46 protein-coding genes and 1 pseudogene (2 of these 47 cut by a window edge) are annotated in these 57,671 nt (G+C 60.9%); 22 read left to right on the top strand and 25 right to left on the bottom strand.

Going from position 1 to position 57,671, the window contains the following annotated elements:
- Positions 1-1,087, top strand: partial view of a glycosyltransferase family 9 protein gene (locus AACQ95_RS16690; protein WP_241279105.1) — the 3' portion only. Its footprint begins 35 nt before the window's first position; only the last 1,087 of its 1,122 coding nucleotides appear in the window; its start codon lies off the left edge, out of view; its stop codon occupies positions 1,085-1,087.
- Positions 1,088-1,164: 77 nt separating this feature from the next.
- Here AACQ95_RS16690 and AACQ95_RS16685 read toward each other — a convergent pair whose 3' ends face one another.
- Positions 1,165-1,914, bottom strand: a complete 750-nt coding sequence (locus AACQ95_RS16685; RefSeq protein ID WP_445290539.1) for a substrate-binding periplasmic protein — start codon at positions 1,912-1,914, stop codon at positions 1,165-1,167.
- Positions 1,915-2,079: 165 nt separating this feature from the next.
- Entirely contained in the window at positions 2,080-4,344 is a 2,265-nt protein-coding gene (metE, locus tag AACQ95_RS16680; protein WP_241279104.1) for a 5-methyltetrahydropteroyltriglutamate--homocysteine S-methyltransferase, read from the bottom strand.
- A gap of 161 nt (positions 4,345-4,505) precedes the next feature.
- Between metE and AACQ95_RS16675 the strand changes: the two genes are divergently transcribed.
- Positions 4,506-5,426: a LysR substrate-binding domain-containing protein gene (locus AACQ95_RS16675; protein WP_241279103.1), complete on the top strand. Its 921-nt coding sequence runs from the start codon at positions 4,506-4,508 to the stop codon at positions 5,424-5,426.
- Between the two features lie 57 nt (positions 5,427-5,483).
- Here the strand turns inward: AACQ95_RS16675 and AACQ95_RS16670 are convergent, their stop codons facing one another.
- From AACQ95_RS16670 to AACQ95_RS16660, 3 genes are all read right to left on the bottom strand, one after another.
- Entirely contained in the window at positions 5,484-6,248 is a 765-nt protein-coding gene (locus AACQ95_RS16670; RefSeq protein WP_241279102.1) for a siderophore ferric iron reductase, read from the bottom strand.
- A 95-nt stretch (positions 6,249-6,343) separates the two neighbouring features.
- A complete protein-coding gene (locus AACQ95_RS16665; RefSeq protein WP_241279101.1) occupies positions 6,344-8,488 on the bottom strand; it encodes a TonB-dependent siderophore receptor in 2,145 nt (714 codons plus the stop codon).
- A gap of 288 nt (positions 8,489-8,776) precedes the next feature.
- Positions 8,777-9,688: an AraC family transcriptional regulator gene (locus AACQ95_RS16660; protein WP_241279100.1), complete on the bottom strand. Its 912-nt coding sequence runs from the start codon at positions 9,686-9,688 to the stop codon at positions 8,777-8,779.
- A 288-nt stretch (positions 9,689-9,976) separates the two neighbouring features.
- On the opposite strand from AACQ95_RS16660, the gene AACQ95_RS16655 reads away from it, so the two are divergent.
- Positions 9,977-10,717 (top strand): SDR family oxidoreductase, encoded by a 741-nt coding sequence (locus tag AACQ95_RS16655; RefSeq protein WP_043557713.1) that lies wholly within the window; start codon positions 9,977-9,979, stop codon positions 10,715-10,717.
- A gap of 98 nt (positions 10,718-10,815) precedes the next feature.
- Here the strand turns inward: AACQ95_RS16655 and AACQ95_RS16650 are convergent, their stop codons facing one another.
- Positions 10,816-11,721: a LysR family transcriptional regulator gene (locus AACQ95_RS16650; RefSeq protein WP_098983905.1), complete on the bottom strand. Its 906-nt coding sequence runs from the start codon at positions 11,719-11,721 to the stop codon at positions 10,816-10,818.
- A 101-nt stretch (positions 11,722-11,822) separates the two neighbouring features.
- On the opposite strand from AACQ95_RS16650, the gene AACQ95_RS16645 reads away from it, so the two are divergent.
- From AACQ95_RS16645 to AACQ95_RS16635, 3 genes are all read left to right on the top strand, one after another.
- A complete protein-coding gene (locus AACQ95_RS16645; protein WP_241279099.1) occupies positions 11,823-12,461 on the top strand; it encodes an NAD(P)-dependent oxidoreductase in 639 nt (212 codons plus the stop codon).
- A 446-nt stretch (positions 12,462-12,907) separates the two neighbouring features.
- Positions 12,908-13,978 (top strand): isopenicillin N synthase family dioxygenase, encoded by a 1,071-nt coding sequence (locus AACQ95_RS16640; RefSeq protein ID WP_241279098.1) that lies wholly within the window; start codon positions 12,908-12,910, stop codon positions 13,976-13,978.
- 96 nt (positions 13,979-14,074) lie between these two features.
- Complete coding sequence (locus AACQ95_RS16635) at positions 14,075-15,238, top strand: trans-sulfuration enzyme family protein (RefSeq protein ID WP_241279097.1); 1,164 nt, start codon at positions 14,075-14,077, stop codon at positions 15,236-15,238.
- A gap of 65 nt (positions 15,239-15,303) precedes the next feature.
- Here the strand turns inward: AACQ95_RS16635 and AACQ95_RS16630 are convergent, their stop codons facing one another.
- On the bottom strand, positions 15,304-18,105 hold the full coding sequence (locus tag AACQ95_RS16630; protein ID WP_241279096.1) for a M16 family metallopeptidase: 2,802 nt from the start codon (positions 18,103-18,105) through the stop codon (positions 15,304-15,306).
- A 614-nt stretch (positions 18,106-18,719) separates the two neighbouring features.
- Positions 18,720-19,835: an aspartate-semialdehyde dehydrogenase gene (gene asd, locus AACQ95_RS16625; RefSeq protein WP_241279095.1), complete on the bottom strand. Its 1,116-nt coding sequence runs from the start codon at positions 19,833-19,835 to the stop codon at positions 18,720-18,722.
- Positions 19,836-20,172: 337 nt separating this feature from the next.
- Here asd and sugE point away from each other — a divergent pair, with 337 nt between their 5' ends.
- From sugE to pflB, 4 genes are all read left to right on the top strand, one after another.
- A complete protein-coding gene (gene sugE / locus AACQ95_RS16620) occupies positions 20,173-20,487 on the top strand; it encodes a quaternary ammonium compound efflux SMR transporter SugE (RefSeq protein ID WP_241279094.1) in 315 nt (104 codons plus the stop codon).
- A 128-nt stretch (positions 20,488-20,615) separates the two neighbouring features.
- On the top strand, positions 20,616-22,376 hold the full coding sequence (ycaO, locus tag AACQ95_RS16615; RefSeq protein ID WP_241279093.1) for a 30S ribosomal protein S12 methylthiotransferase accessory factor YcaO: 1,761 nt from the start codon (positions 20,616-20,618) through the stop codon (positions 22,374-22,376).
- Between the two features lie 380 nt (positions 22,377-22,756).
- Entirely contained in the window at positions 22,757-23,605 is an 849-nt protein-coding gene (gene focA, locus AACQ95_RS16610; protein ID WP_043136208.1) for a formate transporter FocA, read from the top strand.
- 45 nt (positions 23,606-23,650) lie between these two features.
- On the top strand, positions 23,651-25,933 hold the full coding sequence (gene pflB, locus AACQ95_RS16605) for a formate C-acetyltransferase (protein WP_274454151.1): 2,283 nt from the start codon (positions 23,651-23,653) through the stop codon (positions 25,931-25,933).
- A 401-nt stretch (positions 25,934-26,334) separates the two neighbouring features.
- Here pflB and AACQ95_RS16600 read toward each other — a convergent pair whose 3' ends face one another.
- The 10 genes from AACQ95_RS16600 to sdhC all read right to left on the bottom strand — a co-directional run bounded on the left by AACQ95_RS16600 (position 26,335) and on the right by sdhC (position 38,227).
- Positions 26,335-26,772 carry a YcgN family cysteine cluster protein gene (locus AACQ95_RS16600; protein WP_043556903.1) on the bottom strand — a complete coding sequence of 146 codons (438 nt, stop codon included), beginning with the start codon at positions 26,770-26,772 and terminating at the stop codon, positions 26,335-26,337.
- Between the two features lie 506 nt (positions 26,773-27,278).
- Positions 27,279-28,304: a hypothetical protein gene (locus tag AACQ95_RS16595; RefSeq protein WP_241279091.1), complete on the bottom strand. Its 1,026-nt coding sequence runs from the start codon at positions 28,302-28,304 to the stop codon at positions 27,279-27,281.
- A 265-nt stretch (positions 28,305-28,569) separates the two neighbouring features.
- Positions 28,570-29,442: a succinate--CoA ligase subunit alpha gene (gene sucD, locus AACQ95_RS16590; protein WP_042649072.1), complete on the bottom strand. Its 873-nt coding sequence runs from the start codon at positions 29,440-29,442 to the stop codon at positions 28,570-28,572.
- Entirely contained in the window at positions 29,442-30,608 is a 1,167-nt protein-coding gene (gene sucC / locus AACQ95_RS16585; protein ID WP_042872307.1) for an ADP-forming succinate--CoA ligase subunit beta, read from the bottom strand. Before sucC ends, sucD begins: the two co-directional genes overlap by 1 nt.
- A gap of 121 nt (positions 30,609-30,729) precedes the next feature.
- Positions 30,730-31,914 (bottom strand): 2-oxoglutarate dehydrogenase complex dihydrolipoyllysine-residue succinyltransferase, encoded by a 1,185-nt coding sequence (gene odhB / locus AACQ95_RS16580; protein ID WP_043136195.1) that lies wholly within the window; start codon positions 31,912-31,914, stop codon positions 30,730-30,732.
- A gap of 33 nt (positions 31,915-31,947) precedes the next feature.
- Positions 31,948-34,758 (bottom strand): 2-oxoglutarate dehydrogenase E1 component, encoded by a 2,811-nt coding sequence (gene sucA, locus AACQ95_RS16575; protein WP_043556896.1) that lies wholly within the window; start codon positions 34,756-34,758, stop codon positions 31,948-31,950.
- Between the two features lie 122 nt (positions 34,759-34,880).
- A complete protein-coding gene (locus tag AACQ95_RS16570) occupies positions 34,881-35,597 on the bottom strand; it encodes a succinate dehydrogenase iron-sulfur subunit (protein ID WP_043136189.1) in 717 nt (238 codons plus the stop codon).
- Between the two features lie 134 nt (positions 35,598-35,731).
- On the bottom strand, positions 35,732-37,498 hold the full coding sequence (gene sdhA / locus AACQ95_RS16565) for a succinate dehydrogenase flavoprotein subunit (protein ID WP_043136186.1): 1,767 nt from the start codon (positions 37,496-37,498) through the stop codon (positions 35,732-35,734).
- A 1-nt stretch (position 37,499) separates the two neighbouring features.
- Positions 37,500-37,844 carry a succinate dehydrogenase, hydrophobic membrane anchor protein gene (gene sdhD, locus AACQ95_RS16560; protein WP_241279090.1) on the bottom strand — a complete coding sequence of 115 codons (345 nt, stop codon included), beginning with the start codon at positions 37,842-37,844 and terminating at the stop codon, positions 37,500-37,502.
- Positions 37,838-38,227, bottom strand: coding sequence for a succinate dehydrogenase cytochrome b556 subunit (gene sdhC / locus AACQ95_RS16555; protein WP_011705795.1), 390 nt, complete (start codon positions 38,225-38,227; stop codon positions 37,838-37,840). The genes sdhD and sdhC overlap by 7 nt, the downstream gene beginning before the upstream one ends.
- A 424-nt stretch (positions 38,228-38,651) precedes the next feature.
- On the opposite strand from sdhC, the gene AACQ95_RS16550 reads away from it, so the two are divergent.
- The 3 genes and pseudogenes from AACQ95_RS16550 (at position 38,652) to AACQ95_RS16540 (ending at position 40,972) form a co-directional block, all read left to right on the top strand.
- Positions 38,652-39,938 carry a citrate synthase gene (locus AACQ95_RS16550; RefSeq protein WP_042872295.1) on the top strand — a complete coding sequence of 429 codons (1,287 nt, stop codon included), beginning with the start codon at positions 38,652-38,654 and terminating at the stop codon, positions 39,936-39,938.
- 96 nt (positions 39,939-40,034) lie between these two features.
- Positions 40,035-40,357 (top strand): annotated as a pseudogene (locus tag AACQ95_RS16545) (DUF4377 domain-containing protein).
- A 120-nt stretch (positions 40,358-40,477) separates the two neighbouring features.
- Positions 40,478-40,972: a GNAT family N-acetyltransferase gene (locus AACQ95_RS16540; protein ID WP_098983895.1), complete on the top strand. Its 495-nt coding sequence runs from the start codon at positions 40,478-40,480 to the stop codon at positions 40,970-40,972.
- Between the two features lie 62 nt (positions 40,973-41,034).
- Here the strand turns inward: AACQ95_RS16540 and fabB are convergent, their stop codons facing one another.
- Positions 41,035-42,246 (bottom strand): beta-ketoacyl-ACP synthase I, encoded by a 1,212-nt coding sequence (gene fabB / locus AACQ95_RS16535; protein ID WP_043136178.1) that lies wholly within the window; start codon positions 42,244-42,246, stop codon positions 41,035-41,037.
- Between the two features lie 90 nt (positions 42,247-42,336).
- Here fabB and mnmC point away from each other — a divergent pair, with 90 nt between their 5' ends.
- Entirely contained in the window at positions 42,337-44,355 is a 2,019-nt protein-coding gene (mnmC, locus tag AACQ95_RS16530; protein ID WP_241279089.1) for a bifunctional tRNA (5-methylaminomethyl-2-thiouridine)(34)-methyltransferase MnmD/FAD-dependent 5-carboxymethylaminomethyl-2-thiouridine(34) oxidoreductase MnmC, read from the top strand.
- An 89-nt stretch (positions 44,356-44,444) separates the two neighbouring features.
- Here the strand turns inward: mnmC and AACQ95_RS16525 are convergent, their stop codons facing one another.
- On the bottom strand, positions 44,445-45,044 hold the full coding sequence (locus AACQ95_RS16525) for a DUF922 domain-containing Zn-dependent protease (RefSeq protein ID WP_241279088.1): 600 nt from the start codon (positions 45,042-45,044) through the stop codon (positions 44,445-44,447).
- A gap of 336 nt (positions 45,045-45,380) precedes the next feature.
- On the opposite strand from AACQ95_RS16525, the gene dcuC reads away from it, so the two are divergent.
- From dcuC to AACQ95_RS16500, 5 genes are all read left to right on the top strand, one after another.
- Complete coding sequence (gene dcuC / locus AACQ95_RS16520; RefSeq protein WP_065401788.1) at positions 45,381-46,733, top strand: anaerobic C4-dicarboxylate transporter DcuC; 1,353 nt, start codon at positions 45,381-45,383, stop codon at positions 46,731-46,733.
- Between the two features lie 145 nt (positions 46,734-46,878).
- Positions 46,879-48,540, top strand: a complete 1,662-nt coding sequence (locus tag AACQ95_RS16515) for a bifunctional metallophosphatase/5'-nucleotidase (protein WP_241279087.1) — start codon at positions 46,879-46,881, stop codon at positions 48,538-48,540.
- 181 nt (positions 48,541-48,721) lie between these two features.
- Complete coding sequence (locus AACQ95_RS16510) at positions 48,722-50,365, top strand: hypothetical protein (protein WP_241279086.1); 1,644 nt, start codon at positions 48,722-48,724, stop codon at positions 50,363-50,365.
- 150 nt (positions 50,366-50,515) lie between these two features.
- Positions 50,516-51,019 (top strand): M48 family metallopeptidase, encoded by a 504-nt coding sequence (locus AACQ95_RS16505; RefSeq protein ID WP_005310875.1) that lies wholly within the window; start codon positions 50,516-50,518, stop codon positions 51,017-51,019.
- A 25-nt stretch (positions 51,020-51,044) separates the two neighbouring features.
- A complete protein-coding gene (locus AACQ95_RS16500) occupies positions 51,045-51,869 on the top strand; it encodes a DUF2927 domain-containing protein (RefSeq protein WP_445290538.1) in 825 nt (274 codons plus the stop codon).
- 151 nt (positions 51,870-52,020) lie between these two features.
- Here AACQ95_RS16500 and AACQ95_RS16495 read toward each other — a convergent pair whose 3' ends face one another.
- Positions 52,021-52,269, bottom strand: coding sequence for a DinI family protein (locus AACQ95_RS16495; RefSeq protein WP_021140432.1), 249 nt, complete (start codon positions 52,267-52,269; stop codon positions 52,021-52,023).
- A 277-nt stretch (positions 52,270-52,546) separates the two neighbouring features.
- Between AACQ95_RS16495 and AACQ95_RS16490 the strand changes: the two genes are divergently transcribed.
- Both AACQ95_RS16490 and ykgO read left to right on the top strand, forming a co-directional pair.
- Positions 52,547-52,816, top strand: coding sequence for a type B 50S ribosomal protein L31 (locus AACQ95_RS16490; protein ID WP_241279085.1), 270 nt, complete (start codon positions 52,547-52,549; stop codon positions 52,814-52,816).
- Entirely contained in the window at positions 52,813-52,938 is a 126-nt protein-coding gene (ykgO, locus tag AACQ95_RS16485) for a type B 50S ribosomal protein L36 (protein ID WP_005300174.1), read from the top strand. Before AACQ95_RS16490 ends, ykgO begins: the two co-directional genes overlap by 4 nt.
- Before the next feature lie 49 nt (positions 52,939-52,987).
- On the opposite strand, the gene AACQ95_RS16480 is transcribed toward ykgO, so the two are convergent.
- Positions 52,988-53,854 carry a pirin family protein gene (locus AACQ95_RS16480; RefSeq protein WP_241279084.1) on the bottom strand — a complete coding sequence of 289 codons (867 nt, stop codon included), beginning with the start codon at positions 53,852-53,854 and terminating at the stop codon, positions 52,988-52,990.
- Between the two features lie 123 nt (positions 53,855-53,977).
- Between AACQ95_RS16480 and AACQ95_RS16475 the strand changes: the two genes are divergently transcribed.
- Positions 53,978-54,883, top strand: coding sequence for a LysR family transcriptional regulator (locus AACQ95_RS16475; RefSeq protein ID WP_241279083.1), 906 nt, complete (start codon positions 53,978-53,980; stop codon positions 54,881-54,883).
- A gap of 82 nt (positions 54,884-54,965) precedes the next feature.
- Here AACQ95_RS16475 and araC read toward each other — a convergent pair whose 3' ends face one another.
- The 3 genes from araC to araG form a co-directional block, all read right to left on the bottom strand.
- Positions 54,966-55,877: an arabinose operon transcriptional regulator AraC gene (gene araC, locus AACQ95_RS16470; protein WP_347005402.1), complete on the bottom strand. Its 912-nt coding sequence runs from the start codon at positions 55,875-55,877 to the stop codon at positions 54,966-54,968.
- 164 nt (positions 55,878-56,041) lie between these two features.
- On the bottom strand, positions 56,042-57,043 hold the full coding sequence (gene araH / locus AACQ95_RS16465; protein WP_241279082.1) for an L-arabinose ABC transporter permease AraH: 1,002 nt from the start codon (positions 57,041-57,043) through the stop codon (positions 56,042-56,044).
- A gap of 50 nt (positions 57,044-57,093) precedes the next feature.
- Positions 57,094-57,671 carry the end of an L-arabinose ABC transporter ATP-binding protein AraG gene (araG, locus tag AACQ95_RS16460; protein WP_241279081.1) on the bottom strand. The gene runs 919 nt beyond the window's last position, so 578 of the gene's 1,497 nt are visible here — the last part of the coding sequence; its start codon lies beyond the right edge, outside the window; its stop codon occupies positions 57,094-57,096.

Here is a 57,671-nt window from a genome sequence, read left to right as displayed (position 1 = left end):
CGGCCAGCGCCGTTGCTGGACAGCCGGGCTGGAGCGGGCAGCCCTCGCCTGGCTTGCCAGACGAAGCAGGCTGCCGGCCTCAAGCCAGCCAGCCCGACGGATCCTCATCATCCGCAGCACGAACCGCATCGGCAACAATCTGTTCCTGCTGCCCTTTTTGCAAAAGGTACGCAGCGCCCACCCCAATGCCGAGATAGAGCTGGTGTGCAGCGGCGGCCAGCTGCTCCCCTTTCTGGCCGATCTGCAGCTGCACCAGCTTCATCAGGTCAGATTGCAGGGCAAGCGCCTGCTCGCGGCCCTGCCTGTGCTGTGGCGCCTGCGTCGCCGGCAGTATGACAAGGTCTATGTGCCGTTCGCCTCCAGTACGGATCACCTGATCGCCGCCTGGGTGAAGGCCTGCGAGAAGCTGGGCTTTGCAGAGGCAAAAGGCGATGCACTGTTCGATCGGCCGCTCGCCGCCAACGACCACTGCCACTATGCCCACCAGCCGCTGCAACTGCTCGGCATGCACGCCAGCCTGGCCGATCAGATTGAACTGGGCAGCGTGTTGCGCACCGCCTGCCCACACCTGACGGCGTTGGCACAGACCCATCCCGGCCGATCCCTCATCGGCTTTTTCACCGGCGCCCGCAAGGGCAAGGGGCTCTCCCTTCCCCAATGGCAGCAGCTGCTCGGGGATCTGCGCCGCCAGCGCCCGGATGCCCTGCTGATCCAGTTCAATGATCCGGCCGATCCCCTGCCCTTGCTGGGCGACATGCAGGTCTCCCTGGGCAACTTGAGCGAATTGGCCCGCTTCGCCAGCGGCCTCGCCCTCTTCGTCAGCTGCGACACGGGCCCGCTCCATCTGGCCGCCGCCAGCGGCGTGCCTTGTCTGGGTCTCTTTACCCAGACAGATCCCGCGCGCTACGGCTGCCTCGGGGCCCAGCACCTCAACCAGGTGGTCGACGATCGCAACGCCATTCCCCTCGATGCCCACTGGCTGGCCGAGACGCTGGCGCGGGAGCAAGCACCTCGGGAGCTGCAACCCGCCCTCTCCCATGTGCACTACCTGAACCCGTCCCCGGCGCCCTTGCTGATGGCGCGCTGACGCAGATACAAGGAGGGCGGCCCTGGCCGCCCTCCTTGTTTTAACAAGCCGTTATCCGGCGCCATGGCGCAACCGCCTCAACGATAACGCGCCTCGATGCGGGCCAGCTCGCCGCTCTGGCGCAGCCTGACCAGGACGCGGGAGAACTCGGCCGCCCGGCGGTGAAAGGGAGAGGTATGGGCGAGGCAGAGGGTGAGCGGGGTCAACCCCAGCTGAAGCGGCACCTCTATGATGTGTCCCGTCAGCCCCAGTTGGCGGAGCTTGAAGTTGGCCACGATGGGATCCGTGATCATCAAGTCCCCCCGGCCGGCCGAGAGCATCTTGAAGACGTTGTCCACATTCATGGTCAGATGGACCTTGAATCCCACCAGATTCTCCTTGCCCCAGCCATTGCCTATGTAGTCGAGGATGGTGAACGCCTTGAGATCCACCAGGGCGCGAGCCTGATTGAGTCGCGCCAGCTGGGGGTGGCCCGCCTGGGTGAACAGGGTCAGGGTAGATACGGCGACCGGCTCCTCCACCACCTGGGTATAGCCCCGCCGCTCCTGGGTCGGCACTGTGACAAAGCCATCGGCCTGGCCGGAGCGCACCAGTTTCTGGGCCCGCAGCCAGGGATACCCCTGATGAGTGACGCGGATACCGAGTTCGGCCGCGACCCTGTCCATCACATCCACCATGATGCCCCGCATCTTGCCCTGCTCGTCACGCCAGGAGTAGGGAGCAAAATCATTGAAATAGACCATGTTGAGCGAGGGGGCAGGAGCCGCCAGAGGGCAAGTGGCCAATAACAGTGCCCATAGACTCCCGATCCAGACACCTGCTTTCATTTTTCCTGCCCCGCCCACATCATCCTGTTCTGAGCCTAGCGCACACAGGGTTGGCGCGGACCTGCCCGCACAAAAACAGAGGGAAGGCGTGCGCCTTCCCTCTTTCGTTATACCCGAACTCTGTTGTTATTTGCTGATTTTTGGCCGGCCGACCTGGCTGCCTAACTAGGCCAGTTCTGCCCGCAGTGCCCGGGTTGCCTCCACCATCACGGTGAGGGCGGCTGTGGTCTCTTCCCAGCCGCGGGTCTTGAGGCCGCAGTCTGGGTTGACCCAGAGCCGCTCGGCCGGGATCTGTTTGGCCGCCTTGCGCAGCAAGCCCTCAATCCAGCTCTGGCTCGGCACGTTCGGCGAGTGGATGTCATAGACGCCCGGGCCGATTTCGTTGGGGTAGTTGAAGCGCTCGAACGCTTCGAGCAGCTGCATCTGGCTGCGGCTGGTCTCTATGGTGATCACGTCCGCATCCAGCGCTGCCACCGCCTCTATGATGAGGTTGAAGTCGCTGTAACACATGTGGGTGTGGATCTGGGTGCTGTCCACCACAGGGCTGGCGCTCAGGCGGAAGGCGCGCACCGCCCAGTCGAGATACGTCTGATGATCCTGCTTGCGCAGGGGCAAGCCTTCACGGATCGCCGGTTCGTCGATCTGGATGATCTTGATGCCGGCGGCTTCCAAGTCAGCCACCTCGTCGCGAATGGCCAGCCCAATTTGCAGGGCGGACTGCTCGCGGCTCACGTCTTCGCGGGGGAAGGACCAGCAGAGTATGGTCACGGGCCCGGTCAGCATGCCCTTGACCGGCTTGTCGGTCAGGCTCTGGGCAAACTTGGTCCATTCGAGCGTCATCGGGGTCGGGCGGTCGATATCCCGGGTGATCACCGGCGGCTTGACGCAGCGGGAGCCATAGCTCTGCACCCAGCCGAAGCGGGTGATGGCAAAACCGTCCAGCAGCTCACCGAAGTACTCCACCATGTCGTTGCGCTCGGCCTCGCCGTGCACCAGCACGTCCAGCCCGATAGCCTCCTGGCGCTCAATCGCATCCTTGATCTGGGCCTGAATGCCCGCCTCGTAAGCCTGGTCGTCGATGCGACCGGCCCGCCACTCCTGACGCAGCACCCGAATTTCAGAGGTCTGCGGGAAGGAGCCTATGGTGGTGGTGGGCAAGAGCGGCAGCTTGAGATCATTGCGCTGCGCCTGCGCCCGCACCGGATAGGCGCTCTGGCGGTCGAAGTCGCTGTTGGTCAGGCTGGCGAGCCGTGACTGCACCGCTTTTTTGTGGACCCGGCTGTCGGACTCCCGATCCACGATGGGCTGGCTGTAGGCGGTGATCTTGTCGATGTCACCACCATCCAGATAGTCGGCCAGCAACCCCAGCTCGTAGCACTTTTGCAGGGCGAAGGCGAACCAGCTGCGGGTCTGGGGATCCAGCTCGTGCTCCAGGGTGAGATCCACCGGGCTGTGCAGCAGGGAGCAGGAAGAAGCCACCCAGAGCCGCTCGCCGAGCTTGGCTTTCAATGCGTTGAGCGTCGGTGCCAGCTTGGCCAGATTGGCACGCCAGACGTTGCGACCATTGATCACCCCGGCGGAGATGACCCACTGGGCCGGCAGATGAGGAACCAGCGTCTCCAGCTGCTCGGGCGCAGCCACCAGATCCAGGTGCAGGCCATCCACCTTCAGGCTGGTAATGATGTCACGCTGATGGGCCACGGAACCGAAATAGGTGGTGAGCAGCAGCTTGCAGGGGCCGCTCAGGCGCTCATAGGCATTCAGATAGGCCAGACGCCACTCATCCGGCAGGTCCAGCGCCAGCGCCGGCTCGTCGATCTGTACCCACTCCACTCCCTGGGCCGAGAGCCTCCCCAGGATCTCCTGATAGACGATCAGCAGGCGATCGAGCAATTCCAGACGAGAGAATCCGCTCTCTTTCTCCTTGCCGAGCCACAGATAGGAGACGGGCCCCAGCAGCACGGCCTTGACCGGCAGCCCCTGCGCCTTGGCCTCTTCCACCTCATCAAACAGCTGACTCCAACCCAGCTTGAAGCGCTGGTCACGGCTGAACTCGGGCACCAGGTAGTGGTAGTTGGTGTTGAACCACTTGGTCATCTCGGCGGCGGCGGCCGCCGGGCCGGTCGGCGCACGACCACGGGCCACCCGGAACAGGGTATCGAGATCGGTGTCGCCATGGCGGTGACGCTCGGGGATGGCATCCACCAGCAGGCTGGTGCCGAGCACTTGGTCGTACCAGGCAAAGTCCCCCACCGGCAGCAGGTTGACCCCGGCGGTGCGCTGGGCCTGCCAATGACGTTCACGCAGGCTCTTGCCGGTGGCGATGAGTTCCGCCTGAGTTGTCTCGCCACGCCAGTAAGATTCGAGGGCAAATTTCAGCTCGCGCTTGGCGCCGATACGGGGGAAGCCCAGGGTGTGTGCTCGTGTCATAGGTCCAACTCCTTATGCTCGTTCATCTGATGGGAAACTGGATGATTTAGCCATCCAGATGTTTACACATCCAAAATGACAAGATAAGGTGACGTTGGCTATTGAATCCTTTTCAACAGCCTCTCAAGAAATCCGCGATTGATGCAACAAGGAGCCATGTTATGGCAGTGCCAAGCAATTCAGGCCTGGAAATCAAGCACTTGAGAACCCTGACCGCGCTGGCCGAGCAGGGTTCGCTGGCCGGCGCGGCGCTGACTCTCAACCTCACCCAGTCGGCCCTCTCCCATCAGCTCAAGGAGCTGGAGACCCGCCTCAACCTGGAGCTCTACCTGCGCAAGAGCCGCCCCCTGGTGCTGACGGCGGCGGGCCAGCAGTTGCTGAGTCTGGCCCGCCAGGTGCTGCCGGCGCTGGCCCAGACCGAGAAACAGCTGCAGGCCCTGCACAGCGGCGACGCGGGCCGGCTGCACCTGGCGCTGGATTGCCACAGCTGCATCCAGTGGTTGCTGCCGCTCTTGCCCGATTTTCGCCGCCAGTGGCCCGGGGTGGATCTGGAGGTGGAGTCTGTGCCCGGCTTCGATGCCATCAGCGCCCTGCTCGGCGGCCAGCTCGACCTGCTGCTCACCTCGGATGTGCAGGCACGCGGCGATCTGCACTTCGAGCCGCTGTTCGCCTTCGATCTCACCCTGGTGATGGCGCCCGATCACCCCCTCTGTCACCGGACCCGGATCACCCCGGACGATCTCAAGCAGGAGGTGCTGCTGGTCTACCCGGTGGAGCGGGCCCGCATGGACGTGTTCAGCCGCTTTTTGCAACCCGCCGGGGTGGAGCCCGCCCGCTGCAAGCTGGTGGACAACACCTCTGTCATGCTGCAGATGGCCGCCGCCGGGCTCGGGGTCGCCGCCCTGCCGCGCTGGGCCAGCGAGGAGTTTGTGCGTCAGGGGCTGCTTGAGGCCAGGGCACTCGGCAACGGTGTGCGCCGCCATATGTATGGGGCCGTGCGCGCCGCCGACAAGGATCAGTCCTGCCTGCAGAGCCTGTTCGAGCGCATTCGCAGCAAGATGGGCGAGCAGAAAGAGGCGTAAAAAAGCCGCCCCTGGGGGCGGCGCTCACGCCTCTCGACACGCCGGCGCTCGGGCGCCTCAGGATCCCTCGCCGCAACTTGCAGCCCCCTGCCGCCTCGGGCAGTTGGCGCAAAGCTCCCCATCACGGCGCTTGTAGTGCAGGCAGCAACGCTGGCGCACATAGCCAGGAAAAGCACCCTCTTGCGGCCAGGACGCCGGACGCCACCCCGCCAGATGCTCGGCCGGCAGACCGCAGGCGGCGAGCCAGCGCGGAGCGTGCTCGCTCACCTGTTCACGGCTCACATGGGTGAAGAAGTCGGGTACCCGCACCAGGGCCGCCAGCAGATCGTCCGCCAAGAGCGGGCGCACGAAACCGGGTCTGAGCCGCTGCACCCCGCCCAGCAGTGCGAACAGTGCCTGCCAGTGGGCCTGCAGCCGCTCGCCCGCGGCCTTGATCAAGGCATCCAGCTCCCCCTTGATCATGGGTTCAGCCGGCAGGATGAAGCCCGATACCAGCCCATCCTGATAACCCTGCCCCAGCTTGTCCAGCGCTGGCACGGCCCCCAGTCGATAGACGGCCACCATGGCGAGATAGAGGGACTGCCAGCAGAGCATGCCCCAGCTGCGGGTCAGCCAGTAGGCGGGCCCCGCCTCCGGGTGCGCCAGCCGCCAGTGATCATGCAGCGCCGCCGCCACCTCGGCCGGGGTTGAATGAGGGGAAGCTGCCAGCAAAGGGGGCGAGTCCCCCGCCTCCGCCAACCGCCCCTTGAGCGAAGGAATAAGCCCGCTGGCTGCCGCAAACAGGGCGCCATGATCCGCCAGCGCACGTATCTCCGTGTGCACGGCCAGCGCGCCGAGCCCGCGGGGCAAGCCGCGCGGACGGTCATCTGCTGCGGCTAGATGATGAGCATGCCCCGGACGCGGCCCGGGGCGCAGGGTCAGAATACGTATTTGAGTCGCGCCTCCACGTTGCGCTCTGCCCCGAACCAGCAGTTGTTCTGGTCGTAGCAGGAGTAGTAGGTCTTGTTGAACAGGTTGCTGGCGCTCAGCGAGGCCTCCACCCCTTGCAGGCGCTGGCTGAGTTGGGCCAGATCGTAGGAGGCTGACATGTCCATCAAGAGATAATCCGGTACCGTATCCGTGTTGGCGGCATCGAGCTGGGCCTCCCCCACGTAGCGCAGGCCGGCGCCAACCCGCATCCCCTCCAGCTGGCCACCCGGCAGGTAGTTGCTCCACAGGGAGGCCATCTGCTTGGGCACCCAGACCGGGGTCTTGCCCTGCAGGCTGGTGGTATCGCGGGTGATCTCCATGTCCTGGCGGGTATAGCTCAGCGCCAGATCCAGCCGGCTGGTGAGATCGACTCGCCCCTCCAGCTCGACGCCCCTGGAGACCATCTCGCCGGTCTGCAGCTTGGGCCCGTAGACGTTGTCCGGATCCGTCACCAGGGCATTTTGCTTGGTGATGTGGAAGACCGAAGCGGTAAAGGTCTTGCTCATGTCCTCGGCGAGAAACTTGAGTCCTCCCTCCCACTGATGGCCTGTGGCCGGTTTGAACGCCTGGCCATTCTTGTCCGCCCCCGCCACCGGCTCGAAGCTCTCGGCATAGCTCACATAGGGCGAGAGGCCATAATCCAGCTCGTACAAGGCGCCGAGGCGCAACGAGAGGTTGTCCTGATCTATCTGGGCCAGGGTGTTGCTCGCCGCCCCCTGATAGAGGGTCTGGCTGTCGGTGTCCATCCGGTAGCTGTCATAGCGGGCACCGCCTATGGCCACCAGCCGGTCCAGACGCACCTGATCCTGCAGATAGACGCCGGCCTGGGACTGGCGGATGGTCTTGCTGTCCTGATAGTTGAAGGTGAGGGCCGCCGGCACTATCTGGCTGTGGTTCGGGTTGAAGATGTCGATGCCGGGCGCCGAATAGTCGAGGGTGTCCCGGTAGAGAATACGGGCATCCAGATACTGGTAATCGACCCCGAGCAGCAGGTTGTGCTGGGCGCTGCCGGTCATCACCTTGCCCGCCAGCTGGTTGTCGATGACAAAGCCGCGAGAGTCTTCATCGGTCAGATAGGCGTTGCGGGCCAGGGTGCGGTGGTCTGCCGCCAGCGCCGCATTGTAGGTGTTCTGCTGGTTGGCCGAGGCGTCCATGTAGCGGGCGTTTTGCAGCAGCTGCCAGTTGGCGTTGAAGTCGTGGCTCAGCTTGTAGCCAAGCAGGGTCACTTCCCGGCTGTAGTGGTTCCAGTTTTCATCACCAAGGAAGGTATCGCTGCCAAGCTGGCCCAGAGGATTGGATTTGACCGAGCCGCTGGCCGGCACTGTGGTGTAGATACCGGCTTGCGGGTCTTTCTGGTAATAGAGGTTGAGGTTCAGCAGGGTACGGTCACTCAACTGCCAGTCCAGCGACGGCGCCAGCACGTAGCGCTCCTCCTCTGAGGTCACCGCCTGGCCGTCTTTCTGACGGGCCAGCCCCACCAGCCGATAGGCAAACTGATCGTTGATGGCACCTGTGCTGTCGAGGGTCAGCTCCTTGAGGGTGCCTGTGCCCGTCGCCACGCCGACGCTGTGCCTGGCTTCCCGCTGCGGCCGCTTGGCGATCAGGTTGACCATGCCCCCCGGCGGCATGCTGCCGTAGAGCACAGAGGTCGGCCCCTTGAACACCTCCAGCTGCTCTATGGCCACCGGATCTATCTGGGGTTGCAGGTTCCAGTCGTTGTACTGCAGCAGCAGGCCGTCGTAGAAGTTCTGGTAGTTGTCAAAGCCGCGGATGTTGAACAGATCCAGCCGGTTGACCGCCCCGCCGCGCAGCTCGGTATTGACGCCGGGCACGTAGCGCAGCGCCTCGCTCACCGAGCTTACACCGCGCTGCTCCAGGGTCTCGCCATCCACCACAGAGATGGCCTGGGGCGTCTCCATGGGGTCGAGCCGGGTCTTGGTCGCCGTGTTGCGATAGGTCTGACCCAGTACCGTCAGGGTTTCATCGGCCACCGCGCCTTGCGCATTGGACGTGGGTGCGGCCAGCACTGGGCCTGCCAACAGGGCGGAGAGGGTCGCGGCGACCAGGGTCAAAGGGGGGTGAGTGGCGTACATCTGATCCTCGAATGCAATGATTGAATAGTAACAAATCTCATTTGCATTTTATTGGGTCAATTTGCCCTTGAATTAACAATTTGGGGCATGTTGGCAGGAAAAACGGCAAAAAAGGGGCAAGACAAGCCCCATCCGACGACCTGCCATGTCGATGGAAAAAAGCATTGAATTCAAATGGCTATCTTTTCTGAGGGAAGGCTTCAATGAGATGGCGGTCAATGGCGAGGCGCCACAGTGCTTTATGCAGACCGGGGGATGGGCGCCCTGCCGCCAAACCGCTCACAGGGTTCAGTCCTGGCGGGGTGCTATGGGCAACCAGTACTCCATGCGGGCATAAGGCTGTTGGCCATCGAAGTCGGGGGTGTAACGCTCCAGCTCGAAACCATCCAGCCCCCGATAACCCGAGGCGGGCAGCCAGTGCAGGATAAACCAGTTGAGGGTCTGCCCCAGCTGGCTGATGGGGCCCACGTGGCTGAGCACGGCGTACTCCTGGGGCGGGATGGCCAGACGAGCCAGCCCGCTCGGCGGCTCGCTCCCCTCCTCTGCCGCCACGCCCGCCCAGTAGACCAGCGGCTCTCCAGCACCTGACACATCCACCACGCCGATCAGATCGCGGGCCCTGTCCAGACCGCCGGCACTGCGCAAGGCATGCCAGATGGCGGGCACCGTCTGCTGGAAATCAGGCTCGCTGGCGAAGAGCCCGCGGATCAGCCCCTTGACCCCCTGCAATATGAAGGCCGGCTGACTCTCGACCCGTACCTGCACCAGCCTGGGGGCACTGGCGAGCGGCGTATGGGCTCGCACCAGCGGGGTGCGCAACCCCAGCCGCATCCCCCGCTTGCGATAGGCCAGCGGCGAGCAGCCGAACTGCTGCTTGAAGGCGCGGCTGAAACTCACCTCGGAACCAAAGCCGTAGCAGAGCGCCAGATCCAGCACCCGCTGGCGGCTCGTGAGCAGCGCCTCCGCCGCCAGGCTCAGCTTGAGCTCGCGCACATAGTGGGCCACCGTCTGCCCTGTCTCGTGCAGGAAGACCCGCTGCAACTGCCAGCGCGACCAGCAGCTCTGCTCGGCCAGCTGCTCCAGCGACAACGGCTGATCCAGATGCCCGTGGATGTAGTCGAGCACCCGCTCGATGCGGGTGAAATGGGCGCTAGCCTGTGGCGCGGGGCCCGGGGATGCGAGGGGGAAGGTAGGTGTCATTGGGTGGTCGGGATCGCTGCCGGCAGAGGGGCACGCTGCCCAAGTGGCCACATTAAACATGGCCGTCGCCCCGGCGGCAAGTGGCCTGCGGCCACCGGCAGGCAGCGCACACCGTTTGTCACTCGACGCCATGCCGTCACCTGTGCCTTCAACAAGGCCGTCACGCCAGCTTGGCAGGCTGTCACAAAAATGACGCATTTCCCTGTCAGATTGTTTGAAAACAAATATATCAATTAGCCTGAAAAGCCAATAAAGTCCTCGTTCGAATCTTTTGCAGGGAGAGCCAAGATGAAAAAAATTGCCTTGATCACCGGAGCCCGTGGCGGCATAGGATCCGCCATCACCACCGCCTTGCTGGCCCAGGAGTATCGCATCATAGCCACTCACTCCAGCGGCAACAGTGCGGCGGCCCATGACTGGTACGGGGAGCAGGGTTATCGGCCGGAGCAGGTGCGGCTGCTGCCGCTGGACGTGGCCGACACCGCCATGTGCCGCGAGACCCTGGGTCGCCTGTTGCAGGACGAGGGCCGGGTGGACGTGCTGGTCAACAACGCCGGCATCACCCGGGATGGCGCCTTCAAGCGCATGGCGCCGGAGCAGTGGTTCGAGGTGATCCACACCAATCTGTGCAGCCTCTACAACGTGACCCAGCCGCTGTTTGACGCCATGTGCGAGCAGCGCGATGCCCGCATCATCAACATCTCCTCGGTCAACGGCCAGAAGGGGCAGTTCGGTCAGGTCAACTACTCGGCGGCCAAGGCGGGCATGCTGGGCTTCACCAAAGCGCTGGCGGCGGAAGGGGCCCGCTTCGGGGTCACGGTCAACGCCATCGCCCCCGGTTACACAGCCACCCCCATGGTGGAGGCGATCCGCAGCGATATCCTCGACAGCATCAAGGCCGACATTCCCATGCGCCGCCTCGCCAAGCCGGAGGAGATAGCCGCCGCCGTGGCCTTTCTCGCCAGTGAGGCGGGCGCCTATATCACGGGGGAAACCCTGGCCATCAACGGCGGCCTCTACATGAAGTAATGCCGGGAGTTATCTCATCGACAGAGGGCAGCCAATCGGCTGCCCTCTGCTTTTGGCAAGTTGAGACAAAATGGCGCAGCCCCTGCCTGCCACCCGGCTCAGGGGCGCGCCGCCGCGGCCCCCACCGGCTCGGCGAAGTGACTGCGCAGGGCCGTGATCACCCGCCGCACCTTCTCCGGGATCTCCCGCTGGGGAGTGATGGCGTGGATCTCCATGGGCGGTACCCGAAATCCCGGCAGCAGCTCCAACAGCCGACCCTGGGCGAGATCCTCTGCGATCTCCCCCTCGGGTTGCAGCGAGACCCCCTGCCCAGCCAAGGTGAACTGGCGCAGCGGCAGCACGTTGTTGCACACCACCCTGGGCTTGGGTTTGACCTTGTGGCCCTGCCCCTTGTCGTCGAAGAAGGTCAGGCCCCCGCTCAGCATGTCCGCTGCCAGCCAGTCGTGTTCCAGCAGATCTGCCGGGCTGCGTGGAGTGCCCTTGCGCGCCAGATAGGCGGGCGAGGCACACAGCAGCATCCGGGTCTGACCCAGCTTGCGCGCCACCAGGCTGGAGTCGGACAGGGTGCCGACTCGCAGCGCCACGTCGATGCGCTCGGCGATGAGATCCCGCTTCTCGTCGTCCGCGATGATCTGGATGCACAGGCCGGGATGGGCCTGCAACAGCGGCGACAAGGCCCGCGCCAGCGGCTGGCCCGCCATCCCCACGGGCGCCGTGATCCGCACTTCACCGAGCAGGCTGTCGCGCACCTCCGAGAGGCGCAGTTCGGTCTGGTTCAGCGTCTGTTGCAACGACTGACACCCCTGCCACACCACCTCCCCCGCCTCGGTCAGGTTGAGGCGACGGGTGGAACGGTGCAGCAGGGTGAGGCCGAGCAGACTCTCCAGCTGGCTGATATGCTGACTGACGGCGGAGGGGGTCATGCCAAGGGCCTTGGCGGCGCCCGTCATGCTGCCCGCCTCCACCACGGCGGCGAAGATGGCGTAACGTCTGAGCTGTTCCATTATTAAATCCAGCTTACAAGTGAATCAATTTTATAGCCGATTATTAAATCACATTCGGCGGCGTAGGATAGCCCCATTCCAACAGTGAAGGAGAATCACCCATGAAAATTGCCCTGATCGGTGCCAGCGGTTTTGTCGGTACAGCCATCCTCAATGAAGCCGTCAGCCGCGGCCATCACGTCACCGCCATCGTCCGCGATGTCAGCAAAGTCGCTGCCCACCCGCAGGTCACCGCCGTCGCCGTGGATGCCCAGCACCCACAGGCGCTGGCCGAGGTACTCAAGGGGCACGACCGGGTGATCAGCGCCTACAACCCGGGCTGGACAGCACCGGATATCTACGACCAGTACCTCAAAGGGGCCAAGGCCATAGTCGCGGCGGCCGTGACCGCCCACAGCTGGTTGCTGGTGGTCGGTGGTGCCGGCAGTCTGGAAATCGCCCCCGGCGTACAGCTGGTGGATACCCCGGACTTCCCGGCCGAGTGGAAGCAGGGCGCCCTGGCGGCCCGCGACGGTCTCACCGCCCTGCGCCGTGAAACCACCCTCGACTGGCGTTTCGTCTCCCCGCCCGTGTTCCTCGAACCCGGCGACAAGCGCGGCGGCTATCACCTCGGTGGCGATCAGGTGCTCTTTAGCGGTGACAAGCCTGCCGGGATCACGGTTGGCGATCTGGCCGATGGCGTGCTGAACGAGGTGGAAAAACCGGCTCACCTGCGCCAGCGCTTTACCCTGGGCTACTGAGTGGGCAACTGAGCACGCTCACCGATCAGGTCTCAGCCTGATCCCTGCTCAACGCGAGAAACAGGAAGGGAGGCCTCAGCCTCCCTTCCTGTTGTGCGTCTCCGATAGCCAGGCCTACTCCCGCCCGTGAACGCTCGTGCCAGCCAGCCGCTTGTTTTCGCACTAACCGGGTGCCCGCTGCCCCCATGGGACAGCCGGTACACGGCCCCGTGAGCCGCTCAATAAACATCCAGCCAAATGGGTATCGAATTCTATTTCGATTTTTGTATATAACTAAGAATAATTTGTTGTTTCCGTCTTATAACGCCGAACAGTAGCATCACCCTCAATCCAAATGGCGCCATCTTTACCGATCGGCCAGGTGGCTCACCACCGATCGGCGCGCTGTCGTTTTTGTGCTGAGTGGCCGGGAAACGTCCCGGCGCTCAGAAAATGAGGAGGTGCACATGGAACATTCACCACTGCCGATCATCGATCTCGCCGCGCTCGAAGGCGCCCCTGACACTCGCCGCCAGATGCTGGCCAAGCTTGGCCGGGCAGCTCGCGACATCGGCTTTTTCTATCTGACAGGCCATGGCCTGAGCGAGGCGCAGCAGCAAGAGACCCTGGCGCTGGCAGCCCGCTTCTTCGCCCTGCCGGAGCAGGAAAAACGCGTGGTGCAGATGGTGCACTCCCCCCATTTTCGCGGTTACAACCAGGTGGGTGCCGAGCTCACCCGCCAGCAGCCGGACAGGCGCGAGCAGTTCGACATCATGAATGAGGCGCCTGCGCTGGCAGAGGACGAGATCCATGCCCCCTGGCAGCGGCTGATAGGCCCCAACCAGTGGCCCGCCGCCCTGCCCGAGATGAAAACGCAGCTGCTGGCCTGGCAGGAACGCCTGAGTGACATCACCCTCACCCTGCTCGCCGCCTTCGCCGAGGTGCTGGCGCAGCCGCAGGGAGTGTTCGATGCCAGCATCCAGGGCGCCCCCTATCAGCACATGAAGCTCATCCACTATCCGGGGCGCGAAGCGGGTAGCAGCAGCCAGGGAGTGGGCGCCCACAAGGATCCCGGCTACCTGACCCTGGTGATGCAAGACGATCAATCCGGCCTGGAAGTCGAGACGGCGAGCGGCTGGATCCCGGCGCCGCCCCTGCCGGGGGCCCTGGTGGTCAATATCGGCGAACTGCTGGAGCTGGCTTCCAACGGCTATCTCAAAGCCACCCTGCACCGGGTGGTGAGCCCGCCGCCGGGGGTATCGCGCCTCTCCTGCGCCTTCTTTATGGCGGCGCGGCTCGATGCTAACGTGCCTTTGTTGCAGCTCTCCCCCGAGCTGGCGGCGCAGGCACAAGGGCCCGAGAGCGACCCCGCCAACCCGCTCTTCTATCAGGTGGGTGAAAACGTGCTGAAAGGGAGGCTGCGCTCCCACCCGGACGTGGCGGCGCGCCACTATACCACCGCCCCGGCGTCGGCCAATCAGCAGACAACAAGTGGGCAGACGACAAACAGCGAGCGGCGCGAACCGCAGCCAGCCTGACTCTGCCATACCTATTAGACGGGGGACGCCGCGGCGTCCCGCCACCCGGATGACACAAGCAGTTAAGCCACAGCCTGGCAATGACGGAGTAATAGAATGAAATTCAAAACCATGAGCGTGCACAGCGGCCAACGGATCGATCCCCAGACCGGCGCCCTCACCACCCCCCTCTACCAGAGCAGCACCTTCAGCTACTTCAATGCCCAGGCGGGCAAGGAGCGTTTCGCGGGTCAGGCCCCCGGCTTCATCTACAGCCGCTTTGGCAACCCCACCACGGCCGAGCTGGAACAAAAACTGGCAGCCCTTGAGGGTGCCGACGAGGCGCTGGTAGTGGCGAGCGGCATGGCGGCAGTGAGCGCCATCATGTATGCCCTGGCCGACAGCGGCGACGAGGTGGCCTACATAGGCCCGCTCTACGGCGGCACAGATGCGTTTCTCAAGCAGACCTTCAGCCGCGCCGGCATCAAGGTGACCGCCTACGAGAGCGATCAGGATCTGCTGGCCAACATTCGTCCCGCCACCAAGGTGGTACTGTTCGAAACCCTGACCAACCCCACCCTCAAGGTGGTGGATCCGCGCATCGTGGTGCAGGCGGCCCGCAAGGTGGGCGCCATCAGCGTGTGTGACAACACCTTCCTCACCCCCTATCTGCTGCGCCCGCTGGAGCTTGGCATCGACATCGTCATGCACAGCGGCACCAAGTATCTGGGCGGCCACGGCGACATCATAGCCGGTGTGGTGGCAGGCTCCCACGCGCTGATGAAATCAGTGCGCACCGTGGCCCTCAAGCACATAGGCTCCCCCATAGGCCCGCAGGAGGCCTACCTGCTGCAGCGTGGGGTCAAGACCCTGCCACTGCGCATGGATGCCCACCTGCACAACGCCCAGAAGGTGGCCGAGTTCCTGGCCGATCACCCGGCGGTGAAGAAGGTGATCTACCCGGGCCTTGCCAGCCATCCGGGTCACGACGCCCTCGGCGCCTTCGCCAGCGGCTTTGGCGGCATGGTGAGCATAGAGCTGGAAGGCGGCTTTGCGCGCTGCGCCACCCTGCTCGACAACCTGCAGCTGTTCGTGCAGGCGGTGAGCCTGGGGGATCTCGAGAGCCTGGCCTGCCATCCGGCCAGTACCACCCACGCTGCCATGGACGAGGCGAGCCGCCTCGCCGCCGGGGTGAATGACGATCTCATCCGCTTCAGCATAGGGGTGGAAGACGCCGACGATCTGATCGCCGATCTGGCGGCGGCGCTGGCCGTCGCCTGATACCCTAGCCCCTTTCACGGCTCAAAAAACAGCCCGCCCCATGTGAATGGGGCGGGCTGTTTGCATCAAGGAGTGGAGAGCCGCTTGTCAGGGGCGGAAGAGATCCGCTGCACCGGCCAGCCCAGCGCAGCCAGCTCGGGGGCCAGCACCTTGGCATCCCCCACCACCAGGATCACCATGTCGTCGGGGTCGAGCCAGCGGCGGGCCAAGTCTCGCAAGGTGAATGTCGACAGCTGGCTGACCGTCCGTACCCGCTGCTCCACATAATCCTGCGGCCACTGCGCCAGCAAGATGGGCAGCATGTACTCCACCTCCTGCGGCAGCGTCTCGTAGTCCAGCGCCTGGCGGTTGAGCACACCTTCACGCAGGGTTCGCACCTCCAGTCGGGTCGGGCCCTGCCGCTGGTATTTGTCGAGCTCCTGCAGGATCTGCAGCAGGGCGGCCCGGGTCACCTCGGTGCGCACGCTGCTTTGCAGCAGAAAATAGCCCGCCTGACTGTTGCCGTTGAAGGTGGTCTCGATGAAGTAGGTGTATCCCAGCTCCTCACGCAGGCGGATATGCAGCCGATCCGCCAGGGAGGCATTCATCAACCCGGCCAGGAACTGCTCACCAAACCCGTCGCTCGCCATGGCGCGGCGCCCCATGCGAACAAGGCTCTGGCTGGCGCCGGGATTATCCAGCAGATAGATGGCCCGCTTGGCCTGCTGGCCGGCAAAGCCGAGGGGCCGCAGGCTGGGCGATTGCCCCTCTGGCTCAACCAGAAAAGAGAGTGCACTCACCACCTTCTCCTGCGCCAGATCCCCGCTCACCACCACCCGAGCCTCCCCGCTGCGATAAACAGCCCGATAGAAGGCGTGCACATCGTCCAGGGTCAGGGATTGCCACTGTGTCTGCAGATCCGGCACCCTGGCCAGGCCGTCGATCAACGCATGAAACTGCTGATCGGCCTGCCACTGGGGCTCTCGCACTTGCTGCTTCAACCATTGCTGGGTCTGGAGCTTGAGGCGCTGGAAATCCGTCGGTCGCAAGGCCGGCTGCAGCAACAGCTCCCGTACCAGCGCCAGCGTCTCATAGAAGTGGGAGGTCACCCCCTGCACCGTGATCTGGCTGTAGCCTTCCTCATAGCCAAAACTCAGGCTGGCGCCCAGCTGACGCGCCCGCTCCTCAATGGCGGCAGCCTGCCACCGCTCACTGCCCTGGGACAGCATGCTGGCGGTCAGTTCAGCCAGTCCGGCCTTGCCCTCTGGCTCGGCCCGGTACCCGCCGGGCCAGTTGATGCGCATGACAAAGGCTGGCACCTCATCGCTGTAGTGACCGAGCAGGGAGACCCTATCCCCCAGACTGGCCTGCCACAGGGTGGGCAGTGGCACGGGCAGCGCCCCGCCACTGGCGGGTTCCTGGCGCCGGTCCAGGGTCTCCTTGACCGGACGTGAACGCAAGAGAGGCTCAGCCAGGGTGCGCGGCAAGGGGGGCGGCTCGACAAAATTGGCCTGGCCGGCCTGCCACCCTTGATGCGCCTCGGGCACCACGCTCAGCACCACCCTGGGTTTGTGCAGTACATAGTGGTCCAGTACCCGCTTTACCTCGGCGGGCGTCACCCGCGCCATCCGTTCGAGATAACGATGCAGGTAGTTGGGCTCCTGAAACAGGCTGTGGCCCGTGCCCAATAATTCCGCCTTGCCAGCCACGCTGTCCAGCGACCAGACCAGGTTGGCACGCAAGGCATTGGCAGAGTGCTCGAGCCGGGCCCCGGGGATGCCCTCCTGGGCCAGTCTGGCGATGACACCGTCTATCTCGCGCTTGATGGGTTCGAGCTCGGCGCCCTGCTCCAGATTCGGAATGGCCTGGATCACCAGCATGCAGGCGAGCACGCCACACTCATGGCGGGCAGAGACGAACACCAGCTTGCCGCTCTGTTGCAACTGTTGTTGCAGCAGGCCACTGGCGGAGCCCCCCAGTTGATCGGCCAGCAGATCGAGGGCTTCGAAACCCGGATCCCGGGCCGAAACGGTCGGATAAGCCAGCACCAGCATGGGGTCCTGTACCGGGGCCGTCAGGGTACGATATCGACTCTTTTTCAGCGCCACAGGCCGGGGCACTGAGCGAGCCTGGCCGGGGGCTGGCGACAAGGCGCCGAAGTAGCGTTCGACCCAGGCCAGGGTTTGCGCCGGCTGGATATCACCGCCGATCACCAGGGTGGCATTGTTGGGGCCATACCAGCGCAGGAAAAACTGGCGCACATCCTCCAGGGTGAGGTGCTCCAGATCCGCCATCCTGCCAAACGGCGTGTTGAAATAGGGGTGATTGGGTGGATAGAGGGTACGGTTCAACACCTCCAGCACCCGGCCATAGGCAGGCGTGTCGACCAGGTCGGCTCGTTCGTTCCTGACCACGTCACGCTTGGCATCAAACTTTTGCTGATACAGGGTATCGAGCAGGAAGCCCATCCGATCCGCCTCCAGCCAGAGTACTTTCTCCAGCTGATTGGCCGGCACCGTCTGGTAATAGCGGGTTTGATCCCGTGTCGTCAGCCCGTTGATGTCACGCCCCCCCACCTGCTGCAGCAGGCGGATATGCCCCTCCTCCCCCACATGGGCCGAGCCCTGAAACATCATGTGTTCGAACAAATGCGCCATGCCGGACTGGCCCGGCGCCTCTTCGGCCAGCCCGACCCGATAATTCACTTCCACATGCACCAGGGGATCCGAGTGATCCGGGGTCAGGATCACCGTCAGGCCGTTATCCAGCCGATATTGCTGGTAAGGGACGATAAGCGGATTGGTGCCTTTCTTTTGCTCCTTGACCAGTACCGGGCCAGCCAGGGCCAAGGCACTGAATAAATACAATAAACTCCACGCGACTCTCATTTTGTTTCCCAATTCTCAAGTCTGAACATTATTATTGTTATCTGTTGTTGCACTCACGCCATATTCACTCCAATTCGCCAGCGGCCCCATTATTCATCTCTATTTGTGTGGTGATATGAATCATGCTGGCAGGTCAGTACACTGGCGACATATCGTCAGATGACTGACCCTTGTATCAATATTTGCACGCCATGGGTGCCATGCCTGCGCACGGGTAGCACCCGGGGCCAAGGCCACCAGTGTAATCAATCGGGGCCTTCAGGGATATCTCGCGGGCACCGTCATTTGTAACAAGCCATGAGATGACCAGAGATAAGCGTTAATCATGGCCATCACAACCCTTATTTCCGAGCCGGATTCATCGCCATTTTTCAATGTGTCAAAAGGCGCACACGGATGCATTTCTCAGCGGGATGACTATTTACCATTGAGTCAGGAGAAAATACGCGACCGGAGATGAATAATATCAATTCAATTAATAACGAGACTCGGCCTCTCCATGCGCACAGTCCAAGTGAATATGCCATTGCACCGGAACGCCCGCGCTCTGCACGCCAAAACGGGCAAAAAAACAGGGGGCCTAGGCCCCCTGCTTCACACTCACCCAAGTTGGATCAACCGCGATCCAGCAGTATGTTGAGCATGCGGCGCAGCGGCTCGGCGGCGCCCCACAACAGCTGGTCACCCACGGTGAAAGCAGCCAGATACTCCGGGCCCATGTTGAGCTTGCGCAGACGCCCCACCGGTATGCTGAGGGTGCCGGTGACGGCGGCCGGGGTCAGCTCGCGTGCCGTGATGTCGCGATCGTTGGGGATCACTTTCACCCAGTCGTTGTGAGCGGCCAGCAGGGCTTCGATCTCGGGGAGCGGCACATCCTTCTTCAACTTGATGGTGAAAGCCTGACTGTGGCAGCGCAAGGCGCCGATCCGCACGCACAGACCATCCACCGGGATGGCGGCATCTTCTACCCCTAAGATCTTGTTGGTCTCGGCCTGGCCCTTCCACTCTTCGCGGCTCTGGCCGTTGTCGAGCTTGGTGTCGATCCAGGGGATGAGGCCACCGGCCAGCGGCACGCCAAAGTTGTCCACCGGCAGGGTGCCGGAGCGGGTCTTCTCGGTGATCTTGCGCTCTATGTCGAGGATGGCAGAGGCGGGATCCGCCAGCTCAACCGCCACTTCGTCGTGCAGCAGGCCCATCTGGGTGACCAGCTCGCGCATGTGGCGCGCGCCGCCGCCCGATGCGGCCTGATAGGTGGCCACGCTTACCCACTCCACCAGATCGGCCTTGAACAGACCGCCGAGGGCCAGCAGCATCAGGCTGACGGTGCAGTTGCCGCCGACGAAGGTCTTGAGCCCCTTGTCCAGCGCCTGCGCTATGACGTCGCCGTTGACCGGATCCAGGATGATGACCGCGTCCTTCTCCATCCGCAGGGAGGAGGCGGCGTCAATCCAGTAGCCCTGCCAGCCGGCGGCTTTCAGGCGCGGATAGACATCCTTGGTGTAGTCGCCGCCCTGCGCCGTGATGATGATATCTTGCTTGGCCAGCGCCTCGATATCGAAGGCGTCCTGCAGGGTACCGGCATCGACGCCGAAGTTGGGGGCGGCCTCACCGGCCTGGGAGGTGGTGAAGAAGGTGGGTTGAATGCGGGCAAAATCCTTCTCTTCCTGCATCCGGCTCATCAGTACCGAACCCACCATGCCACGCCAACCGACCAAACCTACTTTTTTCATAATGTCCTACCCTGGATAGCTGCTATAGAAAATTGTGTATTGAAACCCGTAACCCCTTGTCCGGCGCGGGCCGTTCACAAACAGATTACAAAATACGTGTTGCGAAAAATGCGTCTATCCACATTACGGATTGTGACGACGGGCGCAAGTCGAATTGCGCAATATTCTGTGCCGTTCGCTGCAATATCCGCCAGCCAGCTCCCGGCTGATGCGATCTCTTGGCACCCGGCGTCAGCTTGGGGCATGATTGAAACCGACTGGCAGCCACTGCCCCCTGGGGACGACCCCGGGGCCTCATGATGTGCAGGGACGACCCTGCTTCCTGCGGAATATCCTTATGTCCTGGTTACTCCTGTTGCTGGCCGGCATGTTCGAGGTCGCCTGGGCCATTGGCCTGAAATACACCGACGGCTTCAGCCGTCCCCTGCCCACCCTGCTGACCCTGAGTGCCATGGGCGTGAGCGTGCTCTTGCTCGCCATGGCGGTCAAACAGTTGCCGCTCGGCACCGCCTACGCGGTCTGGACCGGCATAGGCGCAGTCGGCACCGTGCTGATGGGGATCTGGCTGTTCAACGAGCCCGCCACCCTGGCCCGAGTGCTGTGCCTGCTGCTGATCATCGGCGGGATCCTGGGTCTGAAGTTTATCGGCTGAACCGACGGCAGCTCCCGGATCTGTGGATAGCTAAACGGGGCTCTTGCCCCGTTTTTTGCCTGCCAAACGCGCCGACCCCTGCTATTATCTGCGGCCAAACATGAGCCAATAAAAATCAGGATATTGTGATGACCGACCACACTTTTATTCCCGGCAAGGACGCGGCACTGGAAGACTCCATCGACCGCTTCCAGACCAAGCTGCAAGCCCTGGGGTTTGATATCGAAGAGGCCTCCTGGCTCAATCCCGTGCCCAACGTCTGGTCCGTGCACATCCGGGACAAGGAGTGCGCCCTCTGTTTCACCAACGGCAAGGGGGCCAGCAAGAAGGCGGCGCTGGCTTCGGCCCTTGGCGAATATTTCGAGCGTCTCTCCACCAACTATTTCTTCGCCGACTTCTATCTGGGTGAGCAGGTCGCCAACGGCGACTTCGTGCACTACCCCAACGAGAAGTGGTTCCCCATCGAGGGTGATCAGTTCCCGGCCGGTCTGCTCGACAGCTTCACCCGCAAGTTCTACAACCCGGACGGCGAAGTGACCGCCGACATGCTGGTGGATCTGCAGTCGAACAACGAGGAGCGCGGCATAGTCGCGCTGCCGTTCGAGCGCCAGTCCGATCACCAGACCGTCTACATCCCGATGAACATCATCGGCAACCTCTATGTCTCCAACGGCATGAGCGCCGGCAACACCCGCACCGAGGCCCGCACCCAGGCCCTGTCCGAGGTGTTCGAGCGCCACGTGAAGAACAAGATCATCGCCGAGGCCCTGAGCCTGCCGCTGATCCCGAATGAGGTGATTGCCCGTTATCCCGGCATCAAGGCCTCCATCGATGCGCTGGAAGCCGAAGGCTTCCCCATCTACAGCTTCGATGCCTCCCTGGGCGGCCGCTATCCGGTCATCTGCGTGGTGCTGCTCAACCCGGACAACGGCACCTGCTTTGCCTCCTTCGGTGCCCACCCGCGCTTCGAAGTGGCCTTCGAGCGTACCGTCACCGAGCTGCTGCAGGGCCGTGGTCTCAAGGATCTGGACGTGTTCGTGCCGCCGTCATTCGACAACGAGCAGGTGGCGGATCACCACAACCTGGAGACCCACTTCATCGACTCCTCCGGCCTCATCAGCTGGGATCTGTTCAAGCAGGATGCGGACTTCGCGTTCGCCGACTGGGATTTTCGCGGCACCTCGCAGGAGGAGTTCGACCACCTGATCGGCATCTTCCACGAGCTGGAGCAGCCGGTCTACATCGCCGATTACGAGCATCTGGGTGTCTACGCCTGCCGCATCCTGGTGCCGGGCATGTCCGACATCTATCCGGCCGAAGACCTGCTGCTGGCCAACAACAACATGGGCGCCAACCTGCGGGAAGTGATCCTGGCGCTGCCGTCTCTGGCGTGGGATGCCGAGCAATACATGGCGCTGTTCGACCAGCTGGACGAAGAGGGGCACGACGAGCGCACCCGCGTCCGTGAGCTGCTCGGCATCGCCGCCGCCAAGGGCACAGCCCTGCATACCCTGCGCGTCGGCGAGCTGAAAGCCATGCTGGCGCTGGCCGCCGGTGAGCTGGAAACGGCACTGGATCTCATCGACTGGACCATGGAGTTCAACCAGTCGGTGTTCCCGGCGGATCGCGCAAACTACTACCGTGCCCTGCGCGCCTGCGTCGAGCTGTTCATCGACCAAGAGCGGGATCCGGAGCAGTACCGCGCCGTGTTTACCCGCATGTATGGCGAGCAGACCCTGGCCGATGCCTGGGCCAACGCCAGCGGCGAAGCACGTTTCCACGGGTTAACGGCGGCCGATCTGTCCCTCGCCCAGTTTCCGCAGCACCAGAAACTGCTGGCAGCCTATGAAAAGCTGCAAAAGGCCAAGCGAGCCCATCATTGGGCCTGATGTGGTAGTATTTGGGGGGGCCTTGATGGCCCCTTCTGTTTTATGGTGCCCCAGCTGGACATTTGTTATTCAAAGATGAAATAAAAAACAAAAAATACCCCTTAGGGGGTTGCCAACGCCGAGTCCATGATGCGGGGGGGATGCAAAGATGCCTTGCCAGTACCTTTTTTCAGGCTTGACAAATAAATTCTTTAAAATCATTACATTAAAAAACCAGCATTTCTGTTTCAGCTGAAACCTGGTGTAAAGAGAGGCTTCCAGGGGACTCAAATTTTTGTAGTAAAATTACATTCACAATCTGCAATTCTTGATCGGAGTCAATTTTGACGATCTGGCCCTTTGTTATGATTTCCACAGGCAAAACAGCAGGTACATGAGAATTGAAAGCAGAATCTCCCTTTGATTGTCTCAAGCCAGAAGCCATCGCTGCACTGGCAGAAGATATAACCTATGCCAAGGCCACCAAGCCGGCATACAAGGTCATCCCCCTGGCCATCACAGCAGGCGCTTTCATCGCCATCGCTTTTGTCTTTTTCATCACAGTCACCACGGGTGCCGGCAATGTGGCCTGGGGCCTCAGCAAGCTGGTCGGCGGTCTCTGTTTCTCCCTCGGTCTCATTCTGTGCGTGCTGCTCGGTGCCGAGCTGTTCACTTCCACCACCCTGACGCTGGTGGCCAAGGCGGCCAATCGCATCACCTGGGGTCAACTGCTCAAGAACTGGGGTCTGGTCTACTTCGGCAACCTCATCGGCGGTCTCATCATAGTCGCGCTCATCATCATGTCGGCCGAGTACATGGCGGCAGATGGTCAGTGGGGTCTGAACGCCCTGAAAGTGGCCCAGCACAAGATCCATCACACCTTCTTCGAGGCCCTCGCCCTCGGTATCCTCTGCAACCTCATGGTGTGTCTCGCCGTGTGGATGGCGTTCGGCGCCCGCAGTGCGACCGACAAGGTGATGGTCATGCTGCTCCCCGTCGCCATGTTCGTGGCTTCCGGTTTCGAGCACAGCATCGCAAACATGTTTATGATCCCGGTCGGTATCGCTATCCATGCGGTAGCAGGCCCGGAATTTTGGCAGGCCATCGGCCAGGATCCGGCGACCTTCGCCGACTTGACCGTATCCAACTTCGTCCTACACAACCTCATTCCCGTCACCATTGGTAATATCATTGGTGGTGGCGTCATGGTTGGTCTGACTTACTGGTTTATCTTCCGTCGTCATCATTAAGGATGATTGCGGGATACTACATCAATACCGTGTGAGGTAATGAAAATGGCAGAACTTAACGAACAGTTCCAAAAAGCATGGGAAGGCTTCGCGGCCGGTGAATGGCAGTCCTCTGTCAACACCCGTGACTTCATCCAGAAGAACTACACCCCGTATGAAGGTGACGAGTCCTTCCTGGCTGGCGCGACCGAAGCTACCACCAAGCTGTGGGACAAGGTCATGGAAGGCATCAAAATCGAGAACCGCACTCATGCGCCGGTCGATTTTGATACCGACCTGCCCTCCACCATTACCGCTCACGATGCCGGCTATATCGATCAGGGCCTGGAGCAAATTGTAGGTCTGCAGACCGACAAACCGCTCAAGCGCGCCATCATCGCCAACGGCGGTATCAAGATGGTTGAGACTTCTTGCAAGGTGTACGGCCGCGAGCTGGACCCCATGGTCAAGAAAATCTTCAGCGAGTACCGCAAGACTCACAACCAGGGCGTGTTTGACGTTTACACCAAAGACATCCTGAACTGCCGCAAGTCTGGCGTCATCACTGGTCTGCCGGATGCCTACGGCCGTGGCCGCATCATAGGTGACTACCGTCGTGTCGCCCTGTACGGCATCGACTTCCTGATGGCTGACAAGCTGTCCCAGTTCAAGTCTCTGCAAGCGGACCTGGAAAACGGCGTCAACCTGGAAGCCACCATCCGTCTGCGCGAAGAGATCTCCGAGCAGTACCGTGCCCTGGCCCAGATCAAAGAGATGGCCGCCAAATATGGCTGTGATATCTCTGTACCTGCTGCGAGCGCCAAAGAAGCCGTGCAGTGGACCTACTTCGCCTACCTGGCGGCAGTCAAGTCCCAGAACGGTGCCGCCATGTCCTTCGGTCGTACCTCCAGCTTCCTGGACGTGTACATCGAGCGTGACCTGAAGAAAGGCGTGATCACCGAGCAAGAAGCCCAGGAGCTGATGGACCACATGGTCATGAAGCTGCGCATGGTTCGCTTCCTGCGTACTCCTGAATACGATTCACTGTTCTCCGGCGACCCCATGTGGGCTACCGAGACCCTGGCCGGTATGGGCGTTGATGGCCGTACCCTGGTCACCAAGAACAGCTTCCGTATGCTGAACACCCTGTACACCATGGGCCCGTCCCCTGAGCCGAACCTGACCATACTGTGGTCCGAGAAGCTGCCGGTCGGTTTCAAGAAGTACTGCGCCAAGGTATCTATCGAGACCTCTTCCGTTCAGTACGAGAACGACGACCTGATGCGTCCGGACTTCAACAACGATGACTACGCCATCGCTTGCTGTGTGTCCCCGATGATCGTCGGCAAACAGATGCAGTTCTTCGGTGCCCGTGCCAACCTGGCCAAGACCATGCTGTATGCAATCAACGGCGGTATGGACGAGAAACTCAAGATCCAGGTCGGTCCCAAGACCGAGATGGTGACCTCCGAGTACCTCGACTACAACGACGTGATGGATCGTCTGGATCACTTCATGGACTGGCTGGCCAAGCAGTACGTGGCTGCCCTGAACATCATCCACTACATGCACGACAAGTACAGCTACGAAGCCTCCCTGATGGCGCTGCACGACCGTGACGTGTATCGCACCATGGCTTGCGGCATCGCCGGTCTGTCCGTTGCGGCTGACTCCCTGTCTGCCATCAAGTACGCCAAGGTCAAGCCGGTTCGTGACGAAGATGGCGTTGCCATCGACTTCGAAATCGACGGTGAGTACCCGCAGTTCGGTAACAACGACGCTCGCGTCGATGACATCGCCTGTGACCTGGTAGAACGCTTCATGAAGAAAATTCAGAAGCTGAACACCTACCGTGGCGCCGTGGCTACCCAGTCCGTACTGACCATCACCTCCAACGTGGTGTATGGCAAGAAGACTGGTAACACCCCGGATGGCCGTCGTTCCGGTGCACCGTTCGGCCCGGGTGCCAACCCGATGCACGGTCGTGACCAGAAGGGTGCCGTTGCTTCCCTGACTTCCGTCGCCAAGCTGCCGTTCGCTTACGCCAAAGATGGTATCTCCTATACCTTCTCCATCGTGCCGAACGCCCTAGGCAAAGACATGGAAGCGCAGAAATCCAACTTGGCGGGTCTGATGGACGGTTACTTCCATCACGAAACCAACCTGGAAGGCGGTCAGCACCTGAACGTCAACGTGATGAACCGTGAAATGCTGCTGGACGCCATGGAAAACCCGGAGAAATATCCGCAGTTGACCATCCGCGTATCCGGTTATGCCGTTCGCTTCAACTCTTTGACCAAAGAGCAACAGCAAGACGTCATCACCCGTACCTTCACCGCTTCTCTGTAATCGCTTATTGCTAAGCAAGAGTCGCAGTGACTAAAAACCGGCGCCCAGGCGCCGGTTTTTTTATGTCTGATTGCCAGCCAGTATCAACTCGAAAGAGTGATGACGGCCCTCCTTCCCCTTCACCCAAAAGGGACTGAGGTGGATTCGCCCCTCACCCCCTTGTTCCCCGCCTCTTCCCTCTTTTCAATGAAACGGAAAGTCGCAACGGGATCCCTCGACAGGCCCCATAGTCCCCGTACTACGCGCTTGGTGCACTCTCCCGCAGGCAAGGGGACACAGAAGCCCGTCTATCGCTCGCAGCAGGCCGCCAGATAGCAACAGGGGCAGAAGAGTATGACTCCCCTGCCCCTGCGGCATATCAATGGCACTGTGGACCGGATAACGGCTTGGCCGGTCTGGGTTCAACTCGCCCAAGTGATGATGTGATCGATCCACTCACCGGCATGGGCTTCGTGTATCACCTTGCCGCGCACCGACTGACCCGCCTGATGCATGGCGGAGCGACTGCCGGTGATCAGCGGATGCCATTCGGGCAGGGTCTGCCCCTCGGCCAGCAACCGGTAGGCACAGGTCGAGGGCAGCCAGTCATACTCGGCAATCTTGTCATGGGTGATCTGCAGGCAGTCCGGCTCTTTTTTAAAGCGGTTGCCGTAATCGGAGCACTGGCAGGTCTTGGTGTTGAGCAGATCGCAGGCGACGTTGGTGAACACCAGTTCGTCGGTGTCCTCGTCAATGAGCTTGTTCAGGCAGCACTTGCCGCAGCCGTCGCACAGGGATTCCCACTCCGCATCCGTCATCTGCTGCAGGGGCTTTTCCTGCCAAAAAGGAGTTGGCTGCATTTTCTCGACTTGCTGCATGGAAGGGGCTCGCTAAATAGACCAGTAAAGCGCGTGGTTATACGCCTTATGGCCCGATTTTTCAAGGTTAATGGCAAAACCCTGTCCGTTCACTCTGAGTGCTATCAGCAAAAAACAAGGGGATAAATAGGAGCCAGACCATAAAATCTGAAATCGCCATGCTCTCAGATTGATTGGATTGAATGACTCTGTTGAGTATTCACAGTAGACTCTCCGCGCCAGGGACCAACCTTGTCAGTTACCACATTAAAAAAGATGTGTAATCAAGGCTGGCACCTCACCCGAGAAAATGAAAAAGCATAAATGCTACCTTCTCGAACGCCAGATTACGCCACGTTAATCGAACCTGTAGATCTGTAGACCTGTACTCTTCTATCCGAAACAGTTACTGAAAATGACTTAAGAATTACCCCCATAAACTTATTTCATAAAGAGTCTATACGTACAGAAAACTCATATAAACTGTCTATGCTTATCTGAAATAAAAACTATTCCCTCTCAATCATTTTATTAAGCTCATCTAATTTTGTCATGGTTGCATAGAATGTTTGATATCCATGATCTTCTATCTTACCCGGCGCTCCCCACGTCGGTACATCTTTAATTTTTTTATCTACAGTGTGAAACTGACCTTCATTACTCAGGCTGCTTACATAATTGAACGCTGCCGCCAGTTGTATTTTCTGAGTTCCAGACAAAGTGCTTATGATGTCACTGAATTGAGTTGGTGTTAGCCCTAAGCGAGCTTGCACCGTAGCACTAATGCTTCGGGTACTTATATACGCTATTCCTTGAGCCTGCATGACAAATGTTGCTAACTTGGTATCTTTGGGCAGATTTTTATAAATACTACTGATATCATTTCCCACTAAAAGCTGGGATATGCGTAAACCGGACACTATGGTAATTCCACTGTTCTGATAGCCACCCTGCCCATCAATTTTTCCATAGGGTTCAGCTTCTACATCGAATCCACCACCGGCTGTACTACTCCACTGAAATATAAACGTATTACCATCTGACAACTTTGACAATACTTCCGCCTGTAAAGATTGAAATTCTGACTGAGCAGTAGAAGCACTCTCAATTTCCGCAGTACAATCTTCTTTTTCTGTATTTTGGCAAGTAGCCTTAACAAGCAACTTGGTAACTAAATCTTGTGAATTTTTTTCTAACTTAGTGAGGCTATTTTTAAGATTTTTTATTTTTTCACCAGGATTTCCAGTCACGGGATAGTCATATTCGATGACTTTCGACTTATCGGTACTTAGACATATCATTGAATATGGCACTCGATAACTACTCGCAACGCAAGGCATTCCTACAGTATCAATAGGAAGCTGGCCATTAATTGCAAGAAAGCGACTTTGAAATGGAATGTCATTAAAATAAGATGAAATACCGCCATCATTTTGAGTCGAGCTAGTCAGTTTATCTACCGCACTTAGATTACTAGAGCAGCCAGTAATAAGTGCAGAAGAAAAACAAAAGAAAAACATACATTTCGAAGTCATCACATTACCTCCCCAACAGTACTGACACAAAAATCAATTGCAAGCCATAAAAATATAGCCAGCCATTCAGCATGTGCAAACTTTATTATTATAACTGTATCGATTACATCATGTGCTTCGATTCATCGCTTGAAGATCCGAGTATCTCCATCTCGCCCCTTTGGGCTAAGAGTTGTACTGAATGAAGTTACGCATAACATTAACTCCATAAAAAAGCCGCCCATCGGGCGGCATTTTTATATCAGAGATAACAGGCTGAAAGGAATTACCAACCGGTCACTTCACGCAGGGCCTTGCCGATATCGGCGAGGGAGCGCACGGTTTTCACGCCGGCATCTTCCAGGGCGGCAAATTTCTCTGCTGCCGTGCCCTTGCCACCGGCGATGATGGCACCCGCATGACCCATGCGCTTGCCAGCCGGAGCGGTGACACCCGCGATGTAGGAGACCACCGGCTTGGTGACGTGGGCCTTGATGTAGGCCGCCGCTTCTTCCTCGGCGCTGCCGCCGATCTCGCCGATCATGACGATGGCTTCGGTCTTGGGATCGTTCTGGAACATCTCCAGAATATCGATGAAGTTGGAGCCCGGGATGGGGTCGCCACCGATACCGACGCAGGTGGACTGGCCGAAGCCCTCGTCCGTGGTCTGCTTGACCGCTTCGTAGGTCAGGGTGCCGGAGCGGGAGACTATGCCCACCTTGCCCGGCTTGTGGATATGGCCCGGCATGATGCCGATCTTGCACTCACCCGGGGTGATGACGCCCGGGCAGTTCGGACCAATCATGCGCACGCCGGTTTCCTGCAGCTTCACCTTGACCTGCAGCATGTCCAGGGTCGGGATGCCTTCGGTAATGGTAACGATGAGCTTGATGCCGGCATCGATGGCTTCCAGGATGGCGTCCTTGCAGAAGGGCGCAGGCACATAGATGACGGAGGCGGTGGCGCCGGTGGCTTCGACCGCGTCACGCACTGTATTGAACACCGGCAGGCCCAGGTGGGTGGTGCCACCCTTGCCCGGTGATACGCCGCCGACCATCTGGGTACCGTAGGCAATCGCCTGTTCGGAGTGGAAGGTACCCTGACCGCCGGTAAAGCCCTGGCAGATCACCTTGGTGTCTTTGTTGATCAGAACGCTCATTATTTGGCCTCCGCTGCTTTAACCACTTGCTGAGCTGCGTCAGTCAGACTCGTTGCGGCGATGATATTGAGGCCGCTGTCGGCCAGTTTACGGGCACCCAGTTCGGCATTGTTGCCTTCCAGACGCACTACCACGGGCACCTTGACCCCCACTTCCTTGACCGCGCCTATGATGCCTTCCGCGATCATGTCGCAGCGCACTATGCCGCCGAAGATGTTGACCAGCACGGCCTGCACCTTGGTGTCGGAGAGGATGATCTTGAAGGCTTCGGTCACGCGCTCCTTGGTGGCGCCGCCGCCGACGTCCAGGAAGTTGGCCGGTGAGCCGCCGTGCAGGTTGACGATATCCATGGTGCCCATGGCCAGACCGGCGCCGTTGACCATGCAGCCGATGTTGCCATCAAGCGCCACATAGTTCAGCTCCCACTGGGCGGCATGCGCTTCGCGGGGGTCATCCTGGGACGGATCGTGCATCTCGCGCAGCTTGGGCTGACGATAGAGGGCGTTGGCGTCGATGTTGATCTTGCCGTCGAGGCAATGCAGGTTGCCCTGGGCGGTGATCACCAGCGGGTTGATTTCCAGCAGGGCGAAGTCGCAATCCAGGAACATCTGGCCCAGACCCATGAAGATCTTGGTGAACTGCTTGATCTGATCGCCGACCAGACCCAGCTTGAAGGCCAGCTCGCGCGCCTGATAGGCCTGCGGGCCCACCAGCGGATCGATGGCGGCCTTGTGAATGAGTTCCGGGGTTTCGTGGGCGACTTTCTCAATCTCCACGCCACCTTCGGTAGAGGCCATGAAGACCACGCGACGGCTGCCACGATCGACCACGGCGCCCAGATAGAGCTCCTTGGCGATGTCGGTGCAGGATTCCACCAGGATCTTGGTAACCGGCTGACCGTTGGCGTCAGTCTGATAGGTCACCAGGTTCTTGCCGAGCCAGTTCTGGGCGAAGGCGCGGATCTCGTCCTTGCTCTTGGCCAGCTTGACGCCGCCCGCTTTACCGCGGCCACCAGCGTGGACCTGGCACTTGACGACCCAGGTATTGCCGCCAATCTTGTCGGCCGCTTCAGCCGCTTCCTGCGGGGTAGCACAGGCATAACCTTCGGAGACCGGCAGGCCATACTCGGCAAACAGCTTTTTTGCCTGATATTCATGCAGATTCATAGATGCTCTATCCGTGTTGTAGGTATTTCCGTCCGGGGCTCGTGTTTCTCAATCCCCTGTGAATGGGGGCCTGGGCGGCCCCTCGTTATCTTTCTAATTCGCTCAGAATGTCGCTGGTTGCCTAGACATCCAGCAACAGACGGGTCGGATCTTCCAGCAGCTCCTTGATGGAGACCAGGAAGCCCACCGACTCGCGACCGTCGACGATGCGGTGGTCATAAGAGAGGGCCAGGTACATCATCGGCAGGATCTCGACCTTGCCATCGACCGCCATGGGTCTGTCCTGGATCTTGTGCATCCCCAGGATGGCGCTCTGCGGCGGGTTGATGATGGGGGTGGACATCAGGGAGCCGAACACGCCACCGTTGGTGATGGTGAAGTTGCCGCCGGTCAGTTCGTCCACGGTCAGCTTGCCGTCACGGCCCTTGCCCGCCAGATCCTTGATGGCCTTCTCGATGTCCGCCAGGCTCATGTTGTCACAATCGCGCAGCACAGGTGTCACCAACCCGCGCGGGGTGGAGACGGCGATGCTGACGTCGAAGTAGTTGTGGTAAACGATGTCGTCACCGTCCAGCGCCGCGTTCACTTCCGGGTAGCGCTTGAGGGATTCAACGACCGCCTTCACGTAGAAGGACATGAAGCCGAGCTTGATGCCGTGCTTCTTCTCGAAGATCTCGCCGTACTGCTTGCGCAGCTTCATGATGGGCGCCATGTTGATCTCGTTGAAGGTGGTCAGCATGGCGGTGGTGTTTTTGGCTTCCAGCAGACGCTCGGCGATGCGCTTGCGCAGACGGGTCATGGGCACACGCTTCTCGGTGCGACCGACCAGCGGCGCTACCGCGGCCACAGGGGCAGCCGCGACCGGCGCGGCGGCAGGCTTGTTGCCACCCTTGATGAAGGCTTCCACATCTTCCTTGCTGATGCGACCGCCCTTGCCGGTGCCGGTCAGCTTGGTCACGTCGATGGCATGCTCGGCCACCAGGCGGCGCACCGAGGGGCTCAGGCCATCGGCGCCGTCATCGGCCACGGCTTCCACCGGCTTCTCTCTGGTCTCTTCACCGGCCACAGGAGCCGGCTTGAGCATGGCGATCAGCTGGCGGGACAACACGGTCGCCCCTTCCGCTTGCAGGATGTCGCCGAGGACGCCGGCTTCCGGCGCGGGGACTTCCAGCACGACCTTGTCGGTCTCGATGTCGACCAGTACTTCGTCACGGGCAACCAGATCACCCGGTTTCTTGTGCCAGGTGGCGATGGTGGCGTCCGCCACTGATTCCGGCAGGTCCGGTACCTTGATCTCGATAGTCATGTAATCAGTTCCTTGTTACTTCTTGTTCAGGGCTTAGGCCAGAGTAAGGGCGTCTTCCACCAGGGCTTTTTGCTGCTTGGCGTGGACCGACATGTAACCGACGGCCGGCGAGGCCGAGGCCGGGCGACCGGCATAACGCAGACGGGCATGGCTTGGCAGCACGCTGTCGTAGTGATGACGGGTGCTGTACCAGGCGCCCTGGTTCTGCGGCTCTTCCTGACACCAGACGAAGTCGGTGACGTGGGCATAGTCGGCCAGAATGGCGCGCACTTCCTCCTCCGGGAAGGGGTAGAGCTGCTCGATCCGCACCAGGGCCACATCGTGCTGCTCGGCCTTGCGACGGGCATCGAGCAGGTCGTAGTAGACCTTGCCGGAGCAGAACACCACCCGCTTGACGCCTTTGGGATCCAGGGCGTCAATTTCGCCAATGGCGTTCTGGAAGGTGCCGGTCGCCAGCTCGTCGAGCTTGCTCACCGCCAGCGGGTGGCGCAGCAGGGATTTGGGCGTCATGACGATGAGCGGACGGCGCATCGGGCGCACCACCTGACGGCGCAGCATGTGGAACACTTGCGCCGGGGTGGACGGCACGCACACCTGCATGTTGTGCTGGGCACACATCTGCAGATAGCGCTCGAGACGGGCGGAGGAGTGCTCCGGGCCCTGCCCCTCATAACCGTGGGGCAGCAGCATGGTCAGACCGCACATCCGGCCCCACTTCTGCTCACCGGAGGAGAGGAACTGATCCACCACGACCTGGGCGCAGTTGGCGAAGTCGCCGAACTGGGCTTCCCAGATGGTGAGACCAGCCGGCTCCGCACTGGCGTAGCCATATTCGAACGCCAGTACCGCGTTTTCGGTCAGCACTGAATCGTAAATTTCAAAGGGACCTTGCTCGTCGTGCAAGTTGCACAGCGGAGTGTAGGTACTGGCATCGCTCTGGTTGTGCAGCACGGCGTGGCGGTGGAAGAAGGTGCCACGGCCGGAGTCTTCCCCGGTGAAGCGGATGCGGGAGCCCTTGTCCACCAGGGTGGCGTAGGCCAGGGTCTCGGCAAAGCCCCAGTCCAGCAGCTTGTCGCCGGCGGCCATCAGCCGACGGTCTTCGTAGATCTTCTCGACCTGGCGCTGCAGCACATGGGTGGCCGGGTACTGGCTGATGCGCTCGCCCAGGGATTTCAGGTGATCCATGGGCACAGTGCTGTCATAGCTCATGGCCCAGTCGTGACCGAGATAAGGGGTCCAGTCGACGGAGTGCAGCTCCATCGGACGCCACTCCTTGCTCACCCGCTCGCCCCGATCCAGGGTATCGCGATAGTCATTGACCAGGGTAGTGGCCAGCTCCTGACTGATGCTGCCTTCCGCCACCAGCTGGTCGGCGTAGATCTTGCGCGGGGTCGGGTGCTGTTTGATCTTCTGGTACATCAAGGGCTGGGTCGCACTGGGCTCGTCCGCCTCGTTGTGACCGTGACGACGGTAGCAGACCAGCTCGATCACCACGTCGCGCTTGAAGGTGTTGCGATAATCCAGCGCAATCTGGGTCACCAGCACCACGGCTTCCGGGTCATCCCCGTTGACGTGCAGCACGGGGGCCTGCACCGCCTTGGCGATGTCGGTACAGTATTCGGTGGAGCGCAGGTCACGTTGATAGGAGGTGGTGAAACCTACCTGGTTGTTGATGACGATGCGCACAGTGCCGCCGACGCCGTAGGCACGGGTCAGGGACATGTTGAAGGTTTCTGCTACGACACCCTGTCCCGCGATGGCGGAGTCACCGTGGATGGTGATGGGCAGAACGCTGGAGCCATCCTTGTCACCGCGTCTGTCCATGCGGGCACGCACCGAGCCGATGACCACGGGGTTGACGATCTCGAGGTGAGACGGGTTGAACGCCAGCGCCAGGTGGACATTGCCGCCCGGGGTGGCGAAGTCGGAAGAGAAGCCCATGTGGTACTTCACATCCCCTGTGCCCCAGGATTCACCGTGCTTGCCGGCGAACTCGTCGAACAATTCTTGCGCCCGTTTGCCGAGCACGTTGATCAGCACGTTCAGGCGACCACGGTGGGCCATGCCGATGACGGCCTCTTTGCAGCCCTGCTCACCGGCGCGGCGAATAAGCTCCTTGAGCATGGGCACCATGGCATCGCCCCCTTCCAGGGAGAAACGCTTGGCCCCCGGGAACTTGGCGCCCAGGTATTTTTCCAGCCCTTCGGCCGCGGTCAGGCTCTCGAGGAAGCGGGTCTTCTCCTCTGTGCTGTAGTTGCCCGTGGCTTCAATGGATTCAAGACGGTCTTGCAGCCAGCGCTTCTCCTCGGTGGAGGTGATGTGCATGTAGTCTGCACCTATGCTGCCGCAATAGGTTTTCTTCAGCGAGGCATAGAGATCGGAGAGCACCATGGTCTCGCGACCTATGGCGTAGGAGCCCACGTTGAAGGTGGCCTCCATGTCGGCGCCCTGCAGGTTGTGGAAGGCAGGATCCAGTTCGGCAACGGTTTCACGGGTCCAGAGTCCAAGGGGATCCAGATTGGCATTCTGGTGACCACGGAAGCGGAAAGCGTTGATCAGTTGCAGCACGCGCACCTGTTTCGCATCCACTTGCGGATCGGACACGGGGGCACTGTAACGGGAGGGATCCTTGGCCAGACGACGGAAATAATCGCGGACTTGGGAGTGAGGTTGTTCAACCGCATGGCCATTGACCTGGGGCAGCGAGCTAAACAGGCTGCGCCACTCGTCGGCTACGGATTCGGGGTCTTCCAGGAAGGATTCGTACAAATCCTCAATATAGCTTGCATTCGCACCAGCCAGGTGAGATGACTCCAACCAGGCCTTCATCACGCCGTTATGCATTTCTATCCCTTGTACATCTTGTTCACTGCAGCGCAGCTTGTAGGGTTTAAATAGCCATCCAGCCATGGGGTTGGATGGCTATCCAGAGGTCGGGCCTGGCGCGTGACGCCCTGGCCCTGATACTAAACAGCCCGATTGAGCAGCATCGACTTGATCTGACCGATGGCCTTGGTCGGGTTCAAGCCCTTGGGACAGACGTTCACGCAGTTCATGATGCCGTGGCAACGGAACACGCTGAAGGCGTCATCCAGGTTACCCAGTCGTTCGCTGGCGGCGGTGTCGCGGCTGTCGGCCAACCAGCGATAGGCGGCGAGCAGCCCGGCCGGGCCGATGAACTTGTCCGGGTTCCACCAGAAGGAGGGGCAAGAGGTGGAGCAGCAGGCACAGAGAATACACTCGTACAGGCCATCCAGCTTGGCGCGCTCTTCGGGGGATTGCAGGTGCTCACGCACGGGCGGCAATTTCTCATCGTTGATGAGGAAGGGTTTGACCTTCTCCCACTGGGTGTAGAACTGGGTCATGTCGATCACCAGATCGCGGATCACCGGCAGGCCGGGCAAGGGGCGGATAACGACGTTATTGCCCTTCTTCAGCAGATCGGAGAGCGGGGTGATGCAGGCAAGACCGTTCTTGCCATTCATGTTGAGACCGTCTGATCCACAGACCCCTTCGCGGCAGGAGCGGCGGAAGGCGAGCGTGGGATCCAGCTCTTTCAGCTGGATCAGTGCATCGAGCACCATCATGTCGGAACCTTCAGGAATATCAAGACGATATTCCTTCATATAGGGGACGTTATCAACATCCGGATTGTATCTGTAGACAGAGAATGTGACGTTCATGTTGTTTGGCTCCGCAATCGTTAAGTCCGCACCTTGGGGAAGAGAGATGGGAATGCCTCCCACCTCTTCACAGACCGGCACATGCTGCGATAAGCCGACTGTCTGCTCTTCATGGTGCTTGTCTCCGCCATCGGTCAGTAAGTCCGGACCTTGGGTGGGAATGCCTCACGGGTTTTCGGAGACATGTTGACAGCGCGACGGGTCATGGACTCTGTGTCCGGATGATAGAGGCTATGGCACAGCCAGCCCTCATCGTCGCGATCCGGGAAATCGAAGCGGCTGTGGGCACCCCGACTCTCGGTACGGAAGTTGGCCGCCACCGCGGTGGCAAACGCCGTCTCCATCAGGTTGTCCAGCTCCAGGCACTCGATGCGCTGGGTGTTGAATTCCTTGGAGGTGTCGTCCAGACGGGCATTCTTCAGCCGCTCGCGGATGCGTTTCAGCTCGGCCAGCCCTTCGGCCATGGCGTCACCTTCACGGAACACGGAGAAGTTGTTCTGCATGCAGGTCTGCAGATCCTTGCGGATCTGGACCGGGTCTTCCCCGTCACGGTTGTTTTCCCAGCGATTGAAACGGGCCAGCGCGGCGGCCAGATCAGACTCGGAAGCCTCGCGACCATGTTCCATCTCGCCCAGGGTGTTGACCAGGTGCATGCCCGCAGCGCGGCCAAACACGATCAGATCCAGCAATGAGTTGCCGCCCAGACGGTTGGCTCCGTGCACGGAGACACAGGCTATCTCGCCCACCGCGAACAGACCGACCACGGGGACGTCGTTGCCGTCCTTGTCCTGGGTCAAGCACTGGCCATTCACGTTGGTCGGCACGCCGCCCATCATGTAGTGGCAGGTAGGTATGATGGGGATGGGTTCCTTGACCGGATCCACGTGGGCGAAGGTGCGAGAGAGCTCGCAGATGCCAGGCAGACGGGATTCCAGTACCTCTTTGCCGAGGTGATCCAGCTTGAGCTTGATGTGCGGGCCCCAGGGACCGTCGCAGCCACGGCCTTCGCGGATCTCGATCATGATGGAACGGGCCACCACGTCGCGACCGGCCAGATCCTTGGCGTTCGGCGCGTAACGCTCCATGAAGCGTTCGCCGTCTTTGTTGAGCAGATAACCGCCTTCACCACGACAGCCTTCAGTCACCAGCACCCCTGCCCCGGCGATGCCGGTCGGGTGGAACTGCCAGAACTCCATGTCCTGCACGCCAACCCCGGCGCGCAGCGCCATGCCGACGCCGTCACCCGTGTTGATGTGGGCGTTGGTGGTGGACTGATAGATGCGACCAGCGCCGCCGGTGGCCAGCACAGTTGCCTTGGCCTTGAAGTAGACGACTTCACCGCTCTCCATGTCGATGGCGGTGCAGCCAACGATGTGGCCGTCCTGGTTTTTCACCAGATCCAGCGCATACCACTCGGAGAAGACGGTGGTCTTGTTCTTGACGTTCTGCTGATAGAGGGTGTGCAGCAAAGCGTGACCGGTACGGTCCGCTGCGGCTGCGGTACGAGCAGCCTGCTCGCCACCAAAATTCTTGGACTGGCCGCCAAACGGACGCTGGTAAACGGAGCCGTTGTCGAAGCGGGAGAAGGGCAAGCCCATGTTCTCCAGCTCATAGACGGCCTCGGGGCCCGTCTTGCACATGTATTCGATCGCTTCCTGGTCACCGATATAATCGGAGCCCTTGACGGTGTCATACATGTGCCATTGCCAGTTGTCGTCGTGGGCATTGCCCAGCGCAACCGTGATCCCGCCCTGGGCAGAAACCGTGTGAGAACGGGTCGGGAAGACCTTGGACAACAGAGCGCAGCTCTTGCCGGACTGGGCAATCTGCAGCGCGGCGCGCATGCCGGCGCCACCGGCACCGATCACGACCGCATCAAATTCACGAGTTGGAATAGTCACCTTACACCCCCCACAGCACAACGAAGCCGGTCATCAGGTAGACAAACAGCACCACTACCAAGGCAAATTGCAGCGCACCGCGCAGCCCCACCGGCTTGATATAGTCGGTCAGCACCTGCCACAGACCGATCCAGGCGTGGATCAGGACGCACAGCAGGGTCAACAGGGTGAATACCTTGGTGAAGGTTTTGGCGAAGAAGCCGGTCCACACCTCGTAGCTGATGTCATTGAACGTGACAAAGCCAACCAGATAGAGGACGTAGGCCGTCATGATGAGGGCGGTGGCGCGGATCAGGATGTAATCATGAACACCGCTGCGCCCGAATGTTGCAGAATTGGTTACCATACCAGTACTCCCGCCAATACCGCCAAAACCGCGGTGATCACGAAGGCCACACGGGCACTCTGATTACCGGATTCCAGCTCTTCCCAATAGCCCATGTCCATGACCAGATGACGAAGACCGCCCACAATGTGGTAAGCCAGCGCAGTCAGGATCCCCCACAACACGAATTTGACCAGGAAGTTGTCCATGATGGACACCACGGTTTCAAATCCTTCGGGAGAGGCGAGTGAAGTACCAAGCATCCACAGCAAGATAGAGAGCGCCACAAAGGTGATCACCCCTGAGACACGATGCAAGATGGAAGCGATGGCGGTGACAGGAAAGCTGATCGTCTGTAGGTCGAGGTTTACAGGTCTCTGTTTATTTTTCACGGCTTTGCCCACTCAGCTCCATTGAGCACGTTAGTTATTGTTTTTACACGCTTATGAGGGCACGGAGTGGCGTTTGTTAGGTTTTTGTTACCAAAACAACTCAAAAAAGCCAAAAACAACATTTTCAATATCGCATCCGACTTTGCGCAAGCGTTTCAAACACCGACAGCCATCACCCACGAGGCGCAGTATATCGGCGGGCTTAACCAATGACAATCAATTAGCTACAAAGAAAACCCAAAACCGTAAACCAGATCTCACAACTCATTTAACAACTCATTAATGATCATCCAGAAAAATTGACAGCGCCCCTGAACTCTGTTTCAAATAAGGCGCTCCAGCCGCCCTGGTACGGGTCAGAACCTTTGCCAGCGTCATCAAACTCGTAATAAAGTAGAGCTGGAATCAAATTATAAAAGAGCAAAGGAGACGTGCTATGGCTGATAAGATAGCCACCCTACATCTGCCCGGTAAAGACCCGGTAGAACTACCGATCCTGTCAGGGACTGTCGGACCCGACGTGATCGACGTCAGAAAATTGGGCGCGCAAGGGTACTTCACCTTTGACCCCGGTTTTATGGCCACCGGTGCTTGTAAATCATCCATTACCTATATCGATGGCGATCAGGGTGTCTTGCTGCACCGTGGTTACCCCATCGCCCAGTTGGCCACCCAGGCCAGCTACCTCGAAGTCTGCTATATCCTGCTGTACGGCGAGGCGCCCACCAAGGCGCAGTACACAGAGTTTGAACGTCTGGTCACCCGCCATACCATGGTGCACGAGCAGATCGCCTTCTTCTTCCGCGGCTTCCGTCGTGACTCCCACCCCATGGCAATCATGTGTGGCGTGGTCAGTGCGCTGTCCGCCTTCTATCACGATGCACTCGACATCAACAACGAAGAGCACCGCGAGATCTGTGCCTTCCGTCTGCTCTCCAAGATGCCGACCCTGGCCGCCATGTGCTACAAGTACTCCATCGGCCAGCCGTTCATGCAGCCGCGCAACGCCCTCTCCTATGCCGGCAACTTCCTGCACATGATGTTTGGCGTGCCGACCGAAGAGTACAAGGTCAACCCCATAGTCGAACGCGCCATGGACCGCATCTTCACCCTGCATGCGGATCACGAGCAGAACGCCTCCACCTCCACAGTGCGTCTGGCCGGCTCCTCCGGTGCCAACCCGTTTGCCTGCATTGCCGCCGGGATCGCCTCCCTGTGGGGACCGGCTCATGGCGGTGCCAACGAAGCCTGCCTCAAGATGCTCGAAGAGATAGGCTCTGTGGAGCGTATCCCCGAGTTCATCGGCCGCGCCAAGGACAAGAACGATCCCTTCCGTCTGATGGGCTTCGGTCACCGGGTCTACAAGAACCACGATCCCCGTGCCACCGTGATGCGCGAAACCTGCCACGAGGTACTGACCGAGCTGCAGATCAAGGATCCGCTGCTGGATGTGGCCATGGAGCTCGAGCGCATCGCGCTGTCGGACCCCTACTTCATCGAGAAGAAGCTCTACCCGAACGTGGACTTCTACTCCGGCATCATCATGAAGGCCATCGGCATTCCCATGTCCATGTTCACCGTGATCTTCGCCATTTCCCGCACCATCGGCTGGATCGCCCACTGGAACGAGATGCACTCGGACCCGGATCAGAAGATCGGCCGTCCCCGTCAGCTCTACACCGGCCTGGCACAACGGGAATTCACCCCGCTCGATCAGCGTTGATGCGCTGAGTCGACACGGTTTGTTACCAAGGCGGTCATTGACCGCCTTTTTATTTGCCGCTCTAATGCCCCCTTTTCGATTTAGAAGGAGTCCATCATGAGACTATTGTTCATCAGCGCCGCCCTGCTGCTCAGCGCCTGTCAGAGCGCACCGACCCCGTCACAGGGGGAAACCCCCTCTACATCAACAGCCAGCTGGTCGACTGCGTCGGTGTCGGCCCCATGCAGTGCATGCAGGTCCGCAGCGACGAGCAGCAGGCCTGGACTCTCTTTTATCAGCAGATAGAAGGCTTTCAGTTTGAACCCGGCTACCAGTACCAGCTGACCGTCAGCAAGGAGCAACTCACCGACGTGCCGGCGGATGCCCCTTCCCTGCGTTATCGCCTGATCAAGCTGGTCAGCAAGCAGGTCGCTCGTTAAGACACCCGCAATAACGGGCATCGTTTGGAAATGATTGTTCAGTTCATGGCCGCATTCTGGTACGCTGGCTGACGCACACATTATTTAATCAGCGTACCCAGGCAGCGATGCCCCATGACTATGATCCAGATCCGCACTACCCGGGCCAATGATTGGCCCACCATCATGGCCATTCAGGATGAGTGTTATCACCAGCTGGATCCTGAACCCCTCGAGGTCATGAGCAACAAGGCCGAACTGGCCCCCGACTGCTGTTGGGTGGCCGAATACCAGGGCAAGGTACTGGGTTACCTGCTCTGCCATCCCTGGCGCGCCCATCAGCCCCCCTCCCTCTCGGTACCCATGCAGACGCTGGCAGGGAACGACGAGTTCTATCTGCACGATCTGGCCGTGTCAGCGCAGGCGCGCGGCAAGGGCATAGGCCAGCGACTGCTGGAGACAGCACTCGCCTTCGCCAGCGATGAGGGTTACGAGCATGCCGGACTGGTGGCGGTGCAGGATGCCCCGGCCTTCTGGCGCAAGCAGGGCTTTGTACCCGCGAGGACCCCCAAATCGTTGGACGAGTACGGTGAAGGCGCCGTCTATATGCGGCTGCCCTTGACCGACCCCGCCTGAGGGTCGCCCAATTGCCAATAAAAAAGGCGCCTTGCGGCGCCTTTTTTCACATCATCGACTCATCAAGCCTTGAACTTGCTGAATACCAGGGAGGCGTTGGTACCGCCAAAGCCGAAGCTGTTGGACATGATGGTATTGAGATCGGCCGCTTCGTACTCGCGTACTATGGGCAGACCTTCAGCCTTCTCGTCCAGGGTCTCGATGTTGATGCTGGGGGCGATAAAGCCATGCTCCATCATCAGCAGGGAATAGACAGCTTCATGCACGCCGGCAGCGCCCAGGGCATGGCCAGTCATCGCCTTGGTGGCGGAGATCTTGGGACCCTTGGTGCCAAACAGAGTCTGGATAGCTTCCAGCTCCTTGGTATCACCGACCGGAGTAGAGGTACCATGGGTGTTGATGTAATCCACCTTGCCAACGCCCTGCATCGCCATCTTCATGCAACGCACGGCGCCTTCACCACTCGGGGCGACCATGTCGTAGCCATCGGAGGTGGCACCGTAACCGGTCAGCTCGGCATAGATGTGAGCACCACGGGCCAGGGCATGTTCCAGCTCCTCGACCACCAGGATGCCGCCGCCACCTGAGATGACGAAACCATCGCGGTCGGCGTCATAGGTACGGGACGCTTTTTCCGGGGTGTCGTTGTACTTGGTGGACAGGGCGCCCATGGCGTCGAACTGTATGGTGGAGGACCAGTCCAGCTCTTCACCGCCGCCGGCGAAGACCACGTCCTGCTTGCCCAGCTGGATCAGTTCCATGGCGTGACCGATGCAGTGAGCAGAGGTGGCGCAAGCGGAACTGATGGAGTAGTTCACACCCTTGATCTTGAACGGCGTAGCCAAGCAAGCGGAGGTGGTGGAAGACATGGTGCGCGGCACCATGTAAGGGCCCACCCGCTTGACGCCTTTCTCGCGGGCAATGTCGCAAGACTCTGAGGTGTTCTTGCCGGAGGCACCACCGGAACCGACCACCAGGCCGGTACGCTCGTTGGAGACCTGATCTTCCGGCAGACCGGCATCTTCGATGGCCTGTTGCATGGAGAGATAGGCATAGGCCGCAGCGTCACCCATGAAACGCATGACTTTACGGTCGATCAGTTCAGACGGCTCGAGTTTGATGTTACCCCAGACACGGCTGCGCAGGTTGTGCTGCTCGAACTGCTCGGAATAGGTGATGCCGGATTTACCTGCTTTCAGGGAGGCCAGCACTTCTTCCTTGTTGTTGCCGATACTGGAGATGACGCCGATACCGGTGATCACTGCTCTTCTCATTAATTCATCTCGTCTGGAAAAACTGGCACCGAGTCTACCCGCTTTCGGCTGCCAAACTGGTCTGCTTTCACGTAGAATGCCCGCGTTCTTATGACGCGAGCAGAGGAAAACGTGAGTCAAACATCCTTACATCATGCCCGATTGGACTGGAATGAAGCGGGAACTCCAGTCTCCAGTGACTTCGGGGATGTGTACTTTTCCAATGATAACGGTCTAAGTGAAACCCGCTACGTCTTTTTGCAGCAAAATCGGTTGCCAGCGCGATTTTCGCACCACGATAGTGACAGTTTCGTGATAGGTGAAACAGGTTTCGGCACAGGCCTTAACTTTCTGGCGACAATGGCCGCCTTCCTGGAACAGGCGCCCCAATCCGGCAACGGCTCGCGCCTGCACTTCATCAGTTTCGAGAAATACCCCCTCACCCAGCGCGATTTGAGCAAGGCGCTGGCGGCCTGGCCCGAGCTTGCTCCCTTGAGCCAGGATCTCATCGCCCAGTGGCCGCAGCCAGTCCAGGGCTGCCATCGCCTGCAGTTTGCCAAGGGCCGCATCCGGCTCGATCTCTGGTTTGGCGACATCAAGGAGATGTTGCCGCAAGTCCCCCATCAGGAGGGCGGGCTGGTGGATGCCTGGTATCTGGATGGCTTCTCCCCCGCCAAGAACCCCGAGATGTGGACGCAAGCGTTGTTCGATGGCCTGGCCCGTCTCGCTCGCCCCGACGCCTCTATTGCCACCTTTACCTGCGCCGGCTTCGTGCGCCGGGGCCTGATTGCCGCCGGCTTTGCCATGAAAAAGGTCAAGGGCCACGGCAGCAAGCGGGAGATGCTGACAGGGGATCGCACCGACAAGCAACCGATGCAGACCATAGCCCCCTGGTATGCCCGCCCCGCAGGCCCGGACGGCGAGGTGCTGATCATAGGTGGCGGCATCGCCTCGGCCATGACGGCGCTCTCGCTGGTGGAGCGGGGCCGCAAGGTGACGATCCTGTGCGAAGGCCACGAGCCCGCCACCGGTGCCTCCGGCAACCGGCAGGGCGCCCTCTATCCCTTGCTCAATGGCGAGCACGATGCGCTGTCGCGCTTCTATTCGCTGGCCTTTGGCTATGCACGCCAGCGGCTGCTGGCCCTGGCCGAGCGCCACCCCATCGCCTTCGATCTGTGCGGCGTGGTGCAGCTGGGCTATGACGATAAATCCAGCGCCAAGCTGGCCAAGATGGGTCAGGGCCCCTTCCCCCCCGAGCTGATACACTCCCTTTCGGCCACAGAGGCCGAACGGATCGCGGGCCTGCCCAGCGGCCATGGCGGCGTCAGCTATCCGCTGGGGGGCTGGCTCTGTCCGGCCGATCTCACCCGCGCGGCCATCAGGGAGGCGCAGGCCAGCGGCCTGCTGCAGGTGGAATATGACGCCCCCATCACGACCATCGATGAGCGAGCGGATGGCTGGCGGGTGGAGAGCGACACCGGCCGCCACTGGCAGGCTCCCATTCTGGTGGTGGCCGCCGGTCACCAGTTGCCCGCCCTGCTGCCCTTTGCCGAGCTGCCGCTCTATCCGGTGCGCGGCCAGGTGAGCCATGTGCCGACCACGGCCAGTTTGAGCCGGCTCAAGACGGTGCTCTGTTACGATGGCTACCTCACCCCCGCGCACAACCACCAGCACTGCATCGGCGCCAGCTACGGCCGCAACCAGAACAGCCTCGAGTTTCGCGCAGAAGAACAGCAGCAGAACCAGGCCAGGCTGCAAGCCTGCCTGCCGGATCAGATCTGGCCAGCCGAAGTGGATATCAGTGGCAATGAGGCGCGGGTGGGTGTGCGCTGCGCCAGTCGGGATCACCTGCCGGTGGTGGGGCCAATCGCCAGATTGGCAAACCTGGCGGATCACTACGCCCAGCTTCAGCGTGATCAGCAAAACGCAGCACCACTGCCGCTGCACCCTGGCCTCTATGTGCTGGGGGCGCTCGGCTCACGGGGCCTCTGCTCGGCACCGCTATGTGGTGAGCTGCTCGCCAGCGAGATCTGTGGCGATCCACTACCGCTATCTGCCGATCTGCTGGAGGCGCTCCATCCGGCGCGCTACTGGGTGCGCAAGCTGCTCAAGGGCAAACCCCTCAACTGACCGCCAGCCCCGGTTGGCGACTCCAGTCCAATAAAAACGGGCTCCCTGATGGGAGCCCGTTTTTATCTCAGTCAACAGCGACCAATGCGCTAGATGCCCTTGGGCCAGATCAGCCCCAATTTGCGGCCGTGATCCGTCTGCTGCTGCAACCGGGTGAAACGCTCGCGCGAGCTGGCCAGCACCCCCTGCCCCTGTTGCCAGGCCTGATATTGCAGGGCGGCGCAATCGCGCTCCACCGGCAGTTGTGCCAGCTGGATGCCAAGCTGGCTGACGCTTTCCAGCAAGATGTCCTTGTGACGACTCTCGTAGTCGAACATGACGGCCACCAGCTTGTCCCACTTCTGGCGCTCGGCGGCGGAGGCCCTGGCCTTGTCCATCCAGTTCGGCACCATCACCTTGATCCGGGTGGTGACCCTGACCTGCTCCAGCGCGCAGCGATCGACCTCGGGGCGGGTCTGCAACTGCCAGGAAAGTTGGTAGCTGGCCATGCCGATATGGCCTCTGGCCTGGGTTTGTCCCTGCTTTGCTATCTGGCGGGCCACGCTGACCACATCCGGTCCAAAAACCCGGTAAAACTGAAAATCAACCTTGATGTCAGGCGCGACCTTGATGCCGGCATAACGGGAACTTTCGGCCCCTGCCGCGGCGGCATACAACAAGGCTGCCACCATGAAAACTTTGCTGACCATTCCCATTTCTGCTGCCTTGACCTCGTTGATGACCGGGGTGTTATTTTAATTAATAATCAACGTATCAATACTCGAAGCAGGAGATTAACCGCGATCCCCGCGACTGTCACCTACTCCCGTCACAAAGCCTAAGTGTCAGGTTGACAAGTCGCAACCCCGCGCCTTCATTGATTTGCAAGCAAGATCACAAGTGATGATGGACATCATGGTGGCTTACCCCTTATTGGATAATAATCACCGAGTTTTATGTCGATACAGTTCGGGATTGGCCAGATTAACCTCCAAGTTGACGCCAAAAATGTATCCACCTTCATTTCGTACTCAGGAACTCACTCTATGATGGAACTCCTTATTGGCACCCTGGTCACCCTGGCCGTGGGTCGCTACATCTTCAAGGGCTACTCGGCCACCGGGGTGCTGCTCAGCGGCGGTCTGCTGCTGCTGACCATTACCGCCCTGATGGGCAAGGCGGTACTGCCTGCCAGCGTCACCTCCACCGGTCACGTGGCCACCGACGTCTTTGAATATGTGCGCTTCCTGCTGGTGGATCGTGGCGGTGGCCTTGGCATGCTGATCATGGTGTTGTGCGGCTTCGCCGGCTACATGAGCCACATAGGCGCCAACACCATCTTGGTGAAGCTGGCCAGCAAGCCGCTCGGCATCATCAAGTCCCCCTACATATTGCTGGTCGCCGCCTATCTGGTGGCCTGCGCCATGTCGCTGGCGGTGAGCTCCGCCACCGGCCTCGGCGTGCTGCTGATGGCCACCCTGTTCCCGCTGATGGTCAACATGGGGATCTCCCGTGGCGCAGCGGCGGCTGTGTGCGCCTCTCCGGCCGCCATCATACTGGCGCCCACCTCGGGGGATGTGGTGATGGCCGCCCAGGCCGCCAACATGGAGCTGCTCGACTTTGCCTTCAAGCTGACCCTGCCCATCTCGCTGGTGGCCATCGCCGCCATGGCGGTGACCCACTTCTTCTGGCAGCGCTATCTGGACCAGAAATCGGGCGAGCACAACGAGCCTGTCGCCCCGAGCGATCTCATCACCGATGCCCCCGGCTTCTACGCCATACTGCCGTTCACCCCCATCATAGGCGTGCTGCTGTTTGACGGAAAACTGGGTCCCAAGCTCGACATAGTGACCATCATCGTCATCTGTCTGGTGCTGGCCGCCCTGCTGGAACTGGTGCGCAAACGCAATGGCAAGGAGTTGCTGGACGGTCTGCAGGTGTGCTGGCGCAGCATGGCTGACGCCTTCGCCGGTGTGGTCATGCTGCTGGTGGGTGCCGGTGTGTTTGCCCAGGGTCTGATGGGGCTCGGCTTCATCGCAAACCTCCTGGATCTGGCCCAGAGCTTTGGCACAGGCGGCATCGTCATCATGCTGGTTCTGGTGGTCATCACCACATTGGCGGCCTTTACCACGGGTTCCGGCAACGCCCCCTTCTACGCCTTCGTGGAGCTGATCCCCCATCTGGCCACCAGTCTTGGCGTCAATCCCGCCTACCTGGTCATTCCCATGCTGCAGGCCTCCAACCTGGGCCGTACCATATCCCCGGTCTCCGGCGTGGTGGTCGCCTGTGCGGGCATGGGCAACCTCTCCCCGTTCGAGGTGGTCAAGCGCACCTCGGTGCCGGTCGCCGTCGGCCTGGTGGTGGTGATCCTCGCCACCCAGATCATGGTCCCCGCCTGACATTCGGCCTGTACCAGCGCGGGGCCTGACCCAGGGCCCCGCCTGATCTGGCGATTGTCTCACCAGCCCGGCGTCCTGCCGGGCTGGTATCTTCCCCCGAGCTTGGAGTAGACTCTGTGCTCTTTTTTCTCTAAGGAGGACCGAGATGAGTATTACGGTTCAACTTGCCCATTTCAGTGACTGCCACTCCCATTTCGATGGCGCCCCCATGCGCTTCTCCCCCGTTGGCGAGTCCGAGTGGCGCACTCAGTGTGGCGGCTATGCCCGCATCCTTTCCCGGCTCACCGCCCTGCGCCAGCAGGCAGACGCGGCGGGTCAGACCTGTCTGTTCCTGCACGGCGGTGACACCTTCCAGGGTTCGCTCTATTTCAACCGATTCAAGGGGCGCGCCAACGCAGATCTGCTGAGCCTGCTGCGACCGGATGCCATGGTGATCGGCAATCACGAGTTCGATCTGGGCAACGGTCCTCTGGTGGAGTTTTTGCGCCAGCTCGACTTCCCTGTGCTGGCCGCCAACCTGGACAGCCGTCAGGAACCGGCCGATGCCCCGTTGCGGCTGAGGGGTCTGCCCATGCTGCATGATGCCAGCCGCCCCTGGCACAAGCGCATCATAGACGGCGTACCCTTCGCCCTGCTCGGCATCACGCTGCCGCAGATGGCCGCCATCGCCAACCCGGATGCCTATACCCATTTTCACGGCATAGAGGAGACCCTGGTTGCTGCGCTGGCGGAGATCAAGGCCGAAGGCATTCACCACATCATCTTGCTGAGCCACCTGGGGCTGGAGCAGGACAAGCGTCTGGCGGCCCTCTTTCCCGAACTCAGCCTCATCATAGGCGGCCACACCCACAGTCAGCTGGGGGATCTGGCGCCACTCGGCCTCGAGAGCGACGGCAGCTATCCGCTGATGGTGAACGAGGTGGCGATATTGCACGCAGCCCACAGCGCGCTCTGTCTCGGGGTGTGCGAGCTGGAATTTGACACCCGTGGCCGGGTGCAACGCAGTCAGGGCCGGCTGGAGTGGCTGCCCTGGCAACCCTGGCCGTTTGCCTCTGTGCCGCCGGCCGGACTGCACTTCTGCGAACCGGCTCCCGCACTGGAGCTGCATCTGACCAAGCGCTACCGGCCCGAGCTCGAGACCATGACCCAGCGCATCGTGACCCGGCTCGCCGGGCCGCTGCACCATCAGCGCCTGCCCGATGCCAATTTGCCCGCCGGCAGCCAGGTTGCCCCCCTGGTGGCCCACGCCATGCTGACCGGCGCCCGCGAGCAGGTCGGTCAGGTGGATTTCGCCCTGCACAACGCCGGGGGCGTGCGCTGCTCCCTCGAACCCGGCCCCTTGAGCGAGGCGGACATCGCCGGTCGCCTGCTGCCCTTTGCCATTCCGCTCACCCTCTATCGGGTGCACGGCCATGAACTGGCCGAGGCGCTGGAGGGGGCCATCGACAACGCCACCAACAACGGCGTGACGGGCAACGGCAGCGGCAGCTTTCCTTATACTGCCGGGGTCCGTTTCAGCTACCAGGCAGACAAGCCCAAGGGGGCCAGGATCACCCGGCTGGCGTGGGAGGCGAGCCCAGGTCAGTGGCAGCCGGTCGAGGCAGATGCCATCTATCGTGGCGTCTCAAGCGCCTATACCGCCTCCGGCAAGGAGGGCTACACGGCGCTGGCCCGCACCCTGACCCAGCACAATCAGGAGCTCGGCATCACGCTGGCGGATGCCTTCATCCGCTGGGCCCGCTATCTGCCCGAGCTGAGTGTCATGCCGCCGCTGCTGGCGTATCAGGGCCCTGGCGTCGTGTCTTGACCCCTAGGGGACTCAGGCCACAGCTTCTGCCACGTTCGTCATGAAAAAGTGCCGCTTTCTTGCCAGAAGGCGGCACTTTTGCAAATTATTTCAAGCACATCTCCCTCGCCCATTGCATAGCGCAGTCAGGCTCGGCAAGATAGGCCCGCTTTCGAGACTTCCCAGCAGGAACAGGTCACCCATGAATCATGCCATCCGTTTTACCCCTCCTCGTGTCAATCCGGGCCTGCGGCCCTTGGTGATCCTGCTCACCGGCCTGCTGGCCTTGCTGTTCTGCCTGCGCAACCCGCTGTTTCATGGCATGGCTCCCGGCTTCGATGCGTCCTTGTTCGCTGTGATGGGCAAGATGTGGAGTGAGGGGGGCGTGCTCTATCGGGACATGATCGACATCAAGGGCCCCATGATCTTCGCCCTCGATGCACTCGGCTACAATCTGGCTGGCTTCTTCGGGATCTGGCTGCTGGAGTGGGCGCTCTGCTGGCTCGGTCTGCTGGCCAGCTGGCAGGCATTCGGCCAGCTCGGCCTCTCCCTGCGCGCCCGCCTAGGCACCATGCTGGCGGTGCTGGCGCTCTACAGCACCCGTTATTACTACGGCAACATGACCGAGGACTGGACCTTCCATCTGGCCCTCCTCGCCCAGTGGGCCTTCATCACCATGCTGCTGGACAAGCGCTTCAGCTGGGGACCGGCTCTGGTGGCGGCGCTGACCTTCGCCATCGTGGCCTGGATGCGCACCAACAACGGCGCCTTCTGGGGCGCCTGGTATCTGGTGCTGTTCTGCCACTGGTGCCTGCGCGAACAGTGGCGCTGCGCCTTCGCCCTGCTGTTCTCCAGCCTGCTGGGACTGGCCCTGATAGGCGGCCCCCTGTTCGCCTACTTCCAGCACCACAGCCTGCTGGCCGAATTCAAGTATTACGCCTTCGACATCTTCTTCGAGGGCAGCTACGGCAACGGCTTCTCGCCGGATGTGGGCAGCGTCGGCCTGCTGCGTACCGGCCTCATCATGCTGCTGCCCGCTTTCATCGTACTCATGATGGGCCGGCGGCAGGAGTGGTATCTGCCCGCCCTGTGCGCCACCCTGTTCGGCGTGGTGTTTACCCTGGTCGCCAACTCCGTCTCCGGCCATGTGTTCGATCACTACGACGTGCTCTATCTGCCGCTGGCCCTGCTGCCGCTGGCCTGCCTGCTGGATCGCAGCGAACAGCAGGCCGATGGCCTCGGCCTGCTCTGCATCTCGCTGGTGGTACTGACCGCCAGCTGGCTGCTGGCCCAGCAGCTCGGTTACGGCTGGAGCACCAAGGAGTGGTCGCTGGAGCGGGTGCGGGAAGTGCTCGGCAACAGCCTGTTGTGGGCCCTGCCGGTGCTGATCCTGGTGCCCCTGTGGCGTGCCTGGGATGTGCGCAGTGCCACCCCCTGGCTCGCCTCGCTGGCCATGCTGGCCCTGCTGCTCAACAACGCCTGGGAAGGCAGCCTGAAGGGCAGGCCGTTCAACCCGCCGGCCCAGGTACGGGTCGATCGGATCAAGGCCGAAACCGGCCCGACCGACAAGATCTGGGTCGATGGCATACAGCCGCAATATTATCTGTGGACCGATCGCCAGCCGGCTTCCGCCTATCTCTTCTTTGCCAACGTCAATCCGCCCTACGACGTGCGTGAACGTGTGCTGGCCGACATCAAGCGCCAGAGTCCCAAGTTCATCATCGCCAAGCCGGAACGGATCGCCGATGAGCTGAAAAAACCGAGCACCCCTTCCAGCCTCGCCTTCTATCAATATCTGGTGAGCCAGTATGAAGAGGTGGACCCGGGCCTCTATCGCAGGCGCTGATCCCGCACCATCGCCAGCAAGGGCCGTCATTGATCACAGTGACGGCCCTTTTGCTTGGACGAACACACGCCGGGAAGGGAGCAAGCCCTACCCAAGCCGAGACAGGATGACTACAATGGCGCTCTTTTTTGATGTGACGAGTGACAAACCATGGTGGAACTGACCTATCTCGGGGGCTACCCGGACCCGCTCAAGGCCCAGGTACAACAGCTGATCGCGGCCGGCAAGCTAGGCGACATGCTGGAGAAACGCTACCCGGACAGCCACCTGATCCAGAGTGACAAGGCGCTGCTGGGTTACACCATGGAGTTGAAGAACCGCTATCTGAAAAGCTCGGCGCCGCTCTCCAAGGTGATCTTCGATGGCAAGATCAACGTGATCAAGGATGCCCTCGGCCTGCACACCTATGTCAGCCGGGTGCAGGGCAACAAGCTCAAGGCCAAGAACGAGATCCGCATCGCCGCCCTGTTCAAGGAGGCTCACCCCGCCTTCCTGAAGATGATAGTGGTGCACGAGCTGGCCCACCTGAAGGAGAAGGATCACAACAAGGCCTTCTACCAGCTCTGCCAGCACATGGAGCCGGACTATCATCAACTGGAGTTTGATCTCAGGCTCTGGCTCACCTGGCGCGATCTTGAGCGTGCCGCACGCTGACCGACTGCCGTTTCAAGGAGGAAACATGATCCCGTTGCGCCATCCGCTGCTGCCCCGTGCCCGCACACTCAAGGGCTGCTTGATGGGCGTGTGGAGCCTGGTGATGCTGCTCCCGTCGCTTCCTCTGCACGCCGCCGAACGCTGGCAGAGCGATGCCTATCTGACCCAGAGCTTCTTCGAAGTCGCCATGAAACGGGAATATGGCCACGAGCAGGGGGTACGCTTCTCCCGCTGGCAGCAGCCCATCCGTCTCAGGCTCATCAACGAATTTGGCGACAAGCCGCTGCAGGCCGAGGTGGTCAAGATCCAGAGCCAGCATCTGGCCAGCATCATAGGCCGCCCCATCACGCTGGTGAACGACAAAGCCAACATCACCCTGATCATGACCCAGCGCTCGCAGATGGCGAGCTGGGCCAGCCGCACCATGGGTCAGGATGCCTCCATCAAGACGGCGCTCAAGGAGGGGCTATGCATGGCCAATTTCGCCACCAATGCCCGCCATGAGATAGCCCGCGCCACCATCATCATTCCGGTGGATTACAGCCGGGCCAAGGGGCGTTTTCTCGATTGCGTGGTGGAGGAACTCACCCAGGTGATGGGGCTGCCCAACGACTCGGACAAGGTATTTCCCTCCATCTTCAACGACAACAGCATCGACAGCTTCCCGACCGGACTAGACTATGTGCTGCTCAAGCTCGCCTACCATCCGGCCCTGCAGGCCGGCATGACGGCCGCCGAGGTGCGCGCCGCCCTGCCCGACGCCATCAAGGCGCTACGCACCCATGGCGAGATAGCCCAGGCCGACCAACGGGTGCAGGTCAACAGCCTCAAGCGCTGGGCCGGGTTGTAAGGCACGGGCTCCCCCTTCCTGTACGCAGTGAACAGGCCAATCCCCCGAGTGCTCAGAAACGAAAAACGCAGCCTAGGGCTGCGTTTTCTCTGATCCGGATTGAGTCATGCTGGCGTCTGTCATACACGACTCACGCGACTGCCAGCGAGCCTCAGGAGGCGGCGTTTTCCGGCATCCAGCTGTCGGCGTTCTCCCACACCTCCTGCACCATTGCCTCTGCCAGCTCCTTGTCTTCCTTGCTGGCACGGCTGACCGTCATCGCCATGGCGCCGCCCGGCGCGACCCGTACATGCAGGTCGGGGAATTTCTCGCCCAACTGCTTGAGCAACTCCTGACGCAGCGCCTCCATGGTGGTGGTAGGGATCTGATGTTTCTTGTCGATGATGATTTCCAGACGCATAGGATAAGTCTCCATGATTTATACCTGTATTTTTATACAGTAAAAATCAAAAGTAAAGGGGGCATTATCTGCTTCCCCAGACAGGCCTTCAATCAAAGTCGCAGCGACGCGGCAGATAACCGGACTTCCCCACTCCCAGGCAGTGCACGCCAGCCGGTTTTTCCTCTATGCCGGCCCGGACCCCAGGTGTCATTCCAAAAATTTGTTGATATTCATTCTCAACAGGAGCATGATTTAATTGTTATAAGATAACATACCAATTCATTGAGCGAGTATCATGCGTCCCGACATACACCCCGAATACCGCCAGGTCCTGTTCCACGACCTGACAGGCAACACCTATTTTCTGGTGGGTTCCACCCTCAAGACAGATCGCACCAAACAGTGGGAAGACGGCAAGACCTACCCCTATGTGACCCTGGATGTCTCCAGCGCGTCACACCCCTTCTACACCGGCAAGCAGAAGCAGGTCAGCAAGGAAGGTCAGGTTGCCCGTTTCGGCCAGCGCTTTGGTCAGTTCTTCAACAAAGGAAAAGACAAGTCATGAAAGTGCTCTCCTCCCTCAAATCAGCCAAGTCGCGCCATCCGGATTGCCAGATTGTTCGCCGCCGCGGCAAGCTGTTCGTGATCTGCAAAAGCAACCCCAGGTTCAAGGCTCGCCAGCGCTGACCGCTGCACAATAAAAACAAGGCCCTCATGCGAGGGCCTTGTCAATTTATCACTCCGGCATCACGCCGAATCTGCCGCTGTTGAAGTCATCGATGGCCTGCACTATCTCCTCCTGGCTGTTCATCACGAAGGGGCCGTGACCCACTATGGGCTCCTCGATGGGCTCACCGCTCAGCAGCAGCACCACAGCCTCGCTGTTTGCCTCGATCATGACCTGGCACCCCGCCCTGTCCAGCACCACCATCTGCGCCTCCCGGGCAATGGCGCTGCCGTTGACCTGTACGGTTCCCTTGAGCACGACGAGCGCGCCGGTCCAGCCTTCGGGCAACTCGAGTGTGCTGATGCCGCCCTGCACCAGCCGCAGATCCCAGACATGCAGCGGGCTGAAGGTACGGGCCGGGCCGCGGTGCCCCTCAAACTCCCCGGCGATGACCCGCACTGTGCCTTCGCCCTTGGCCAGCGCCACCGTTGGAATATCCCGATCGAAGATGGCCTGATAGCCGGGCGGCGTCATCTTGTGCCGGCTGGGCAGGTTCACCCACAGCTGCACCATCTCGAGCTCGCCGCCCGACTCGCTGAAGGCCGGTGCGTGAAACTCCTCGTGCAGGATGCCGGCACCGGCGGTCATCCACTGCACGTCACCCGGGCCTATCACGCCGCCCTGACCGGTCGAATCCCGGTGCGCCACTTCGCCCTTGTAGACGATGGTCACCGTCTCGAAACCGCGATGGGGATGCTGACCCACGCCGCGCGGCTGGCTGGTCGGCGTAAAATTGGCCGGGCCGGCATAGTCGAGCAGCAGGAAGGGGCTCAGTTGCTTGCCGTGGCTGCTGTATGAGAAGAGGGAGCGAACGGGGAAGCCGTCGCCAACCCAGTGAGGGCGGGGTGCGCTGTAGACGCCGAGGATCTTTTTCATCTGTAGCTCCTGAATTATCCGGTGGATTTCATCGTTGGAGACAGCTTAGTTTCGAGACTAATCCATGGGTAGACTGCTAAATTGAGCATCAGCGTCCTATTTTTGGAACGATGAGAGCACCCTATGCAGGATCTGAACGATCTCTACTACTTCGTCCAGGCGGTGGATTACGGCGGCTTTGCCCCCGCCGGACGGGCCATCGGCATGCCGAAATCCCGGCTCAGCCGCCGCATCGCACTGCTCGAAGAGCGGCTCGGCGTGCGCCTGATCCAGCGCTCGACCCGCCAGTTCGCTGTGACCGAGCTGGGCCGCACCTATTACGAGCACTGCAAGGCGATGCTGGTGGAAGCCGAGGCAGCGCAAGCCGCCATCGAGGTGACCCGCGCCGAGCCCTGCGGCCTGATCCGCCTGAGCTGCCCCATCGCCCTGCTGCACACCCATGTCGGCCCCATGCTGGCGGATTTCATGGCGCACCATCCGCAGGTCAGCGTGCAGTTGGAGGGAACAAACCGGCGGGTGGATCTCATCGCAGAAGGGGTGGATGTGGCGATCCGGGTCAGGCCGCCGCCGCTGCAAGACAGCGAGCTGGTGATAAGAGTGCTGGCGGATCGCAGGCAGTGCCTGGTGGCGAGCCCGGCACTCATGGCACAACATGGGTTTCCCGCCGCCCCTTCCGAGCTGAACGGCTGGCCCAGCATGGGATTGGGCACCTTGCAGCAGAGCCATCACTGGTCGCTGTTCGGGCCGGATGATGCCCATGCCAGCGTCGTCCACCAGCCCCGTTTCGTGACCACAGACATGGTGGCACTGCGCAGCGCCGCTCTGGCCGGGGTCGGCGTGGCCCAGTTGCCGCTGTTGATGGTGCGGGAACAGCTGGCCGCCGGTGATCTGGTGCAAGTGGTGCCCGAATGGGAGCCAAGGCCCGAGATCATCCACGCCGTCTTCCCCTCCCGCCGCGGCCTGCTCCCCTCGGTGCGGGCGCTGATCGACTATCTGGTCGAGCGCTTTGCCGCCATTGATGAGGAGTAATGACGCAGCCAGCCCCAAGCGGCCACACAGGCATGCGGTGACAACTCATGAGGCAAAACGAGCCGTATCGTCAAACTAGAGGTCATAGCGGGGTGGCGCATTTGCGGTATTCGGTGGGGCTGACCCCCACCCGCTTTCGAAACACCCGCGAGAAGTAGAGCTGATCGTCATAGCCCACCTGCTGGCCTATGGTGGCCACTGACATGGGGGTGGTCTGCAGCAGCAGCTTGGCCCGCATGATGCGCTGATCCTCGCGCCAGCGCACTATGCTCACCCCCACCTGCTCGCGAAACAGGTGAGCCAGCCGCGAGGGGGACAAAAACACCTGCTCTGCCAGCGCCTCCACCGAGATCTCGGCACAGAGCGACTCGCTCAGGATCTGGCACGCCTGGTGAACTCTGTGATCTATGGTGGGGTAGGCATTGAGGGAGGAGGCCTCGTAGCAACGGATGAGCAGCCGCTCCAGCAGGTTCATGGCCAGCTGCTCCGACATGGGTCTGAGCTGCTGGTGGGTCTCTTCGATGTCGAGGAACAGGGCATCGAACTCGGCGAGCAACTGGCTGTCCGCCAGTTGCAGGCGCCCCACCCGCTCAGTGACCTGCGGCCACTTGAGCCAGTCGGCCCAATAGGCTCTCGGCCGGAAATAGACCCAGCGGTGATACCACTCCCGCGCATCCGGCGCCCGGCCGTAATGGTGCACGGCCGCCGGCGGGAACAGCAGCAAGTCGCCGGGCTCCACCGTGAAGGCCTGATCCCCCTGAAATATCTGCCCCTTGCCCCTGATGGTCAGGTTGACGATGAAGCCCTTCATGCCCAGGGGGCGGTCGATGATGAAGTCGAGTGCACTCCCCTGCTCTATGGGGGTCATACCCGAGACCAGGAAGACGTCGAAGGCGTACCCCGGCAACAGGGGGTTGAGTTGTTTCGGTTTCTCTTTTTGCATCGAGGACATGGCGGAAAACAGCGCTTGGGTAAAAAAATCGGCTTGGGCCATTGTAAAGACTCACCTTGGGAACGCGCCATCCGACGCTCGGCGTCGTGTGAAATTGTTGAACTGGCTCACAATGGCATGGGCCGTGCGCCATGGTGTCACCGGCCATCATGGGACAATCGGCAATCAGGCCCGCAGAATGCGGGCCCGGGCCGGTTGAAGGGAGATTAGACGCGCGCCTTGCGTACCTGCTTGTAGCGGTCGAACAGCACGGCGGCGAGCAGGATGAGACCGCGCACCACGTACTGGGCAAACGGGGATATGTTGAGCAGGTTCATGGCGTTCTCCATCAGTCCCAGGATCAGCACCCCGGCGATGATGTAGGAGATCTTGCCAATCCCCCCCTTCATGGAGACCCCGCCCAGCACGCAGGCGGAGATCACCACCAGCTCGAAACCGATGGAGGTCATCGGCTGGCCCGAGGTCATGCGCGAGGCGAGTATGATGCCGGCGATGGAGGCAATCAGCCCCGTCATGGTGAAGATGATGATCTTGGTGCGCACCACGTTGACCCCGGCGAGGCGCGCGGCCTCCTCGTTGCCCCCCATGGCCAGGGTGTTGCGACCGAAGGTGGTCTTGTTGAGCAGCAGGCCAAACAGCACGAAGCAGAGCGCCGTCAGCCAGACCGGCGTAGGGATCCCGAGCAGGGCTGAGTTGCCGAGCTCGAAGAAGCCCTCTTCCACTATGCCGACCGCCTTGCCGTCCGAGATGATGTAGCCTACCCCGCGCGCCATCTGCATGGTGGCGAGTGTGGTGATGAGGGCGTTGATCTTGAATTTGGCCACCACTATGCCGTTGATGAGGCCAAACAGCACCCCCACCGACATGCCGGCCAGTATGCCGACCGTGATGCTCTCGGTGGCGTTGATGCCCACCGCACAGGCGACGCCCGAGCAGGCCACCACTGAGCCGACCGACATGTCGAACTCGCCGGAGGCGAGGCAGAACAGCATGCCGCAGGCCACCATGCCCGACATGGAGACGGCGAGCCCGAGCCCGCGCATGTTGATCAGGCTGGCGAAGTTGGGTACCAGCACGCAGGCCAGCAGGAACAAGATGGCGAAGATCACCAGCATGCCGTATTGATCCCAGATCCGGGCCAGTTGCACTCTGGAGCCGCTCGTCGCAGAGACGGTCGTGGCCTGACCGACTGAGGTAGTTGTTGTCATGGTATTTCTCCTGAAGTTTCCGGGTGCTATCGCGTTGCAGTCACGGGGGATTAACGGGCCGGCATGGCCAGATTGAGCGCCTTGACCTCGTCGGCCTCATCGTGGGAGAGCTCGCCGGCGAGCTCCCCCTCCCGCATGACCATGATCCGATCCGCAATGCCCAGCACCTCAGGCAGCTCGCTCGAGACCACCACCACGGCGATACCCACCTTGGCCAGATCGTAAATCACGTTGTAAATCTCGTTTTTTGCCCCGACGTCTATGCCGCGGGTCGGCTCGTCGAGCAAGATGACCTTCATGTCTTCGGAGAGCCAGCGCCCCAGAATGGCCTTCTGCTGGTTGCCGCCGGAGAGGTTCATGATGGCCTGATGGGGGGACGGGGTCTTGACCCGCATGTCGCGGATCCTGAGCCTGGCGTTCTCATCCTCCCATTTCTGGTTGATCCAGAAGCCCCCCCACGCCTTGTGGCGGCGGGCGCTGATGTTGATGTTCTCCTGCACCGAGTGGATGGGGATGATGCCGAGCGCCTTGCGGTCTTCGGTACAGAGCATGATGCCGCTGTGAATGGCATCGATGGGGTTGCGGATGGGCACCGGTTTGCCGAACACGGCAATCTCGCCCCCACGCG

The sequence above is a fragment of the Aeromonas sp. MR19 genome (genome assembly GCF_963899305.1).
GTDB lineage: Bacteria > Pseudomonadota > Gammaproteobacteria > Enterobacterales > Aeromonadaceae > Aeromonas > Aeromonas bestiarum.
The sequence above is the reverse complement of the archived record's forward strand: the minus strand, read 5'-3'. Positions and strand labels throughout refer to the sequence as shown.

Excerpts from the sequence above, each read along its gene's own strand:
- odhB (WP_043136195.1), bottom strand. The coding sequence starts at position 31,914 with ATGACTATCGAGATCAAGGTACCGGACCTGCCGGAATCAGTGGCGGAC.
- AACQ95_RS16685 (WP_445290539.1), bottom strand. The coding sequence starts at position 1,914 with ATGAAAGCAGGTGTCTGGATCGGGAGTCTATGGGCACTGTTATTGGCC.
- sdhD (WP_241279090.1), bottom strand. The coding sequence starts at position 37,844 with ATGGTAACCAATTCTGCAACATTCGGGCGCAGCGGTGTTCATGATTAC.
- AACQ95_RS16550 (WP_042872295.1), top strand. The coding sequence starts at position 38,652 with ATGGCTGATAAGATAGCCACCCTACATCTGCCCGGTAAAGACCCGGTA.
- AACQ95_RS16540 (WP_098983895.1), top strand. The coding sequence starts at position 40,478 with ATGATCCAGATCCGCACTACCCGGGCCAATGATTGGCCCACCATCATG.
- araH (WP_241279082.1), bottom strand. The coding sequence starts at position 57,043 with ATGACAACAACTACCTCAGTCGGTCAGGCCACGACCGTCTCTGCGACG.
- AACQ95_RS16650 (WP_098983905.1), bottom strand. The coding sequence starts at position 11,721 with ATGGAACAGCTCAGACGTTACGCCATCTTCGCCGCCGTGGTGGAGGCG.
- metE (WP_241279104.1), bottom strand. The coding sequence starts at position 4,344 with ATGACACGAGCACACACCCTGGGCTTCCCCCGTATCGGCGCCAAGCGC.
- AACQ95_RS16515 (WP_241279087.1), top strand. The coding sequence starts at position 46,879 with ATGAGTATTACGGTTCAACTTGCCCATTTCAGTGACTGCCACTCCCAT.
- sucD (WP_042649072.1), bottom strand. The coding sequence starts at position 29,442 with ATGAGCGTTCTGATCAACAAAGACACCAAGGTGATCTGCCAGGGCTTT.
- AACQ95_RS16655 (WP_043557713.1), top strand. The coding sequence starts at position 9,977 with ATGAAAAAAATTGCCTTGATCACCGGAGCCCGTGGCGGCATAGGATCC.
- sucC (WP_042872307.1), bottom strand. The coding sequence starts at position 30,608 with ATGAATCTGCATGAATATCAGGCAAAAAAGCTGTTTGCCGAGTATGGC.
- AACQ95_RS16660 (WP_241279100.1), bottom strand. The coding sequence starts at position 9,688 with ATGACACCTACCTTCCCCCTCGCATCCCCGGGCCCCGCGCCACAGGCT.
- AACQ95_RS16600 (WP_043556903.1), bottom strand. The coding sequence starts at position 26,772 with ATGCAGCCAACTCCTTTTTGGCAGGAAAAGCCCCTGCAGCAGATGACG.
- AACQ95_RS16475 (WP_241279083.1), top strand. The coding sequence starts at position 53,978 with ATGCAGGATCTGAACGATCTCTACTACTTCGTCCAGGCGGTGGATTAC.
- pflB (WP_274454151.1), top strand. The coding sequence starts at position 23,651 with ATGGCAGAACTTAACGAACAGTTCCAAAAAGCATGGGAAGGCTTCGCG.
- ycaO (WP_241279093.1), top strand. The coding sequence starts at position 20,616 with ATGACCGACCACACTTTTATTCCCGGCAAGGACGCGGCACTGGAAGAC.
- sucA (WP_043556896.1), bottom strand. The coding sequence starts at position 34,758 with ATGCATAACGGCGTGATGAAGGCCTGGTTGGAGTCATCTCACCTGGCT.
- AACQ95_RS16500 (WP_445290538.1), top strand. The coding sequence starts at position 51,045 with ATGATCCCGTTGCGCCATCCGCTGCTGCCCCGTGCCCGCACACTCAAG.
- AACQ95_RS16635 (WP_241279097.1), top strand. The coding sequence starts at position 14,075 with ATGAAATTCAAAACCATGAGCGTGCACAGCGGCCAACGGATCGATCCC.
- AACQ95_RS16490 (WP_241279085.1), top strand. The coding sequence starts at position 52,547 with ATGCGTCCCGACATACACCCCGAATACCGCCAGGTCCTGTTCCACGAC.
- AACQ95_RS16630 (WP_241279096.1), bottom strand. The coding sequence starts at position 18,105 with ATGAGAGTCGCGTGGAGTTTATTGTATTTATTCAGTGCCTTGGCCCTG.
- araC (WP_347005402.1), bottom strand. The coding sequence starts at position 55,877 with ATGGCCCAAGCCGATTTTTTTACCCAAGCGCTGTTTTCCGCCATGTCC.
- AACQ95_RS16640 (WP_241279098.1), top strand. The coding sequence starts at position 12,908 with ATGGAACATTCACCACTGCCGATCATCGATCTCGCCGCGCTCGAAGGC.
- AACQ95_RS16595 (WP_241279091.1), bottom strand. The coding sequence starts at position 28,304 with ATGACTTCGAAATGTATGTTTTTCTTTTGTTTTTCTTCTGCACTTATT.
- AACQ95_RS16570 (WP_043136189.1), bottom strand. The coding sequence starts at position 35,597 with ATGAACGTCACATTCTCTGTCTACAGATACAATCCGGATGTTGATAAC.
- AACQ95_RS16480 (WP_241279084.1), bottom strand. The coding sequence starts at position 53,854 with ATGAAAAAGATCCTCGGCGTCTACAGCGCACCCCGCCCTCACTGGGTT.
- AACQ95_RS16510 (WP_241279086.1), top strand. The coding sequence starts at position 48,722 with ATGAATCATGCCATCCGTTTTACCCCTCCTCGTGTCAATCCGGGCCTG.
- AACQ95_RS16675 (WP_241279103.1), top strand. The coding sequence starts at position 4,506 with ATGGCAGTGCCAAGCAATTCAGGCCTGGAAATCAAGCACTTGAGAACC.
- AACQ95_RS16495 (WP_021140432.1), bottom strand. The coding sequence starts at position 52,269 with ATGCGTCTGGAAATCATCATCGACAAGAAACATCAGATCCCTACCACC.
- ykgO (WP_005300174.1), top strand. The coding sequence starts at position 52,813 with ATGAAAGTGCTCTCCTCCCTCAAATCAGCCAAGTCGCGCCATCCGGAT.
- AACQ95_RS16525 (WP_241279088.1), bottom strand. The coding sequence starts at position 45,044 with ATGGTCAGCAAAGTTTTCATGGTGGCAGCCTTGTTGTATGCCGCCGCG.
- sugE (WP_241279094.1), top strand. The coding sequence starts at position 20,173 with ATGTCCTGGTTACTCCTGTTGCTGGCCGGCATGTTCGAGGTCGCCTGG.
- asd (WP_241279095.1), bottom strand. The coding sequence starts at position 19,835 with ATGAAAAAAGTAGGTTTGGTCGGTTGGCGTGGCATGGTGGGTTCGGTA.
- dcuC (WP_065401788.1), top strand. The coding sequence starts at position 45,381 with ATGATGGAACTCCTTATTGGCACCCTGGTCACCCTGGCCGTGGGTCGC.
- AACQ95_RS16505 (WP_005310875.1), top strand. The coding sequence starts at position 50,516 with ATGGTGGAACTGACCTATCTCGGGGGCTACCCGGACCCGCTCAAGGCC.
- fabB (WP_043136178.1), bottom strand. The coding sequence starts at position 42,246 with ATGAGAAGAGCAGTGATCACCGGTATCGGCGTCATCTCCAGTATCGGC.
- mnmC (WP_241279089.1), top strand. The coding sequence starts at position 42,337 with ATGACGCGAGCAGAGGAAAACGTGAGTCAAACATCCTTACATCATGCC.
- AACQ95_RS16645 (WP_241279099.1), top strand. The coding sequence starts at position 11,823 with ATGAAAATTGCCCTGATCGGTGCCAGCGGTTTTGTCGGTACAGCCATC.
- AACQ95_RS16665 (WP_241279101.1), bottom strand. The coding sequence starts at position 8,488 with ATGTACGCCACTCACCCCCCTTTGACCCTGGTCGCCGCGACCCTCTCC.